Annotated in this window: 57 protein-coding genes and 5 tRNA genes (2 of these 62 cut by a window edge); 12 read left to right on the forward strand and 50 right to left on the reverse strand. The window is 71.0% G+C overall.

Annotation, left to right across the window (positions count from 1 at the left end; all coding sequences use genetic code 11):
• The 13 genes from D581_RS0129405 to D581_RS0129465 all read right to left on the reverse strand — a co-directional run.
• On the reverse strand, positions 1–172 hold the 5' end (the start) of the coding sequence (locus tag D581_RS0129405; RefSeq protein WP_018960726.1) for a YraN family protein. 188 nt of this gene lie to the left of the window's left edge; 172 of the gene's 360 nt are visible here — the first part of the coding sequence; its start codon is at positions 170–172; its stop codon lies off the left edge, out of view.
• 158 nt (positions 173–330) lie between these two features.
• A complete protein-coding gene (locus D581_RS0129410; protein ID WP_003965949.1) occupies positions 331–639 on the reverse strand; it encodes a DUF2469 domain-containing protein in 309 nt (102 codons plus the stop codon).
• Between the two features lie 64 nt (positions 640–703).
• Positions 704–1192 carry an NUDIX hydrolase gene (locus tag D581_RS0129415; protein ID WP_018960727.1) on the reverse strand — a complete coding sequence of 163 codons (489 nt, stop codon included), beginning with the start codon at positions 1190–1192 and terminating at the stop codon, positions 704–706.
• Positions 1189–1944 carry a signal peptidase I gene (gene lepB / locus D581_RS0129420; RefSeq protein ID WP_018960728.1) on the reverse strand — a complete coding sequence of 252 codons (756 nt, stop codon included), beginning with the start codon at positions 1942–1944 and terminating at the stop codon, positions 1189–1191. The genes D581_RS0129415 and lepB (D581_RS0129420) overlap by 4 nt, the downstream gene beginning before the upstream one ends.
• 50 nt (positions 1945–1994) lie before the next feature.
• The gene (gene lepB / locus D581_RS01000000137860) at positions 1995–2891 is read right to left on the reverse strand and encodes a signal peptidase I (protein ID WP_018960729.1); all 897 of its coding nucleotides are present in this window, start codon (positions 2889–2891) and stop codon (positions 1995–1997) included.
• A complete protein-coding gene (gene lepB / locus D581_RS0129430) occupies positions 2794–3870 on the reverse strand; it encodes a signal peptidase I (RefSeq protein ID WP_026291022.1) in 1077 nt (358 codons plus the stop codon). The genes lepB (D581_RS01000000137860) and lepB (D581_RS0129430) overlap by 98 nt, the downstream gene beginning before the upstream one ends.
• Positions 3863–4633, reverse strand: coding sequence for a signal peptidase I (lepB, locus tag D581_RS0129435; protein ID WP_018960731.1), 771 nt, complete (start codon positions 4631–4633; stop codon positions 3863–3865). Before lepB (D581_RS0129435) ends, lepB (D581_RS0129430) begins: the two co-directional genes overlap by 8 nt.
• 65 nt (positions 4634–4698) lie before the next feature.
• The gene (gene rplS / locus D581_RS0129440) at positions 4699–5049 is read right to left on the reverse strand and encodes a 50S ribosomal protein L19 (protein WP_018960732.1); all 351 of its coding nucleotides are present in this window, start codon (positions 5047–5049) and stop codon (positions 4699–4701) included.
• A gap of 130 nt (positions 5050–5179) precedes the next feature.
• Entirely contained in the window at positions 5180–6001 is an 822-nt protein-coding gene (gene trmD / locus D581_RS0129445; protein WP_018960733.1) for a tRNA (guanosine(37)-N1)-methyltransferase TrmD, read from the reverse strand.
• Entirely contained in the window at positions 6001–6591 is a 591-nt protein-coding gene (gene rimM, locus D581_RS0129450; protein WP_018960734.1) for a ribosome maturation factor RimM, read from the reverse strand. Before rimM ends, trmD begins: the two co-directional genes overlap by 1 nt.
• A 129-nt stretch (positions 6592–6720) precedes the next feature.
• A complete protein-coding gene (locus D581_RS0129455; RefSeq protein WP_003965959.1) occupies positions 6721–6960 on the reverse strand; it encodes an RNA-binding protein in 240 nt (79 codons plus the stop codon).
• Positions 6961–6962: 2 nt separating this feature from the next.
• Positions 6963–7403, reverse strand: coding sequence for a 30S ribosomal protein S16 (gene rpsP / locus D581_RS0129460; RefSeq protein WP_018960735.1), 441 nt, complete (start codon positions 7401–7403; stop codon positions 6963–6965).
• 157 nt (positions 7404–7560) lie between these two features.
• The gene (locus tag D581_RS0129465) at positions 7561–8151 is read right to left on the reverse strand and encodes a hypothetical protein (RefSeq protein ID WP_018960736.1); all 591 of its coding nucleotides are present in this window, start codon (positions 8149–8151) and stop codon (positions 7561–7563) included.
• A gap of 460 nt (positions 8152–8611) precedes the next feature.
• On the opposite strand from D581_RS0129465, the gene D581_RS0129470 reads away from it, so the two are divergent.
• Positions 8612–9496 carry a class I SAM-dependent methyltransferase gene (locus tag D581_RS0129470; protein ID WP_018960737.1) on the forward strand — a complete coding sequence of 295 codons (885 nt, stop codon included), beginning with the start codon at positions 8612–8614 and terminating at the stop codon, positions 9494–9496.
• 76 nt (positions 9497–9572) lie between these two features.
• On the opposite strand, the gene ffh is transcribed toward D581_RS0129470, so the two are convergent.
• The 5 genes from ffh to nsdA form a co-directional block, all read right to left on the reverse strand.
• The gene (gene ffh / locus D581_RS0129475) at positions 9573–11120 is read right to left on the reverse strand and encodes a signal recognition particle protein (protein WP_026291023.1); all 1548 of its coding nucleotides are present in this window, start codon (positions 11118–11120) and stop codon (positions 9573–9575) included.
• Positions 11121–11241: 121 nt separating this feature from the next.
• Positions 11242–13701: a [protein-PII] uridylyltransferase gene (locus D581_RS0129480; protein WP_018960739.1), complete on the reverse strand. Its 2460-nt coding sequence runs from the start codon at positions 13699–13701 to the stop codon at positions 11242–11244.
• Between the two features lie 29 nt (positions 13702–13730).
• Positions 13731–14069 carry a P-II family nitrogen regulator gene (locus tag D581_RS0129485; RefSeq protein WP_007452846.1) on the reverse strand — a complete coding sequence of 113 codons (339 nt, stop codon included), beginning with the start codon at positions 14067–14069 and terminating at the stop codon, positions 13731–13733.
• Positions 14066–15418, reverse strand: coding sequence for an ammonium transporter (locus D581_RS0129490; RefSeq protein WP_018960740.1), 1353 nt, complete (start codon positions 15416–15418; stop codon positions 14066–14068). The genes D581_RS0129485 and D581_RS0129490 overlap by 4 nt, the downstream gene beginning before the upstream one ends.
• A gap of 379 nt (positions 15419–15797) precedes the next feature.
• The gene (gene nsdA / locus D581_RS0129495) at positions 15798–17273 is read right to left on the reverse strand and encodes a transcriptional repressor NsdA (protein WP_026291024.1); all 1476 of its coding nucleotides are present in this window, start codon (positions 17271–17273) and stop codon (positions 15798–15800) included.
• A 448-nt stretch (positions 17274–17721) separates the two neighbouring features.
• Here nsdA and D581_RS0129500 point away from each other — a divergent pair, with 448 nt between their 5' ends.
• On the forward strand, positions 17722–18369 hold the full coding sequence (locus D581_RS0129500) for a bifunctional DNA primase/polymerase (RefSeq protein ID WP_018960742.1): 648 nt from the start codon (positions 17722–17724) through the stop codon (positions 18367–18369).
• Positions 18370–18525: 156 nt separating this feature from the next.
• Here D581_RS0129500 and ftsY read toward each other — a convergent pair whose 3' ends face one another.
• Entirely contained in the window at positions 18526–19737 is a 1212-nt protein-coding gene (gene ftsY, locus D581_RS0129505; RefSeq protein WP_018960743.1) for a signal recognition particle-docking protein FtsY, read from the reverse strand.
• Positions 19738–19913: 176 nt separating this feature from the next.
• Between ftsY and D581_RS0129510 the strand changes: the two genes are divergently transcribed.
• Positions 19914–20891, forward strand: coding sequence for an LLM class flavin-dependent oxidoreductase (locus D581_RS0129510; protein ID WP_018960744.1), 978 nt, complete (start codon positions 19914–19916; stop codon positions 20889–20891).
• Positions 20892–20931: 40 nt separating this feature from the next.
• Here the strand turns inward: D581_RS0129510 and D581_RS0129515 are convergent, their stop codons facing one another.
• The 4 genes from D581_RS0129515 to D581_RS01000000137865 all read right to left on the reverse strand — a co-directional run bounded on the left by D581_RS0129515 (position 20932) and on the right by D581_RS01000000137865 (position 27704).
• Positions 20932–22350, reverse strand: coding sequence for a sugar porter family MFS transporter (locus D581_RS0129515; protein ID WP_018960745.1), 1419 nt, complete (start codon positions 22348–22350; stop codon positions 20932–20934).
• A gap of 217 nt (positions 22351–22567) precedes the next feature.
• Entirely contained in the window at positions 22568–26452 is a 3885-nt protein-coding gene (locus D581_RS0129520) for an AAA family ATPase (RefSeq protein ID WP_018960746.1), read from the reverse strand.
• Between the two features lie 320 nt (positions 26453–26772).
• Positions 26773–26985, reverse strand: a complete 213-nt coding sequence (locus D581_RS0129525) for a hypothetical protein (RefSeq protein ID WP_003965973.1) — start codon at positions 26983–26985, stop codon at positions 26773–26775.
• Positions 26986–27422: 437 nt separating this feature from the next.
• The gene (locus D581_RS01000000137865; protein ID WP_026291025.1) at positions 27423–27704 is read right to left on the reverse strand and encodes an acylphosphatase; all 282 of its coding nucleotides are present in this window, start codon (positions 27702–27704) and stop codon (positions 27423–27425) included.
• Between the two features lie 246 nt (positions 27705–27950).
• Here D581_RS01000000137865 and D581_RS0129535 point away from each other — a divergent pair, with 246 nt between their 5' ends.
• Both D581_RS0129535 and D581_RS0129540 read left to right on the forward strand, forming a co-directional pair.
• A complete protein-coding gene (locus D581_RS0129535) occupies positions 27951–28910 on the forward strand; it encodes a CAP domain-containing protein (RefSeq protein ID WP_026291026.1) in 960 nt (319 codons plus the stop codon).
• Between the two features lie 90 nt (positions 28911–29000).
• A complete protein-coding gene (locus D581_RS0129540; protein ID WP_018960749.1) occupies positions 29001–29387 on the forward strand; it encodes a winged helix-turn-helix transcriptional regulator in 387 nt (128 codons plus the stop codon).
• On the opposite strand, the gene mutM is transcribed toward D581_RS0129540, so the two are convergent.
• The 9 genes from mutM to D581_RS0129585 form a co-directional block, all read right to left on the reverse strand.
• Positions 29360–30220 carry a bifunctional DNA-formamidopyrimidine glycosylase/DNA-(apurinic or apyrimidinic site) lyase gene (gene mutM, locus D581_RS0129545; RefSeq protein ID WP_018960750.1) on the reverse strand — a complete coding sequence of 287 codons (861 nt, stop codon included), beginning with the start codon at positions 30218–30220 and terminating at the stop codon, positions 29360–29362. The two genes, D581_RS0129540 and mutM, sit on opposite strands and share 28 nt — an antisense overlap.
• A gap of 117 nt (positions 30221–30337) precedes the next feature.
• A complete protein-coding gene (gene rnc, locus D581_RS0129550) occupies positions 30338–31162 on the reverse strand; it encodes a ribonuclease III (protein WP_018960751.1) in 825 nt (274 codons plus the stop codon).
• A gap of 19 nt (positions 31163–31181) precedes the next feature.
• On the reverse strand, positions 31182–31355 hold the full coding sequence (gene rpmF / locus D581_RS0129555; protein WP_003965982.1) for a 50S ribosomal protein L32: 174 nt from the start codon (positions 31353–31355) through the stop codon (positions 31182–31184).
• A gap of 2 nt (positions 31356–31357) precedes the next feature.
• The gene (locus tag D581_RS0129560) at positions 31358–32029 is read right to left on the reverse strand and encodes a YceD family protein (RefSeq protein WP_018960752.1); all 672 of its coding nucleotides are present in this window, start codon (positions 32027–32029) and stop codon (positions 31358–31360) included.
• Between the two features lie 160 nt (positions 32030–32189).
• Positions 32190–33323 carry a F0F1 ATP synthase subunit B gene (locus tag D581_RS0129565; RefSeq protein WP_018960753.1) on the reverse strand — a complete coding sequence of 378 codons (1134 nt, stop codon included), beginning with the start codon at positions 33321–33323 and terminating at the stop codon, positions 32190–32192.
• Positions 33324–33439: 116 nt separating this feature from the next.
• The gene (coaD, locus tag D581_RS0129570; RefSeq protein ID WP_007448181.1) at positions 33440–33919 is read right to left on the reverse strand and encodes a pantetheine-phosphate adenylyltransferase; all 480 of its coding nucleotides are present in this window, start codon (positions 33917–33919) and stop codon (positions 33440–33442) included.
• Positions 33920–33945: 26 nt separating this feature from the next.
• Positions 33946–34530, reverse strand: a complete 585-nt coding sequence (rsmD, locus tag D581_RS0129575) for a 16S rRNA (guanine(966)-N(2))-methyltransferase RsmD (protein WP_018960754.1) — start codon at positions 34528–34530, stop codon at positions 33946–33948.
• Positions 34531–34666: 136 nt separating this feature from the next.
• Entirely contained in the window at positions 34667–36889 is a 2223-nt protein-coding gene (recG, locus tag D581_RS0129580; RefSeq protein WP_199787848.1) for an ATP-dependent DNA helicase RecG, read from the reverse strand.
• A 57-nt stretch (positions 36890–36946) separates the two neighbouring features.
• Complete coding sequence (locus tag D581_RS0129585; protein WP_018960756.1) at positions 36947–38722, reverse strand: DAK2 domain-containing protein; 1776 nt, start codon at positions 38720–38722, stop codon at positions 36947–36949.
• A 256-nt stretch (positions 38723–38978) separates the two neighbouring features.
• On the opposite strand from D581_RS0129585, the gene rpmB reads away from it, so the two are divergent.
• Positions 38979–39164: a 50S ribosomal protein L28 gene (gene rpmB / locus D581_RS1000000140200; RefSeq protein WP_003965989.1), complete on the forward strand. Its 186-nt coding sequence runs from the start codon at positions 38979–38981 to the stop codon at positions 39162–39164.
• Positions 39165–39270: 106 nt separating this feature from the next.
• Here the strand turns inward: rpmB and thiD are convergent, their stop codons facing one another.
• Both thiD and D581_RS0129595 read right to left on the reverse strand, forming a co-directional pair.
• Positions 39271–40092 (reverse strand): bifunctional hydroxymethylpyrimidine kinase/phosphomethylpyrimidine kinase, encoded by an 822-nt coding sequence (thiD, locus tag D581_RS0129590; protein ID WP_026291027.1) that lies wholly within the window; start codon positions 40090–40092, stop codon positions 39271–39273.
• Positions 40093–40129: 37 nt separating this feature from the next.
• Positions 40130–41110 (reverse strand): thiamine-phosphate kinase, encoded by a 981-nt coding sequence (locus D581_RS0129595; RefSeq protein WP_018960758.1) that lies wholly within the window; start codon positions 41108–41110, stop codon positions 40130–40132.
• 219 nt (positions 41111–41329) lie between these two features.
• On the opposite strand from D581_RS0129595, the gene D581_RS0129600 reads away from it, so the two are divergent.
• Both D581_RS0129600 and D581_RS0129605 read left to right on the forward strand, forming a co-directional pair.
• Positions 41330–41563, forward strand: coding sequence for an Lrp/AsnC family transcriptional regulator (locus D581_RS0129600; RefSeq protein WP_018960759.1), 234 nt, complete (start codon positions 41330–41332; stop codon positions 41561–41563).
• A 20-nt stretch (positions 41564–41583) separates the two neighbouring features.
• Positions 41584–42072: a DUF3515 domain-containing protein gene (locus D581_RS0129605; RefSeq protein WP_026291028.1), complete on the forward strand. Its 489-nt coding sequence runs from the start codon at positions 41584–41586 to the stop codon at positions 42070–42072.
• Positions 42073–42087: 15 nt separating this feature from the next.
• Here the strand turns inward: D581_RS0129605 and D581_RS0129610 are convergent, their stop codons facing one another.
• From D581_RS0129610 to D581_RS0129620, 3 genes are read right to left on the reverse strand one after another with little or no spacing between them, the layout of a single operon-like run.
• A complete protein-coding gene (locus D581_RS0129610; protein WP_026291029.1) occupies positions 42088–43263 on the reverse strand; it encodes a D-alanine--D-alanine ligase family protein in 1176 nt (391 codons plus the stop codon).
• A 34-nt stretch (positions 43264–43297) separates the two neighbouring features.
• Complete coding sequence (locus D581_RS0129615; protein ID WP_018960762.1) at positions 43298–44308, reverse strand: NAD(P)H-dependent glycerol-3-phosphate dehydrogenase; 1011 nt, start codon at positions 44306–44308, stop codon at positions 43298–43300.
• Complete coding sequence (locus tag D581_RS0129620; RefSeq protein ID WP_018960763.1) at positions 44305–45057, reverse strand: lysophospholipid acyltransferase family protein; 753 nt, start codon at positions 45055–45057, stop codon at positions 44305–44307. Before D581_RS0129620 ends, D581_RS0129615 begins: the two co-directional genes overlap by 4 nt.
• Positions 45058–45204: 147 nt before the next feature.
• Between D581_RS0129620 and cofC the strand changes: the two genes are divergently transcribed.
• Together cofC and D581_RS1000000141735 are read left to right on the forward strand one after the other, a co-directional pair.
• Positions 45205–45891 carry a 2-phospho-L-lactate guanylyltransferase gene (gene cofC / locus D581_RS0129625; protein WP_026291030.1) on the forward strand — a complete coding sequence of 229 codons (687 nt, stop codon included), beginning with the start codon at positions 45205–45207 and terminating at the stop codon, positions 45889–45891.
• A 10-nt stretch (positions 45892–45901) separates the two neighbouring features.
• Positions 45902–46105, forward strand: coding sequence for a hypothetical protein (locus tag D581_RS1000000141735; RefSeq protein ID WP_018960765.1), 204 nt, complete (start codon positions 45902–45904; stop codon positions 46103–46105).
• A 119-nt stretch (positions 46106–46224) separates the two neighbouring features.
• On the opposite strand, the gene D581_RS0129635 is transcribed toward D581_RS1000000141735, so the two are convergent.
• From D581_RS0129635 to leuC, 4 genes are all read right to left on the reverse strand, one after another.
• On the reverse strand, positions 46225–46896 hold the full coding sequence (locus D581_RS0129635; protein ID WP_018960766.1) for an HU family DNA-binding protein: 672 nt from the start codon (positions 46894–46896) through the stop codon (positions 46225–46227).
• A gap of 142 nt (positions 46897–47038) precedes the next feature.
• Positions 47039–47266 carry an SCO5555 family protein gene (locus tag D581_RS0129640; RefSeq protein WP_026291031.1) on the reverse strand — a complete coding sequence of 76 codons (228 nt, stop codon included), beginning with the start codon at positions 47264–47266 and terminating at the stop codon, positions 47039–47041.
• Between the two features lie 104 nt (positions 47267–47370).
• Positions 47371–47964 carry a 3-isopropylmalate dehydratase small subunit gene (leuD, locus tag D581_RS0129645; RefSeq protein WP_018960768.1) on the reverse strand — a complete coding sequence of 198 codons (594 nt, stop codon included), beginning with the start codon at positions 47962–47964 and terminating at the stop codon, positions 47371–47373.
• Between the two features lie 2 nt (positions 47965–47966).
• Positions 47967–49394 carry a 3-isopropylmalate dehydratase large subunit gene (leuC, locus tag D581_RS0129650; protein ID WP_018960769.1) on the reverse strand — a complete coding sequence of 476 codons (1428 nt, stop codon included), beginning with the start codon at positions 49392–49394 and terminating at the stop codon, positions 47967–47969.
• A 174-nt stretch (positions 49395–49568) separates the two neighbouring features.
• Between leuC and ndgR the strand changes: the two genes are divergently transcribed.
• Positions 49569–50285 (forward strand): IclR family transcriptional regulator NdgR, encoded by a 717-nt coding sequence (gene ndgR, locus D581_RS0129655; RefSeq protein WP_003966003.1) that lies wholly within the window; start codon positions 49569–49571, stop codon positions 50283–50285.
• Positions 50286–50481: 196 nt separating this feature from the next.
• Here ndgR and D581_RS0129660 read toward each other — a convergent pair.
• The 9 genes from D581_RS0129660 to D581_RS0129700 form a co-directional block, all read right to left on the reverse strand.
• Positions 50482–50554, reverse strand: a tRNA-Glu gene (locus D581_RS0129660).
• A 20-nt stretch (positions 50555–50574) separates the two neighbouring features.
• A tRNA-Gln gene (locus D581_RS0129665) sits at positions 50575–50646 on the reverse strand.
• Positions 50647–50658: 12 nt separating this feature from the next.
• Positions 50659–50731, reverse strand: a tRNA-Glu gene (locus D581_RS0129670).
• A 62-nt stretch (positions 50732–50793) separates the two neighbouring features.
• A tRNA-Glu gene (locus tag D581_RS0129675) sits at positions 50794–50866 on the reverse strand.
• Positions 50867–50904: 38 nt separating this feature from the next.
• Positions 50905–50976 (reverse strand) — tRNA-Gln (locus D581_RS0129680).
• Positions 50977–51063: 87 nt separating this feature from the next.
• Positions 51064–51783 (reverse strand): HAD family hydrolase, encoded by a 720-nt coding sequence (locus D581_RS0129685; RefSeq protein ID WP_018960770.1) that lies wholly within the window; start codon positions 51781–51783, stop codon positions 51064–51066.
• Between the two features lie 98 nt (positions 51784–51881).
• On the reverse strand, positions 51882–53357 hold the full coding sequence (gene gltX, locus D581_RS0129690) for a glutamate--tRNA ligase (RefSeq protein ID WP_051114656.1): 1476 nt from the start codon (positions 53355–53357) through the stop codon (positions 51882–51884).
• Entirely contained in the window at positions 53350–54135 is a 786-nt protein-coding gene (locus tag D581_RS0129695) for a fumarylacetoacetate hydrolase family protein (protein ID WP_018960772.1), read from the reverse strand. The genes gltX and D581_RS0129695 overlap by 8 nt, the downstream gene beginning before the upstream one ends.
• A 92-nt stretch (positions 54136–54227) precedes the next feature.
• Positions 54228–54410 (reverse strand): hypothetical protein, encoded by a 183-nt coding sequence (locus D581_RS0129700; protein ID WP_018960773.1) that lies wholly within the window; start codon positions 54408–54410, stop codon positions 54228–54230.
• A 584-nt stretch (positions 54411–54994) separates the two neighbouring features.
• Between D581_RS0129700 and D581_RS0129705 the strand changes: the two genes are divergently transcribed.
• Positions 54995–55888, forward strand: partial view of a sensor histidine kinase gene (locus tag D581_RS0129705; protein ID WP_018960774.1) — the start only. Its footprint extends 2964 nt past the window's final position; only the first 894 of its 3858 coding nucleotides appear in the window; it begins with the start codon at positions 54995–54997; its stop codon lies off the right edge, out of view.

A 55888-nucleotide genomic window follows, 5' to 3' on the forward strand; every position in this document is an offset into this window, starting at 1 on the left:
ACCTGCGTGTCTTCACCTCGCAGAAGACCAGCGCGTCGCCGTCCCTGGCCACGATGTCGATCTCTCCGGCGCGACAGCGCCAGTTGCGCTCGACCACCGCCATTCCGGCTTCGGCCAGCAGCCGCGCCGCCAGGTCCTCGCCGTACCGCCCGAGTGCCCCCCGTGCGTTCATATCGGCACCACCTCCGGCACCGACTGTGCCCCGGCCCGCCCCAAGATGTGGATCTTGGTGGACAACTCCGCGGATGTGGAAAACCCGGCCACCCGCAAGGGTGACCGGGTCGTATCCGCGACGCGCGTATCGGGGGCCCGGCACCGGGCAGCGCGGGGTCAGCCTCCCGGAAGTTCCAGATCGCTCTTGTTGAGCTCTTCGATGTTGACGTCCTTGAAGGTCAGCACGCGGACCTGCTTGACGAACCTCGCGGGCCGGTACATGTCCCAGACCCAGGCGTCCGCCATGGACACCTCGAAGAAAACCTCACCCTGGACGGAGTGCACCTGCATCTCGTAGTCGTTGGTGAGGTAGAAGCGCCGTTCGGTCTCGATCACATATTTGAACAGACCGACGACATCGCGGTACTCCCGGTAGAGCTTCAGCTCCATCTCGGTCTCGTACTTCTCGAGGTCCTCGGCGCTCATGGCATGTTTCCCCTTCAGCCGTGCGTGCCCCCATTGTGCGTCAGCCTCCGACGCCCCTGGACGATTAGACGATTTCGGGGGCCAGAACCAGCGGATCGCACGGGGGGCCCTCGTCGAGGAGCGTGCACAGCAGCTCGGCGAGTCTGGTCGGGTACACCGTCTCACGCGTCGCGAGCAGTTCGGCGGAAGTCCACCACCTCAGACCGGCGACGCTGCGCAGTTCCAGGTCGGTGAGGCCCTGCGGGGCCGTCGCGGTCCGCGTCGTACGGGCCAGGTAGTACCACTCGTCCTGGTCCCAGCGCCGCCCGTCGAACGGGAAGGAACAGATCCGGGTCCAGAGCAGCGGGCCCAGTTCGATGTCCGTGATCCCGGTCTCCTCCTCCAGCTCGCGGCGGGCCGCCGCCTCCCGGGTCTCGTCGCCCTCCAGGCCCCCGCCCGGGGTGAACCACCAGGTGTCGCCCGGGTCGTCCGGCTCATGGCCGTGCAGCAGCAGGACGCGGTCGTCGGGGTCCAGGAGGACCACCCGGGCGACCCTGCGGGCCCCTGAGGTCATCGGGCCGCTCCGGCGGGCGTCCTCCGGCGGGCGAGGCGCGCCGCCACGGGCCCGTACACCGCGCCGACGAGGATCAGTACGACTCCCACCACGATCGCGCCCAGCTGGAACCGCAGCGGCCCGGCGGCGGACACCCCGCCGGGCAGCGCGGCGAACGAGGAGGGCCGGTCGATCATGCCGTCCATCGGCCAGGCCACCGCGTCCACCCGGGCCCGCACCGCGCTCAGCGGCACGGAGCCCTCGCCGCCGTCCTGGAGGTGGACCCGGGAGTCCAGGGAGGTGGCCCGTTCGTCGCCGAGCAGAAAGATCTGGCCCTGCGGCACGGTGGCGGAGAAGTCCTGGGGCGAGGCCGGCGCCTTCGTGCCCGGGGCCGCCGGACCCCGGTCGAGGTAGGGCTCGTCGACGGGGTTTCCGTTGACGGTGAGCCGCCCGTCCCGGTCGCAGCAGGCCACCTTGTCACCGCCGGTCCCGACGACACGCTTCATCATCGGTGTGGCGCCCCAGAGCTCGTCGGTGAAGACCACCACGTCTCCGCGCCGGACCTCGGCGCCGTCTATCCGCTCGGCGAGCACCCGGTCACCGGGTTTCACCGTGGGGGACATCGAGTCGGTCGGGACCGTGTACGGCTGGTAGACCACCGCCGCCCAGACGAAACCGCCGAGGAAGAGCACACAGCCGACGGCCACGGCCAAGCCCGACACCATGGCGCCGAGCCGGCCGCGGCCGTCTTCCTCGCGTTCTGTACCGCTCATCCCAGCGCTCCCCCGTCGGAGATCGACAATCGCTGATCCGAGTCGGCACCCTACCCGGCGGTACGCCCGGCGGTCAGCCTCCGGCGGCGCCACAGCACGAGGGGCACCGCTCCGGCTGCACCCAGTGCCGCCGGCGCCATCGCGGCGGCCGCGTTCAGGCCGGGCTGGTCGAAGGTGTCCGGGACCGGGAGGGTCGACCAGCGGCCCAGCGGCCAGGCGATGACGACGGCGCGGCCGACGACCTCGTCCGTGGAGACCGTGCCCTGTCCCGGAAGCTCCTGGTGGTAGCGCGAGTCCAGGGAGTTCTGCCGGTGGTCGCCCATGACGAAGATCCGGCCGTCCGGCACCTTGATCGGGCCGAAGGGCTTGTCGTTGCACGCGGTGTTCCCCGGGAAGATGAACGACTTCTCGTCCAGGCTCTTCCCGTTGACCGTGACCGGCCCGTTCTCCTTGCACTCCACGGTGTCGCCGCCGACCGCGACGACCCGCTTGATCAGGTCCTTCTCCTCGGAGGAGGGCATCAGACCGATGAAGCTCAGGAACTTCTGCACCGCGTTGGGCTCCGGGGTCACGGTGTCCTCCAGCCAGCCGCCCGGGTCGTGGAAGACCACGACCTCCCCGCGCTCCGGCTCCGAGCCGAACCACGGGGTCAGCTTGTCGACCAGCACTCGGTCGCCCCGCTGCAGAGTGTTCTGCATGGAGTCCGAGGGGATCGAGAACGCCTGGACCAGGAACGTCTTGATCAGCAGCGCCAGAACCAGGGCGATACCGACGAGCAGCGGAAGCTCCAGCCAGAAGGAACGCTGCCTCCTGGCCGGCCTGTCGCCGTCGCCGCCCGGGGGGTCGCCCTCACCCTCCGGCGGGACCGCCGCCCCGCCCGCGGGAGACTCGTCGCGCTCCGGCCGGTCCTCGGGTTCGTCGTGTCCGGATCGTGCGCCGACCGCCAAATCCCCCACATCCACTCCTCAATACGTGCCACTGCCCGCGCCCGATCCGGTGCAGGCCCACCACTCCCATAACGAGCGGGAGTTCCGCAGGGGTCGGGAGCCGGACCATTCCATAGGGATCCGGAGGTGCCACACTATTCGACGGGGCCGGAGCCGCCGCCTCCGATGCCTGCGCGTCCGGGACCGCACCGAAGGCGTCGCGCTGTTCCAGGGTGCTCCAGTGGCCGAACGGCCAGGCGATCACGACGGCCCGCCCCACGACCTCTTCCTCGGAGACCGTGCCCCGGTCGGGTTCGTCGAGGTGGAAGCGGGAGTCGGCCGAGTCGGACCGGTGGTCCCCCATCATGAACAGCCGGCCCTGGGGAACCTTCACCTCGAACGAGATGGCCGAGGGCCGGTCGTCGGGGTGGAGGTACGTCTCGGCCAGCGGTACGCCGTTGACCGTGACCCGGCCGTCCTCGCCACAGCACTTCACGGTGTCGCCGCCGACCGCGACGACCCGCTTGATCAGGTCCTGCTCGTCGTCGGACGGCAGCAGCCCGATGAAGGTCAGCAGCTCGGTGACCTGCTTGACGCCGATCGGCGGGTCCTTCTTCTCCGCGGGGTTCTCCTGCCGGAGCCAGCCGCCGGGGTCCTTGAACACCACGACGTCGCCGCGCTGCGGCTTCGATCCGAACCACGGGGTCAGCTTGTCCACGAGCACCCGGTCGCCGATCCGGATGGTCTGTTCCATCGACCCGGACGGGATGACGAACGCCTGCACCAGGAACGTCTTCAGGACGAGCGCGATCAGGAGCGCCACGACGACGAGGACGGGGATCTCCCGCACCGCGGACCCACGCCGCTTGCGCCGGACCTTCTTGGCCAGCCGACGGCGTTCCGCCCGGGTGGGCAGGGAGCGCGGCCCGGTGGGCCGGGTTCCGGTCGGCAGGGCCGCGTGGGGACCGGGCCCACCGCGCGGACGCCCGCGGTTACCCATGCGCCGCGCCGGGCGTCCGTACACCGCCGAAGGCACCGGTCCCCTCCAGCGAACCCGTCCGGGCAGGCGGCCAGCCCAGCCAGTCCACCCGGCCGGTCACCCGCTCGACGGGGACCATCCCGCCGCCGGGCGATCCGAGATGGTCCCGGGAGTCGCTGGAGCGGCTGCGGTGGTCCCCCATCATCCACAGGGTGCCGGTGGGGACCACGATGTCGAAGGGCACCCGGGAGGCGGTGTCACCTGAGTGCAGGTACGGCTCGTCCACCGTCACGTCGTTGACCGCGAGCCTTCCCCGCGCGTCGCAGCAGACGACGCGGTCACCGCCCACGCCCACCACACGCTTCACGAAGTCGGTGTCGGCGGGCTCCGTGAGCCCCAGGGAGGAGGCCGCCCCGCGCACCAGCCCGGTCAGCGGGTTCGCGTCGAGGTCCTCCCGTACGAACGAGCCGGTGCCGTCGAAGACCACCACGTCGCCGCGCTCGGGCTCGGCGCCGAAGCGGTAGGCCAGCTTGTTGACGAGAACCCGGTCACCGACCTTCAGCGTGGACTCCATCGAGCGGCTGGGGATCAGGAAGGGCTGAACCACGTAGGAGCTGAACAGCAGCAGGGCGACGGTGGCCAGGACCACCCCGGTGAGCACCCGCCGCCAGGACAGGACGGAGACGACACGGTCCCGTATGCGCGAAAAGCGCGACCTCTCCCCGGACCCCGTGTCGGGTTCCGAGGAGCGGTCGCGCTCCGAGTGCTGTGCTTGCGTGTCCATCGCGGCCGAAGCTTATCCGGCCATGCTGTGGACGGGTCACCCCCGGGGGATGACCCGGCGGCGGCTCAGCGGTCGCGCTTCTCCTTGATCTTCGCGGCCTTGCCGCGCAGCTCACGGAGGAAGTACAGCTTGGCGCGACGGACGTCACCGCGGGTGACGAGCTCGATCTTCTCGAAGATCGGGCTGTGCACCGGGAAGGTGCGCTCGACACCGACGCTGAAGGAGACCTTGCGGACCGTGAAGGTCTCGCTGACGCCCGAACCCTGGCGGCGGATGACGATGCCCTTGAACTGCTGGATACGGGAGCGGTTGCCCTCGATCACGCGCACGTGGACGTTGACGGTGTCGCCGGGGCGGAACGCCGGGAGGTCCGAACGGAGGGTGGCGGCGTTGACGCCATCGAGCAGGGAAGTCATGGTTGCTGCTTTCTTCGCCGATGCCACAGGTCATCGACGGAATGTCGTGGAAGAGTTCGGAGTGCTGATCGCGTCGGGCGGGCGTCTTTCCCCCTGTGGCAGGGGCGCACACCGGACGTACAGCAGCGGCCTATTCTTCCACGGCGGTGGGCCTGCGCCAAAATCGGCCGCCGGGCTCCGGTGCGAAGCCGAGGATGGAGAGGATCTCGCGGTCCTTCTTGTCGAAGGCGCTCGCCTCGCACCGCTCGATCAGGTCGGGCCGGTTGAGTGCCGTGCGGGCGAAGGCCTGGTCCCGCCGCCAGCGTGCGATCTTGCCGTGGTGGCCGCTGAGCAGGACGTCCGGGATGGAGCGGCCGCGCCACTCGGGCGGCTTGGTGAAGACCGGGCCCTCCAGGAGGTCGGCCATCGCGCCGGGGGCGAAGGAGTCGTCCCGGTGGGACTCGGCGTTGCCGAGGACGCCCGGCAGCAGCCGGGCCACGGCCTCCGTGATCACCAGGACGGCCGCTTCCCCGCCGGCCAGCACATAGTCCCCGATGGAGACCTCGACGACCCGCAGCCGGGTGGCGTACTCGTCGATCACCCGGCGGTCGATGCCCTCGTACCGGGCCGGGGTGAAGACGAGCCAGGGCTCGGCGGAGAGTGCGACGGCCAGTTCCTGGGTGAACGGCCGGCCGCTGGGCGTGGGCACGACGAGCACCGGGGAGTGCGCCCCGGCCTCGTAGCCGTCGGCCAGGGCCTCGTCGAGCGCCTCGCCCCAGGGCTCGGTCTTCATGACCATGCCGGGGCCGCCGCCGTAGGGGGTGTCGTCGACCGTGTTGTGCCGGTCGTACGTCCACTCCCGCAGGTCGTGGACGTGGACGTCCAGCACGCCGCGGGTGCGGGCCTTGCCGACGAGGGAGACGTTCAGCGGTTCCAGGTACTCCGGGAAGATCGTGACGACGTCGAGCCGCATCAGGCGTCGCCCTTCGGCGCCTCGTCCGCGTCCCCGGCTGCCTCTTCCTCTTCTTCGCGCGAGGAGGCGACCTGGGCCTCGCTCTCGTCGATCAGGCCGGGCGGCGGGGTGATGACCGCGCGCTGCTCCTCCAGGTCGATCTCGGCGACGATCTCCTCCACGAAGGGGATCATCACCTCGCTGCCGTCGGGGCGCTCCACGATGAACAGGTCCTGCGAGGGCAGGTGGGAGATCTCGGTGATCCGGCCGATCCCGGTGCCGTCGGCGAGCACCACGTCGAGGTCGATCAGCTGGTGATCGTAGAACTCGTCATCGTCCTCGGGGAGCTCCTCCGGGTCCACCTCGGCGATCAGCAGGGTGTTGCGCAGCGCCTCGGCGCCGGTGCGGTCGCGCACACCCTCGAAGCGCAGCAGGAGCCTGCCGCTGTGGACCCGGCCCGTCTCGATCGTCAGCGGACCGGTCGCCGCCGGTTCGGTGGCCAGGACGGCGCCGGGTCCGAGCCGCAGCTCCGGCTCGTCCGTTCGTACCTCGACGGTGACCTCGCCCTTGATGCCGTGGGCGCGGCCGATCCGCGCGACTACCAACTGCACGCTGTTCTCCGATTGGTGGGGTGGGGACGGAACGTCGACGACCTGTCGGAGACGTCCGGGTGGCCGACGACAAAGGCCGGGGACGGCCCGAAGGCCCTCCCCGGCCCTGGCCGGTGTTCAACTCGCTTATCAGCGAACCTGGTCCACATCGACGAGGTCGACGCGGATCCCACGGCCGCCGATGGCACCCACGACCGTGCGCAGGGCGCGAGCGGTGCGGCCGTTACGGCCGATCACCTTGCCGAGGTCGTCGGGGTGGACCCGGACCTCCAGCACGCGCCCGCGACGCAGGGTGCGCTCGGCAACCTGTACGTCGTCGGGGTTGTCGACGATGCCCTTCACGAGGTGCTCGAGAGCCTCCTCGAGCATGCTCAGGCCTCGGTCGACTCGGTGGACGCGGGGGCCTCAGCCGCCTCGTCCGCCTTCTTGTCGGACTTCTTGGCCTTGGGGGTGATGGCCTCACCCTTGGCCTCGTCGCCGTCCGAGGTCAGCGCCTCGAACAGCGCGCGCTTGTCAGCCTTGGGCTCCGGCTGCAGCAGCGGCGCGGGGGCCGGGAGGCCCTTGTGGGCCTGCCAGTCACCGGTGAGCTTCAGGATCGCGAGGACCGGCTCGGTCGGCTGGGCGCCGACGGACAGCCAGTACTGCGCGCGCTCTGCGTTGACCTCGATGCGCGAGGGGTTCTGCACCGGGTGGTACAGGCCGATCTCCTCGATGGCCCGGCCATCACGGCGGGTACGGGAGTCGGCGACGACGATGCGGTAGTGAGGCGAACGGATCTTGCCCAGACGCTTCAGCTTGATCTTGACTGCCACGGAAGTGGTGTCTCCTGGTCTATGACGTGGTTGGGCACAACTAGATGCCACGTGGGGTTGCGGTACTCGGAGTGCCCGATGGACGCGTCAGCCGGAGGAGAGAGGGGTCCTGTGCGACTGTCGAGTACAGCTAGCCATTGTGCCACACGCCATCGCCTCACCCCACCGCGACCGCTTCCGGGATCCGGAACGGCTTGCCGCAGCCGCCGCAGACGATCGGCGCCTGCGCCAGGACCGACGGGACGACGCGGACGTTGCGTCCGCAGTCGCAGACGGCCTTGACCCGCACACCGCCCCCGGAGGAACCGTGCCGGGCGGCAGGCCCGCGGAAGGAGCGCTTGGTGTCGGCGGCGGTGGCGACGGTGTGCGCCTTGAGGGCGCGCTGCAGCCGTTCGGCGGTCGGACGGTACCGGCGCTTGGCTTCCGAATTCAGCGTGACCAGCGAGAATCCGCTGCTGGGATGAGGTTCCTCGGCATGATCGAGGCCCAGCTCCTCGGCGATCGCGAGGAAGCGTCGGTTGTGATAGCGGCCGGCGCGGGAGGTGTCTCGGACTCCTCTCGCGGCGGCGATGCCGTGGACTGCCTCATGGAGCAGTCGCTCGAAGGAGAGCTCGGCGCCACAGGCGGACGAGGACTCTCCGATCAGGGACTCGGGCGCGGCAAGATCGGGCAGCTCGGGGTGGTACCGCTGAATGTCGGCCCACGCCTGTGCCAGCTCTGCGGCAAGTACAGGTGGTGTCGTGCTCACGTCGTGACAACGAGCCCGAGGGCCCCGGTGTTCCTATTCCGGGGCATCCCAAATAATTTGCACGTACCAGTCAGTTGCCCTTGATGCGTCCGGACGAGGGCGGGTGCGCAGAACTGCGGAGAAGACGCACAGCTCACATCAAGGTGGTGCACAGCGTGCCGTACGCCCCGGGGCGTACGGGAGTCCGACGACAGGGCCGAGCGGCCCGCGCTCCTGACGAATCCGCCCGAGAGACTACCCGCCGCCGCGCTCGACGTGCTCGGCGCGGGGTGTCGGGTAAGACTGGTCGGAGAGCAGATGTGGCACGGGGCGCACGAACGGGGCACGCAAGCACTGCTCCACACCCCCCTGGACGGAACTACGGATGCGCAGTTCTCTGGCTACGGGGGTGCGGAACACACGCACACGGGGGACGTCCACTCGGGCACGACCGACCTCTTGGCGGATTGGGGCACTTTCCATGACACCAACGCTCGTCCGGAACCACCCGGCCGCGGATGGATCCGCGCCGGCGGACGCCGGTACCCGCGCACGCGACTGGGCCGAGATCCAGGAACGCATGCTCGCGCCACTGTACGAGGCGGTGTACGACCGGATGGAGGTCGGGGCCGCCACCCGGATGCTGTCCCTCGGCTGCGGCTCGGGCCTCGCGATGCTCGTCGCGGCGGCCCGGGGGGCGCACGTCACGGGTGTGGACTCCGACCGGGAGCGCCTGGCCCTGGCCCGGGCACGGCTGCTGCCCGAGGCGGGCTGGGACGACGCGCCCGCGCACGCGCCGCATCCGGTCCGCCGTCGGGCCCGGCTGCTGGAGGGCGGGCTGCCCACGCCCGTCGGCGCGGACGGCGCCCCGTACGACCTGATCACGGTCTTCGAGCCGATCGGCTGTGCGGCCGGGGACTCCGAGGGGCTGGTGCCGGCGCTGCGGTCGGCCGTGCCGCTGGCGGTCAGGGGCGCCTCGGTGGTGCTGACCGGATGGGGGCCGCCCGAGCGCTGCGCCACGGCCGCGGTGCTGCGGGTGGCCGCGCGGCTCGCTGAGTCGGCGCGACCGCCGCGTACCGGTCCTGGCAGGTGGCGGCCCACGCTCCGGGACGATCTGGAGGACGTGGCGGCGCGGGCCGGGCTGAAGCCGGACGGTTCGGGGCGGGTGTCCTGCCCGTTCGGCTACGCGGACGTGAACAGCGCGGTGCGCGGCCTGCTGTCCACCGGGCTCTTCGACGCCGCTGTACGGGCCACGGACCGCTCCCAGGTGGAGAAGGAGGTCGCGGAGGCCCTGCATCCGCACCGGCGGCAGGACGGCACGGTGTGGATGCCGAACGTCTTCCGCTACCTGGTCTGCGCGACCTGAGCAGACGGGGAGCAGGGACACGCGTAAGGGGCGCCCTTGAGAAAGGGCGCCCCTTACCCGTGTCGCTCCGCTCGCGTTACATGAACTTCTTGAACTCGTCCGGCAGCTCGAAGTTCTTGTCCTCCTGGGCGGGCAGACCGAACGCGCCGCCCTGGGCCGCCTGCTCGCGGCGCTCGGCGGCGGCGGCCTCCTCGGCCTTGCGCTTCATGGGGTTGCCGCTCTTGCGCTTGCCCTTGGCCTGCTTGACCTGCTTCTTCTGACGGCCGGGGCCGCCGCCCATGCCGGGCATGCCCGGCATCCCGGGCATGCCGCCGCCCTGGGCCATCTTCGACATCATCTTGCGGGCCTCGAAGAAGCGCTCCACCAGGCTCTTGACCGCGGAGACCTCGACGCCCGAACCCTTGGCGATACGGGCGCGGCGCGAACCGTTGATGAGGGTCGGCTCGGCGCGCTCCTTCGGGGTCATCGACTTGATGATCGCGGCGGTGCGGTCGATGTCGCGCTCGTCGATGTTGTTGATCTGGTCCTTGATCTGCCCCATGCCGGGCAGCATCCCGAGCAGCTTGGAGATGGAGCCCATCTTGCGGACCTGCTCCATCTGGGCCAGGAAGTCGTCGAGGGTGAAGTCCTTGCCACCCTTGCTCGACTGGAGCTTCGAGGCCATCGCGGCGGCCTCTTCCTGGCTGAACGTCTTCTCCGCCTGCTCGATCAGGGTGAGCAGGTCACCCATGTCGAGGATGCGGGAGGCCATCCGGTCCGGGTGGAACGCGTCGAAGTCCTCCAGCTTCTCGCCGTTCGACGCGAACATGACCTGCTTGCCCGTGACGTGGGCGATCGACAGGGCCGCGCCACCGCGGGCGTCGCCGTCGAGCTTGGAGAGCACCACGCCGTCGAAGCCGACGCCGTCGCGGAAGGCCTCGGCGGTGTTGACCGCGTCCTGGCCGATCATCGCGTCGACGACGAAGAGGATCTCGTCGGGGCTGACGGCGTCGCGGATGTCCGCGGCCTGCCGCATCAGCTCCTGGTCGATGCCGAGGCGGCCGGCGGTGTCGACGATGACGATGTCGTGGACCTTGGCCTTGGCGAACTCGATGGAGTCCTTGGCGACCTTGACCGGGTCGCCGACGCCGTTGCCCGGCTCGGGGGCGTACACCGCGACGCCGGCGCGCTCGGCGACGACGCTCAGCTGGTTGACGGCGTTGGGGCGCTGGAGGTCGCAGGCGACGAGCAGCGGGGAGTGGCCCTGGCCCTTGAGCCAGAGGCCGAGCTTTCCGGCCAGCGTCGTCTTACCGGCGCCCTGGAGACCGGCGAGCATGATCACGGTGGGCGCGGTCTTGGCGAACCGCAGCCGCCGGGTCTCGCCGCCGAGGATGGAGACGAGCTCCTCGTTGACGATCTTGACGACCTGCTGGGCGGGGTTCAGCGCCTGGGAGACCTCGACGCCGCGCGCCCGCTCCTTCACGTTGGCGATGAAGGCCCGGACCACGGGCAGGGCGACGTCGGCTTCCAGCAGGGCGATACGGATCTCGCGTGCCGTGGCGTCGATGTCCGCCTCGGACAAGCGGCCCTTGCCCCTGAGGTTCTTGAAAGTCGCGCTAAGGCGGTCGGAGAGAGTATCGAACACGGCGCTCGTCGGTCCTCAGGGTCGGGGGCGGGGCAGGTCAGTCGCCCTCCAGGGTATCCGTCCCCCGGGCAACGCCAAGCCCTCGCCCGGAACCTGCCGGACGAGGGCTGGTCGTACGCGGTCAGCCCAGCGCCTTCTCGACCTCCCGGGCGACCTCGGCGGCCCGGTCCTGGGACAGGGGTTCACCGTCGGTCCCGGTGACGTAGAAGGCGTCCACGGCGTTGGCGCCGAGGGTGGAGACATGGGCGCTGCGCACCCGTACCGCGCTGCCTTCCAGGGCGGTGCCGATCCGGTGGAGCAGGCCCGGGGCGTCCTGGGCGCGGACCTCGATGACGGTGGCGCGGCGGGAGCCGGCGGCGGCCACGGTCACCCGGGGCGGCGGGGCCTTCACGCCGCGCCGGCGCGGGTAGGCGGCCTCGCGCTCGGCGAGGCGGGCACGGATGTCCAGGGAGCCGTCGAGGGCGCGTACGAGGTCGGCGCGGAGGCGGGCGGCCTGCGGGAGGGACCCGTACTCGGCGGCGACCCGCCAGCTGAGCAGCAGCAGGTCCGCCCGCTCCCCCAGCTCGTTGGGGAGCTCCACCGCGCGCAGGTCGGCGGCGCGCACGGTGAGGCGGTGCAGGGCGAGGACCCCGGCGGCGGCGGGCAGGACGCCGGGGCGGTCGGGCAGGGCGATGAGGAGTTCGACGCCGACGGGTTCCACTTCGCCGTCCCCGGCGGGCTCCTCGGGCCGGGTGTGCAGGGCGAGGACGGGTTCGCCGGTGCGCAGGGCCTCGATGGCGAGGCGTTCGTGCTCGGCGCTGGGCGCGGCCTCCTGGGGCTCGTCGGGGGATTCCCCGGTGAGGACGGCGGCGACGCGTTTGACGAGGTCGGTGACGAGGGAGGCGCGCCAGGAGCTCCAGGCGGCGGGCCCGGTGGCGAGCGCGTCGGCCTCGGTGAGGGCGTGCAGCAGTTCCAGCGTGGAGGTGCTGGAGACGGCTTCGGCGACCGACCGCACGGTGGCGGGGTCGTCGAGGTCGCGTCGGGTGGCGGTCTCGACGAGCAGCAGATGGTGGCGTACGAGGGTGGCGATGACGCCCACGTCGTGGGTGTCGAAGCCGATGCGGGTGGCCATGTCCCGGGCGATGACCTCGCCGGCCACGGAGTGGTCGCCGGGCCAGCCCTTGCCGATGTCGTGCAGGAGGGCCGCGACCAGGAGGAGGTCGGGGCGGTGGACGCGGCGGGTGAGGAAGGAGGCGCGGACGGCGGTCTCCACGAGGTGCCGGTCGACGGTCCAGGTGTGGACGGCGTTGCGCTGGGGGCGGCAGTGGACGCGTTCCCAGTCGGGCAGCAGCCGGGTGATGATCCCTTCCGCTTCGAGCGCCTCCCAGACGCCGACGGTGGCCTCTCCCGCGCCGAGCAGGGTGACGAGTTCCTCGCGGGCCTCGGGGGGCCAGGGGACCGGCAGCGGCTGGGCGGTGGCCGCCAGGTGGCGTACGAGGTGCCGGGAGAGCGGGAGCCCGGCCTCGGCGGCGGCCGCGGCGGCGCGCAGGGTCAGGACCGGGTCGCGTTCGGGGCGGGCGGCGCGGGCGAGGACCACTTCGCCGTCCGCGTCCACCACGCCGTCGGCGAGCGGGGTGCGCTCGGGGGCGGCCCTGGAGCCGAGCCCGCCGCTCAGCAGGGCGCGGAGTCTCGGGCGGGCGGAGCGGGCGCGCAGGACCCGGTTGACCTCGCGCCAGGTGACGTCGGTGGCGTACGAGACGGTGCGGGCGGCCTCGTAGACCTTGCGGAGCAGGGTGTCGGCGTCGAGGAGGCCAAGGGCCTGGGCGACCTGGTCCTGTTCCTGTAGGGCGAGGCGGTCGGCGGCGCGCCCGGTGGTGAGGTGGAGGGCGTCGCGGGCGTCCAGGAGGGTGCGGCGGGCCTCGGTGAGGCCTTCGCGGGGGGCGTCGGCGACCCAGGAGGCGGCCACGGCGCGCAGGGCGGTGGCGTCGCGGAGGCCGCCGCGGGCCTCCTTGAGGTCGGGTTCCAGGAGGAACTGGACCTCGCCCATCCGCTCGGCGCGCTCCTGGCAGAGCTCGTGGAGGGCGGGGAGGCGTTTGGGGGCCTGGTTGCGCCAGTCGGCGAGGATCGCGGTGCGCAGGGAGGCGACGAGGCCGAGGTCGCCGGCGACGGGGCGGGCGTCCAGCAGGCCGAGCTGGACCTTGAGGTCCTCGCCTGCGGTCTTCCTGGCCTCGCCGGGGGTGCGTACGGAGTGGTCGAGGGCCAGGCCCAGGTCCCAGACCGGGTACCAGAGGGAGTCGGCGAGGGCGGCGAGGGCCGCCGTGTCGGCGCGGCCGTCGTGCAGGAGGAGCAGGTCGAGGTCGCTGCGCGGGGAGAGCTCGCCGCGGCCGTAGCCGCCGACGGCGACGAGGGCCGCGCCCCGTACCCCGGCGCGTGTCGCGGCGGCGGTGAACAGGCCGGTGAGCCAGTCGTCGGTGAGGCGGGCGAGGGCCGCACGGCGCGGCGGCCCGGACCGCGTCTCCTGCTGGAGGAGGCGCAGCCGGGCCGCCGCGTAGCCGCTGGGTCCGGGGCCTTCGGTTCCGGTGGTCACTTCGGTACTCGTCACCAGCTGCCTTCCGTTCGCGGGCCGTGGGTTCAGAGGGCGTCCGGGCCGCGCTCGCCGGTCCGTACGCGGACGGCGGTCTCGACCGGGACGCTCCAGACCTTCCCGTCACCGATCTTGCCGGTACGGGCGGCCTTGACGACGACCTCGATGAGCTGTTCGGAGTCCTCGTCCTCGACGAGGACCTCGATGCGGATCTTGGGGACCAGGTCGACGGTGTACTCGGCGCCCCGGTAGACCTCGGTGTGGCCGCGCTGCCGCCCGTAACCGCTGGCTTCCGTGACGGTGAGCCCCTGGACGCCGAAGGCCTGGAGGGCCTCCTTGATCTCGTCCAGCCGGTGGGGCTTCACGACCGCGGTGATGAGCTTCATGCGTCCACCTTCTTTGCCTTCGGTGCTGCCGTCGGGTCCGTCGCGGGGGCGGTGGTACGGGAGACCGTGCCGCCGCCGGCACCGCTGAAGTCGTACGCCGTCTCGGCGTGCTCGACCTGGTCGATGCCGGAGATCTCGTCGTCCTCGGAGACCCGCATCCCGATCGTCCGGTCGAGCAGGAGGGCGATGAGGGCGGAGACGACCAGAGAGTACGCGAGGACGGCGACGACCCCGATGGCCTGCTTGCCGAGCTGTTCGAGGCCGCCGCCGTAGAAGAGGCCCTCGGCGTCGGACTGGACACCGCCGGTGGCGAAGAAGCCGACCAGGAGGGAGCCGATGACGCCGCCGACGAGGTGGACGCCGACGACGTCGAGGGAGTCGTCGTAGCCGAACCGGTACTTCAGGCCGACCGCCATGGCGCACAGGACACCGGCGATGGCGCCGATCGCGATGGCGCCGAGCGGGCTGACGGAGCCGCCGGCCGGGGTGATGGCGACGAGTCCGGCGACCGCGCCGGAGGCGGCGCCCAGGGTGGTGCAGGAGCCGTGGCGCAGCTTCTCGTAGACGAGCCAGCCGAGGACGGCCGCGGCGGTGGCGACCTGGGTGTTCAGGAACATGACCGCGCCGACGCCGTCGTCGTTGCCGAGCCAGGATCCGGCGTTGAAGCCGAACCAGCCGAACCACAGGAGGGCCGCGCCGAGCATGACGAGCGGCAGGCTGTGCGGCCGCATCGGGTCCTTCTTGAAGCCGACGCGCTTGCCGATGACGAGGATGACGCCGAGGGCGGCGGCGCCGGCGTTGATGTGGACGGCCGTACCGCCGGCGAAGTCGATGACGCCCATCTCGAAGAGCCAGCCGCCGGCGCCCCAGACCCAGTGGGCGACGGGGAAGTAGACGACGGTGACCCACAGGACGATGAACACCGCCCAGGCCGTGAACTTCACCCGGTCGGCGAGGGCGCCGCTGATCAGGGCGGGGGTGAGGACGGCGAACATCAGCTGGAAGACGGCGAAGACGTAGACCGGGATGGTGTAGCCGTCCCAGAGTTCGGTGACGCCGATGTCGCCGAGGCCGACGTAGTCGGAGCTCCAGCCGATGACCGAGCCGACGTCGGAGCCGAAGGCGAGGCTGAACCCGTAGAGCACCCACAGGATCGTGACGATCCCGAGGCTGATGAAGCTCATCATCAGCATGTTGAGGGTGCTCTTGACGCGGACCATGCCTCCGTAGAAGAAGGCCAGGCCGGGGGTCATGAGCATCACCAGGGCCGAGCAGATGAGCATGAACCCGGTGTTGGCGGCAGACAGCTCGGGGGCGTCTGCGGCAAGCGTCGTGATGCCTGGGGGCATCGGCGTCTCCTCGTCGTCGGTGCGGCCGCGGCGTGCGGGGGAATGCTGCGGGACCACTGGGAAGGTGCGGGCCGGCTGATGGGTCGGGTGCGGGCCGGTTATGAGCCACGAGGTTGGCCGAGCGCCGTTTCCGGGGATGCCGCACGATGTTTCGCGAGCGTGACGAAGAGGGATCGCGTGTTACGGCCGAATGAATGAGGGGTGGCACGTCCGGGTGCCCTGCCTGCCCTGCGGCGGACGCCGCATACGGTGCGGTTGAGACGCCCGGGGGCCTGAGAACACGAAACCGGCCACGGCGGCCCTCCGTGTGACCAGGCGACGGGGGAGCCGAGTCGGTCTGTACGGGAGGGGCGCCGCGGCCGGGGCCGAGGGGTGCCGGTCAGACCGCTTCGGCGGTCTCCGGCAGCTGTTCGTGGAGCAGCTCGGTGAGCCGGGCGACGTCGGCGACGTCGCCGAAGTCCCTGGCAGCGGTGTCGACGGTCTTGCGCAGGCGGGTGTTCACCCGCTCGGAGCGGACCTTCTTGGCGATCTTCAGGGCTCGGGCGGCGAGCACGGTGGACTGCTCGGGCTCCCGTTGGAGGAGATGGACGGTGGCCATGCCGATGAGGTTGAGCGCGTAGGAGCGCTGGTGCTCGTCGTCCTCGCCGAACAGCTCGACGGCCTTGTCCATGACGGGCTGGGCGAGCGAGGCGTACGTGGGGCTGCGGCCGGCGACATAGGCCAGGTCACGGTAGGAGTGGGCGTTCTCCCCGTTCAGCTCCGCCTCGGAGAAGAAGCGGATCCAGTCGGGCTCCGGCTCGCCGTCGAGACCCGCGTCAAGGAAGGTGTCCTCGGCCATCCGGACGGCACGCTTGCACTTGCTGGGCTGGCCCATGTTGGCGTAGGCGCGGGCCTCCATCGCATACAGCATCGCCTGCGTACGGGAGGTGGCGCAGTCGCGGCTGCCGTACTGCGCGAGGTGGATCAGTTCCAGGGCGTCGTCGGGGCGGCCCAGGTGGATCATCTGGCGGCTCATGCTGGACAGGATGTAGCTGCCGAGCGGCTTGTCCCCGGCTTCCTTGGCGGCGTGCAGGGCGAGCACGAAGTACTTCTGGGCGGTGGGCTGGAGGCCGACGTCGTAGCTCATCCAGCCCGCCAGCTCGGCCAGTTCGGCGGCGCAGCGGAAGAGGCGCTGGGCGGTGGGGCCCGGCTGGGGCTCCTGGAGCAGGTCGGTGACCTCGTGCAGCTGCCCGACGACGGCCTTGCGGCGCAGTCCGCCGCCGCACTGGGCGTCCCACTGCCGGAACATCGCGGTGGTGGACTCCAGCAGGTCCAGCTCGGGCCGGGAGAGCCGGGAGGGGCGGTGGGCGGCGGCCGGGGACTCCGGCTCGCGGGGGCTCTGGGCGGGCACGGGCACCAGCCAGCGCTGCATCGGCTCGATGAGGGCGGGCCCCGCGGCCAGCGCCAGCGAGCTGCCGAGGAAGCCGCGCCGGGCCAGCATCAGGTCGCTGCGGGAGAACTCGCTGAGCAGGGCGACGGTCTGGGGGCCGGCCCAGGGCAGGTCGACTCCGGCCACCGAGGGTGACTGGTGGGCGGTGCGCAGCCCGAGCTGTTCGATGGCGACGACGGTGCCGAAACGCTCCGAGAACAGCTCGGAGAGGATGCGAGGGATCGGCTCGCGCGGCTGCTCCCCGTCGAGCCAGCGCCGCACCCGGGAGGTGTCGGTGCTGATGTGGAGGGCGCCCATCTGCCGCGCCCGCCGGTTCACCTGACGCGCCAGCTCGCCCTTGGACCAGCCACTGCGCACGAACCACGACCCCAACTGCCCGTTGGGGCGCTTCCCGGCATCCGTGCCGCCTGCGCCGCTGCCACTCACTGGAACGCCCCCATCCCGCCGAAACCTCATCGCGCGAACCATTATCAGAATGCCGTGCGTCGGTGCTGCCCGTACGGGAGTTGAAACCCCCAGCAACGTCACCGGCGTCACCGAACAGAAAATCGGGTTGCCCGCGGCATACCCGTGGGTGCACATACTCCCAGGGTTCGCGTACCGACGGTAATCCTACGATCACCCCTCCCGCGAGGGGGATTGAAGAAACGCCACCATTCGCCACCCCTTCGAATGAACCCGACTGCCGCTGGGCGCGCTTGACTTGGGGAACCAGGACCGAGGGTGAGCGGACAGAAGCACTCAGGGGCGCGCACTCCGTGGCGCACCCCCTTTCGCACTACCGCGCACGCCACTCGATCGAGTTTCAGCGACGGAGGGTTACCCGGGCAACGCGGGCCGTAACCACCGGCGAGCCGGACCTGTTGGAGGATGCATGGGCTTCACGATCGGCGGCATCCGGGAGATGCGTTCCGGTACGCGGCGACGCCACCGCTGCGCCGAGGGCACGGCGGTGGCCGAGTACACGGGGCTGTGGGGCTGGGCGGTGACGCCCGGAGCACGGGCCGAGGCCGGCTCCTGCTCGTGCGGCGAGCCGGCCTGCCCGGCCCCGGGAGCCCACCCGCTGGGCTTCGCCCGGGAGGTCCCCGCGGGCACCGGCCTGGACCGCGCGTCGGACGCCTGGGCCGAGACGCCGGGAGCGGCGATGCTGCTCCCGGTGGGCCGCGCCTTCGACGTCCTGGAGGTCGCGGAGGGGGCAGGGCGGCATGCCCTGGTGCGGATGGAGCGGATCGGCCTGCCGTCGGGACCGGTCGCGGTGACGCCGACCGGGCGGGCGCAGTTCCTCGTCGCCCCCGGCGCCGCCGCCGAGCTGCCCGAACTGCTCTACCGGATGGGCTGGGACGACGCGGGCCTCGATCTGCGCGCCCTCGGCCCCGGGTCCCACATCACCGCCCCGCCCTCCGACCTCGGCGGCCTCGGCCCGGTCCGCTGGCTGCGGCCCCCACTGCTGGACACGGCGGCCGCTCCCCCGCAGGCGCGGCTGCTGCTGGGGACGCTGGCGTACGTCTGTCACCGCTCCTAGCGCTCGCGGCGGGCAAGGCAGAACGGCGGACGCAGAGAACGGCGGGCACGGCAGAACGGCGGGCACGGCAGAACGGCGGGCACGGCAGAACGGCGGACGGGCGGCGGGCTCCTCACAGGAGCCGCCGCCCGTCCGCCGTACCGGATGCGAGGTGGGTCAGTCGCCGATCAGGGCGTCCACGAAGGCGCCCGGCTCGAACGGGGCGAGGTCGTCCGCCCCTTCCCCGAGGCCGATCAGCTTCACCGGCACGCCCAGCTCGCGCTGGACCGCGATGACGATGCCGCCCTTGGCGGTGCCGTCGAGCTTGGTGAGGACGATGCCGGTGATGTCCACGACCTCCGCGAACACCCGGGCCTGGACGAGGCCGTTCTGTCCGGTGGTGGCGTCCAGGACGAGCAGGATCTCCTCCAGCGGGCCGTGCTTCTCCACGACGCGCTTGACCTTGCCCAGCTCGTCCATGAGGCCGGTCTTGGTGTGCAGCCGGCCCGCGGTGTCGATGAGGACGACGTCCGCGCCCTCGGCGATGCCTTCCTTGACCGCGTCGTAGGCGATCGACGCGGGGTCGCCGCCCTCGGGCCCCCGGACCGTGCGTGCGCCGACCCTCTCGCCCCAGGTCTGGAGCTGGTCGGCGGCGGCGGCGCGGAAGGTGTCGGCCGCGCCGAGCACCACGCTGCGGCCGTCGGCGACGAGCACCCGGGCCAGTTTGCCGGTGGTGGTGGTCTTGCCGGTGCCGTTGACGCCGACGACCATGACGACGCCGGGGGTCTCGGCGCCGCCCTCGGTCCTGACCTCGCGGTCGAAGTCCGGGCCGAGCAGCGTGATCAGCTCTTCGCGGAGCAGGGTGCGCAGGTCCTGAGGGGTGCGGGTGCCGAGCACCCGGACGCGCCCGCGGAGCCGCTCGACCAGCTCCTGGGTGGGGGCGACGCCGACGTCGGCGGTGAGGAGGGTGTCCTCGATCTCCTCCCAGGTGTCCTCGTCGAGGTTGTCGCGGGAGAGCAGGGTGAGGAGCCCCTTGCCCAGCGAGTTCTGCGAGCGGGCGAGCCGGGCCCGCAGGCGGACGAGCCGGCCGGCGGTGGGCTCGGGGACCTCCAGCGCGGGCGGCGCGGGGGCCTCGGCGACCGGGGCCTCCTCCGCGGGCGCGGTGGCGTCCGGGAGGCCGACTTCGTCGATGGTGCGCCGCGCTTCGTCGCGCGGCGTCTCGGCCTCCTCGCCGACCTGCGGTTCGGCGGGAGGAGTGATGGTCGGCGCGCTCGGCGGCGGGGGCGGCAGCTTCTTCTTCTTGCGGCTGCCGACCACGAGCCCGCCGACCAGGCCGACAGCGACCAGGACGATGACTACAGCGAGGATGACGATTTCGACGAGTTCCATAACCCGTCCAGTATCGGCCACGGCCGTGCCGCGGGCGCGGCCCCTGCTGACCCACGGCGATCCATCGGGGCCAAATGCACCTTTTGGCGGTAATGCAGACGGCACCCCCTACACTTCTGACGCTACGTCAGCTACGGTGCCGCCGCCCGCCAGATGTCGGCGAAGGGACGCCTCCGATGGCCTTCACAGTGGTCCGGTTCAATCTCGTCGATCCAGAAGCCGCGCCCGTACCGCTCTCGGCCCGTTATCGCGCCGCCCTGGAGATGGCGGCGTACGCGGACGAGCACGGCGTCGACACGGTGCAGACCGAGGAGCACCACGGGGTGGCGAACTCCTGGCTGCCCTCCCCGTTCACCTTCGCCGGGGCGGTCTTCGGCGCCACCCGTCGGATCGCGGTGACCGTCTCGGCGGTCATCGGCCCGCTGCACGACCCGCTGCGTCTCGCGGAGGACATCGCGGTGCTGGACCTGCTGAGCGCGGGCCGGCTGGTGACGGTCGCGGGGATCGGCTACCGCCCCGAGGAGTACGAGCGGGCCGGGGTCGAGTGGGGGCGGCGCGGCAGGCTCCAGGACGAGCTGCTGGAGACGCTGCTGGCGGCGTGGACCGGGGAGCCGTTCCCGTACCGGGGCCGTACGGTTCGGGTCACCCCACGCCCGTACACACGCCCGCACCCGATGCTGCTGGTCGGCGGGAGCTCACGGGCGGCGGCGCGGCGGGCCGCCCGGCTGGGGCTGCCGCTGTTCCCGAGCGCGCATCTGCCGGAGCTGGAGGCGTACTACCACGAGCGGCGCGCGGCCCACGGGACGGAGGGTTTCTGCGTGATGCCCGCGGAGCGCACACCGCTGCTGCATGTGTCCGAGGACCCGGACCGTACGTGGGCGGAGTACGGCGAGCACCTGCTGCACGAGGCGCGGACGTACGCCTCCTGGCAGTCCGCGGACATCCACTCGGCCGTCCGCTCGGCGGCGACGACGGTGGCGGAGCTGCGCGAGGAGGGGGTGTACCGGATCGTCACGCCGGACGAGCTGAAGGCCCTGGGGGCGGAGGGCCTGGTGCTGCACCCGCTGTGCGGCGGGATGCCGGTGGAGGAGGGATGGCGCAGTCTGCGGCTGTTCTGCGAGGCCCTGGAGAAGCCGGCTGCCCCGGCTCGGTGAGCCGGGGCAGCGCGGTCCGAAGAGAGGGGCAGCGGGGGATTCAGCCCATCTCTTCCAACGCCTTGCCCTTGGTCTCCTTCACGAATTTCAGCACGAAGGGGATCGAGAGCACGGCGAAGCAGGCGTAGATGATGTACGTCCCCGAGAGGTTCCAGTCGGAGAGGCTCGGGAAGCTGGCGGTGATCGCCCAGTTGGCCATCCACTGCGCGAAGACGGCGACGCCGAGGGCGGCCGCGCGCAGCCGGTTCGGGAACATCTCGCCCAGGAAGACCCAGACGACGACACCCCACGACAGGGCGAAGAAGAGCACGAAGACGTGGGCGGCGATCAAGGCCACGATGCCTTGGGTCTCGGGGAGTTTGCCGTCGACCAGGTCCGCGGAGAACGCCCATGCCTCGACGGCGAGCGCGAGCGCCATGCCGACCGAGCCGACGAGGGCGAGCGGCCTGCGGCCCACCCGGTCGACCAGCACCATCGCGATCACCGTGCCGATGATGTTGATGATCGACGTGGTGAACGAGTAGAAGAACGAGTCGGTCGGGTCGATGCCGACGGACTGCCACAGCGTCGCCGAGTAGTAGAACGCGACGTTGATGCCGACGAGCTGCTGGAACATCGACAGGCCGATGCCGACCCAGACGATGGGCAGGAAGAAGAAGCGGTTGCCGAGCAGGTCCTTGAAGGAGGACTTGTGCTCGCGGTGCATCGCGGTCTCGATCTCGGCCACCCGGGCGTCGAGGTCGATGTTCTTCCCCTCGACCTCTTCGAGGATCTTGCGGGCTTCGGCCTTCTTGCCGACGGAGATGAGGAAGCGCGGGGACTCGGGGATGGCGAAGGAGAGCAGCCCGTACAGGATGGCCGGGACGACCATCACGCCGAGCATCCACTGCCAGGCCTCCAGGCCGAGGATCTCACCGCGCTGGTCGCCGTCGGCGATCTGGAGGACGGCGTAGTTCACCAGTTGGGAGATGGCGATGCCGATGACGATCGCGGCCTGCTGGAAGGAGCCGAGCCGGCCGCGGTAGGCGGGCGGGGAGACCTCGGCGATGTAGGCCGGGCCGATCACCGAGGCCATGCCGATGGCGAAGCCGCCGATGATGCGCCACATCGCCAGGTCCCAGAGGGCGAACGGCAGGGCGGAGCCGATCGCGCTGGCCGTGAAGAGCACCGAGGCGATCTGCATGCAGCGGATGCGGCCGATCCGGTCCGCGATCCGGCCGGCGGTGGCGGCGCCGATCGCACAGCCGATCAGCGCGATGGCGATGACCTGGGCGAGCGTGCCGGAGCCGATGTCGTACCGGTCGCGGATCGCCTCGACGGCCCCGTTGATGACGGAGCTGTCGTAGCCGAAGAGGAAGCCTCCCATCGCCGCGGCCGCGGTGATGAAGATGACATGGCCGAGGTGGTCCGGATGGGCCGCCCGGGCCCCGGACTCGGGTCCGTTCGCAGTGCTGGTCACGTGAACTCCTGATGCCTGGCCGCAAGTCAGACGTGGGGGGGTGAGCCTTCCCAGTGGGGCACAACATCCGGCCCGCCACCACTTGAAGACGAAATCAACTTTGCAGAGGTTATGCGTTCAAGAGGCGAAGTCAAATAGGGAGTCGATCCGATCTTGATCCCCGTGTACCCAGGAGCGCACAGAAGGTGCGTTGAACCTCTGATGATTCGGTAAAAAGTCAGCGCAGCCGCTGGCTGATGACCTTCGAGACCCCGTCGCCCTGCATGGACACGCCGTACAGCGCGTCGGCGACCTCCATCGTCCGCTTCTGGTGGGTGATCACGATCAGCTGGGAGCTCTCCTGGAGCTCCGCCATGATCCGGATCAGCCGCTGCAGGTTGGTGTCGTCGAGCGCGGCCTCGACCTCGTCCATCACATAGAACGGGCTGGGCCGGGCCTTGAAGATCGCGACCAGCAGCGCCACCGCCGTCAGGGACCGCTCGCCGCCCGACAGCAGGGAGAGCCGCTTCACCTTCTTGCCCGGCGGACGCGCCTCCACGTCCACCCCGGTGGCGAGCATGTTGTCCGGGTCGGTCAGGACGAGCCGCCCCTCGCCGCCGGGGAAGAGCCGTGAGAAGACGCCCTCGAACTCGCGGGCGGTGTCCCGGTAGGCCTCCGTGAAGACCTGCTCGACGCGCTCGTCGACCTCCTTGATCACCTGGAGCAGATCGGCCCGGGTCTTCTTCAGGTCTTCAAGCTGCTCGGAGAGAAACTTGTGCCGTTCCTCCAGAGCCGAGAACTCCTCCAGGGCGAGCGGATTCACCTTCCCGAGCTGCTGGTACGCCCGTTCGGCCGACCGCAGCCGCTTCTCCTGCTCGGCCCGCAGATACGCCTTCGGCCGGTTGCGGGGGTGCTCCGGGTCCTCCGGCAGCTCCTCGCCCTCGGCGGCGGGCGACGGGGGCACGAGCTGGTCCGGCCCGTACTCGGAGACCAGCCCGGCGGGCTCCACGCCCAGCTCCTCCAGGGCCTTCGACTCCAGCTGTTCGATCCGCAGCCGCTTCTCCGCGCCCAGCACCTCGCCCCGGTGGACCGAGTCGGTGAGCTTGTCCAGCTCGCCCTTCAGCCCCCGGCCCCGGTCGCGCTCGACGGCCAGCTCGCGCTCCCGCTCGCCCTTCTCCGCCTCGGCCGCCGCCCGCTCCTGGTCGGCCCGTACGAGGGACACCTCGACGTGCGCCAGCAGCTGACGGGCGCCCGAGGCCACGGCGGAGGCGACCTCGGCCTCGTACCGGAGCCGGGCCCGGCGCTGTTCGGCACGGGTGCGCACCTCCCGTTCGGCGCGGGCGGCCCGGTCCAGCGAATCGGCGCGGCCGGCCAGCGCCTTGACGCGCTCCTCGTGGGTACGGGCCTGGAGCCGGGCCTCCATCTCGGTCTGGCGGGCGTTGGCCCCGTCGGCGGCGAGCCGGTCCCGCCGGGACGTGTCGGGCTCCTCATCGGCCGGGGCCTCCTCGGCGACCAGCAGCCGTTCGGCCAGTTCCTCGGCCTCCTCCGTCGCCCGCTCCAGGGCCTCCTGGGCGCGGGCGGCTGACGCGGTCATGCGCTCGGCCTCGCCGGCCGCGCCCCGAGCCTGCCCGGCGAGCCGCCCGAGCTGCTGGGCGACGCCGGACTTCTCCCGTTCGGCCGCCCGGCGGCGCTCCCCCAGCTCCTCGACGAGCGCGGTCCGCTCCGTGCGCCGCTCCCCCGCCAGACGCTGGGCCTCGGCGAGCTCCTCGCACCGCACGGCCAGGGCGGCCAGCTCGGCGGCGGCCTCGTCGACGGCGGCCTGCACCTCCAGGAGGCTGGGCGCCCCGGCCGACCCGCCGTGGGCGAAGTGGGCGGAGAGCACGTCGCCTTCGGCGGTCACCGCGGTGACCCCGGGGCGTGCGGCCACCAGGTCCTCGGCCTCCTCCAGCGTCCCGACGACCACCATGTCCCGTACGAGGCCGCGTACGGCTTCGAGCAGCGCGGCAGGCCCGCGCACCAGGTCGGCGACGGCGGGCGCGGCGAGGACGGTGGTCGTCCCGGCACGGCCCGCCGGGTGTACCGCGGCACCCATCCCGCCGGGCCGCGCGGCGGGCCCGGGTTCCGTGTCGCTGTGGGCCGCTGTCTCGGGTTCCGTGTCGCTGTGGGCCGCTGCCTCGGGTTCCGTGCCGGGCCGCGCCGCTGGCCCGGGTTCCGTGCCCCCTTGCGCGGGCAGCACGGCGGGGGCGGGCTCCTCCGCCGCCTCCCTTACGGGTGCCTGCTCCGGTACGTGACGGGGCGCGGCGGCAGGGCTGTCCGCGAGGTCCGCCATACTTTCCGCGCTTTCCGCGCTCTCCGCGCTCTCCGCGCTCTCCGCGCTCTCCGCGCTCTCCGCGCTCTCCGCGCTCTCCGCGCCCAGCAGCATCGCCGCGCGCCCCGCGTCCCGTTCGCGCAGCAGCCGGATCGCGTCGGCGGCCGTGGCCGGGTCCGTGACGGCCACGGCGTCCGCCGCCGTGCCGAGGGCGGCGGCGACCGCGATCTCGTAACCGGGCTCGACGGTCAGCAGCTCGGCGGCCGGGCCGAGGAGTCCGGCCAGCCGGTCCCGGGCCCCGAGCAGCACGCCCGTACCGTCCTTGCGGCGCAGCCCCAGGGCCAGCGCCTCGTGCCGGGCGGCGACCGCCGCCCGCCTGCGCTCGGCGGCGGTCGCCTCGTCGCGCGCCGCGCTGTGGGCGGACCGGGCCTCGGCGAGGGCCTGCTGGGCCTCCTCATGGCGGGCGGTCAGCTCGGCGTCGGCACCGTCCAGCCCCTCGACCTCGGCCTTGAGCTGCTCGTACTCCTCCTGGGCGCTCGCCGCGCGCTCCCGCGCCTCGTCGCGCGCGGCGGCCAGCCGGTCGATCTCGGCCTGTGCCGAACCGGCCCGGCCACGGGCCGCGTTGACCTGGCCGTTGAGCCGGGCGAGCCCTTCGCGCCGGTCCGCGATGGCGCGGGCCGCGTCCTTGAGCCGACGCTCCTCGGCGGCCAGATCGCGTTCCAGGTCGGCGCGGTGGGCGACGGTGTCCTCCAGCGCGTGTTCGGCCGCCTCCAGGGCCGCCGTCAGCTCCGCCTCCTGCTCACGGATCCGGGCGGCCTCGCGCTCCAGGTCCTCGGGGTCCCGGCCCCGGCGCTCCTCTCCGGGCGCCTCGGAGGCGCTGCGGACCCGGGCGTCGGCCAGCGAGATCGTGCCGCGGACCCGCTCGGCCAGCTGCGACAGCTCGTACCAGGTCTGCTGGGCGCGCTGGAGCCGAGGCGCGAGCCGGCGTACCTCGCCCTCCAGCCCGGCCTCGCGGGCGAGCGCCGTCCTCAGCTCCGCCTCGGCCGCGTCCTTGCGCTTCTTCAGCTCCGCCTCGTCGGCGATCTCGTCGCGCAGCGCGTCCCGCAGGGTCACCAGGTCGTCCGCGAGGAGCCTGAGCCGGGCGTCGCGCAGGTCGGCCTGGATGACGGCGGCCCGGCGGGCGACGGCGGCCTGCCGGCCGAGCGGCTTGAGCTGGCGACGCAGTTCGTCGGTGAGGTCCTGGACCCGGGCCAGGTTGGCGCCCATCGCGTCCAGCTTCCGCAGCGCCTTCTCCTTGCGCTTGCGGTGCTTCAGGACGCCCGCGGCCTCCTCGATGAAGGCCCGGCGGCCCATCGGGTCGGCGTGCAGCACGGAGTCCAACTGGCCCTGCCCGACGATGACGTGCATCTCGCGGCCGATACCGGAGTCGGAGAGGAGTTCCTGGATGTCGAGCAGTCGGCAGGTGTCGCCATTGATCTGGTATTCGCTGCCGCCATTGCGGAACATGATCCGAGTGATCGTCACTTCGGCGTACTCGATGGGCAATGCGCCGTCGGAATTGTCGATGGTCAGCGACACTTCGGCGCGGCCGAGCGGGGGCCGCCCGGTCGTCCCGGCGAAGATCACGTCTTCCATCTTGCCGCCGCGCAGGGATTTGGCGCCCTGTTCCCCCATGACCCAGGAGAGCGCGTCCACCACATTGGATTTGCCGGATCCATTGGGGCCGACGACACAGGTGATCCCCGGTTCGAACCGCAGGGTGGTGGCGGACGCGAACGATTTGAAACCACGCAGGGTCAGGGCCTTGAGGTGCACGCCGCCGGACTCTACCTTTCGCTCTCGGTTTCGCTGATGAAGGTGCAGGGCACATCAGACGGTAAGCGAAGGCCGGTACGTCCGGAGCGGGGGTCGGGCAAAGAAAAAGGGACGCCGAGGCGTCCCTGTGAATCTTGCTGGTGTCTGCGTCGATCCAGCTGCCGGTCCTGCGCGGTGCATCGCAGAACGACCGGACAACGACGTCCCCGGCGCTGCGGGGACCCCGGTGTTCGGGGACGGCGATCCGTGACGCAGAACGAATCAGATGTGTCCGAGGCTACTGAGCGTGCCGACCCGACCGGCCCGAGGGGCCAGGGTGGTCAGGTCAGCGCAGGCTCGCCCTGGGGTACGTCGATGTCGATGCTGTCGAGCAGCGACTCTTGGTGCTGGGCGGCGGCGTTGAGCGCGTCGTTCTCGTCCTGGATCCGGTTGAGCTCGGATTCCAGGTCCTGGACGCGCTGCTGGAGCCGTCGCATCTCGGCGAGGAGTCGCGGGTCGGAACCGCCGACGTAACCGAGAAGCGCCTTTGCCATGATGGATGGTCCTCCACAATGAGTGACCGACCGATGCGGTGTGGGTCGTCTGGGGATCGCACCCGCGGTGCTCGGCAGGGCTCTGTCACCACTGCGGTTCTGCTGCTTGTCAGCTCTACCGAACAGCTAAGGTGCGCGGGGTTTTCAGCGTCTCACCAAAAAGTTTGACGGTCAACACGATCACACCCTGTGCACCCCGGCGTCCCGGGGGCGCGCTGCCGGACGATCATGCGGCGCGGCTCTCCTGCGGGACCCCGAGGGGTGCGCGGATCTTCGTCAATGCCGCAGCCTCGCACGACATCCCGTACTTGGCAACCATCGGCCGCGGCGGCTCCCGCCGCAGGTCATTTCGGGTGCGGAGCCGGAGCGGGCGTTCCGGTGACCGTTCGGTACGCGGCGTTCACCGGGCGGTTCGGACGGTCCCGCGCGGGACTCGGTCAGCGGATGGCGAATCCGTCGTATCCACCGCGCGGGGTGTCCCAGATCTCAGTGACTCCGTCCACGCGCCCGGGTGTGTCGTCGGACCGCAGCCAGTCCAGCAGACGGTGGCAATTCTCACGCGGCCCTTCGGCCACGATCTGCACCCTGCCGTCGTCGAGATTGAGGGCGAACCCGATGAGACCACCGATCTCCAAAGCATTCGCCCTGGTGAACCAGCGGAAGCCTACTTGCTGTACTCGGCCGCGTACCCAGACGACGAGGCGCGCTTCTTCGTTCATGCCCGAACGCTAACCGGCCAATTGCTCGTGAAGCACGTCGCCCCCTTTCGGCCATGGGCTACAGTCCCGTCGGAACAGCTTCACTCGATCGGGTGAGCATCGGACGGGTGTCAGGTGTCGACCGAAAAGTGTCGACCGAAAAGTCGATCAAGCGGCGACATTCACCCCGCGTGACCGCCGAATTCGATCAACGGGGCAGTCGAGCGACGTCGCCAGGGCGTCCGGAGTACCAGAGAGGCACAGCGCATGGGACGCCATCGACGATCCGCCGCAGGCCCCGCCGCTGAGGAACCCGCGGCCGGGGGCGCTTCGCGAGGCAGCCGGGGCACGCGCCGCAAGAAGTCCGCCGTGCCGATCCGCACCGGGCTCCTCGGCGTCTCGGCGGCCGTGGCCGTCGGCGCGGTCGCCGTCGCCTCGGGTCTGATTCCCGGCGGCGACACCTACACCTCCGGCAACACCAACGCCGCCGACCAGGTGCGCAGCGGCGGCGCTCCGGACCTGCTGACGCAGGGCGGCAGCTCCACCGCGCCGGCCGACCGGTCCGCCTCCCCCACCGGCCGGGGCTCCGAGCGCCCGGAGGCGCCGGGCAAGGCTCCGTCGACGACACCGTCCGGGACGCCGTCGGCCTCGCCCTCCAAGACGCCCTCGGAGTCGGCCGCCCCCGCCACGTCGAAGAAGCCGGCGGCCGCCCCGTCCGAGAAGACGAAGGCGCCCACCCCGGCCCCGAAGGCACCGGAGAAGAGCAGCGCCCCGGCGAGCAAGCCCCCGGCCCCGCCGAAGACCTCCTCCGCCCCGCCGACCGGCAAGAAGCCGAGCCCCTCCCCCACCGACGCCTCCGCACGCAGCGAGGTGCTGGCGCTGGTGAACGAGGAGCGCGCCAAGGCCGGCTGCTCCCCGCTGTCCACCAGCGCCCCGCTGACCTCGCTCGCCCAGAACTTCAGCGAGGACATGGCGGCCCGCGGCTTCTTCGACCACACGGACCCGGACGGCGACACTCCCTGGGACCGGGCCGCGCAGGCCGGCGTGCAGGGGCTCGGCGCGGAGAACATCGCCCGCGGCCAGGCCGACGCCCAGGCCGTGATGGAGGGCTGGATGAACAGCGAAGGCCACCGGGCGAACATTCTCAACTGCGACTACAAGACCATCGGCATAGGCGTCCACGAGGGCTCCGGCGGCCCTTGGTGGGTCCAGAACTTCGGCTTCTGACCCACACCTCCACGGTCCGCCGCCCCCCCTCCACTTGCTCCCGTACAGCGCTCCCTCTGGGTGAGCGCTGTACGGGAGTAAGCTTCAGTCATGGCCAGCGATACGGACCGCCTCGCGTTCGACGTCTTCTCCCGGGAGTGCCCCTCGCGCTCCACGCTGGAGCACGCCACCGGGCGCTGGGGCAGCCTGACACTCGGCGCCCTGTACGAGGGAAGCCTCCGGTTCAACGAGCTGCGCCGCCGGGTCGACGGGGTCAGCGAGAAGATGCTCTCCCAGACCCTCCACGCGCTGGAGCGGGACGGGCTCGTCCTGCGGGAGGCCCAGCCGGTCAACCCGCCCCGGGTGGACTACGAGCTCACCCCGTTCGGCCGCGAGGTCACGGAGAGGCTCCTCGGGCTGATCCGGTTCGTCGAAGGGCGGATGGACGACGTGCTGGCCGCCCGTACGCGTTACGACGAGGCGCGCGGCGGGCGCTGACAGCGCGGGCAGTAGTAGCTGGAGCGGTTCATCCAGGCGCGGCGGCGCATCGGGGTGGAGCACCGGTGGCAGGGCTCGCCCTCCCGGCCGTACGCGTCGAGCGACCGGTCGAAGTAGCCGGACTCGCCGTTCACGTTGACGTACAGGCTGTCGAAGCTGGTGCCGCCCTGGGCGAGTGCCGCGTTCATGACGTCACGGGCGTGACCGAGCAGCTCGGCGGACCTGGGACGGGTCAGGGTCGCGGTCGGCCGGTCGTAGTGCAGCCTGGCGCGCCAGAGCGCCTCGTCCGCGTAGATGTTGCCGACCCCGCTGATCAGCGACTGGTCGAGCAGGGCGCGCTTGACCGTCGTACGGCGCAGCCGCAGCGCGGTGTGGAACGCGGCGTCGTCGAAGAGCGGGTCGAGGGGGTCCCGGGCGATGTGCGCGATGGTGTCCGGCAGGCCGTCGGGGGTGTTGTCGTGCAGCGAGAGCCCGCCGAAGGTGCGCTGGTCGACGAAGCGCAGCTCGGTGCCGAGCGCGTCGTCGAACCGCATCCGGACGCGCAGGTGCTTCTCGTCGGGCGCGTCCGCCGGCCGCACCAGCAGCTGTCCGCTCATGCCGAGGTGTCCCAGCAGCGAGGCGGAGGCCTCGTCGATCGGCACCCAGAGGTACTTGCCGCGGCGCATCGCCGCCCCGAAGCGGACTCCGCGCAGCCGGGCGGCGAAGTCGACGCCGCCCGCGAGGTGCCGGCGGACCGCGCGCGGGTGCAGGACCTCGACCTCGCTGACGGTGCGGCCGCTGACCCAGCGTTCCAGGCCCCGGCGGACGACTTCGACCTCGGGCAGCTCAGGCACGATGCACTACTCCAGACACGACGACGGTGGTACGGGAGCGGTTCTTCCGGAGAGACCGCTCCCGGGGACAGGGAAAACCCCCCGGTGCGCATGGCACCGAGGGGTTCCCGTTTCGCTTCAGGCCGGAGCGGCGTCCGTGTGCGGCGACGGATCGGCAGGGGTGTCGGCGGCCCCTCCGTCGGCCGCGGACTTCTCCGCGGCCAGCCGTGCCTCCGCGGCGGCGCTGATCTCACGCCAGGCGGACTCGGCCGCCTGCTGCTCCGCTTCCTTCTTGCTACGGCCGGTGCCGGTGCCGTACGAGACACCACCGACGCGAGCGGCAGCAGTGAAGGTCTTCTCGTGATCCGGACCGGTCTCCGTGACGAGGTACTCGGGGACTCCGAGGCTCTCGCTCGCGGTGAGCTCCTGGAGGCTGGTCTTCCAGTCCAGGCCGGCACCGAGGTTCGAGGACCTGTCGATCAGCGGGTCGAAGAGCCGGTGGACCAGCTCCGAGGCCGCGCTGAGGCCCTGGTCGAGATAGACCGCGCCGATCACTGCTTCCAGTGTGTCGGCGAGGATGGAAGCCTTGTCCCGGCCCCCCGTGCCCTCTTCACCGCGGCCGAGCCGGATGAAGGAGCCGAGTTCGAGGCCGCGGCCCACTTCCGCAAGTGCACGCGAGTTGACCACCGCGGCCCGCAACTTGGCCAGCTGGCCTTCGGGCAGGTCGGGGTGGGTGCGGTACAGCGTGTCCGTGACCACCAGGCCGAGCACCGAATCCCCGAGGAATTCGAGCCGCTCGTTGGTGGGCAGACCGCCGTTCTCGTATGCGTACGAACGGTGGGTCAGCGCACGCACCAGAAGGGCGGACTCGAGGTGATACCCGAGCCGCCCTTCCAGAAGCGTGTGGGACGAGGCTGTGTTGACGTTGTCTGCCTGCTTCTTGGCGCTGGACAACTCAGACATCGGGCCTCTCACCAGCCGCTCAGACCTCGAGGACCTGGCGCTTGTTGTAGGTGCCGCAGCTCGGGCACGCAATGTGCTGGAGCTTGGGCTCCTGGCAACGCTCGCACGAAACCAGGGTGGGGACCGCAGCCTTCCACTGCGACCGGCGGTGGCGCGTGTTGCTGCGCGACATCTTCCGCTTCGGAACAGCCACGGCTACTTCTCCTGCTTCTCGTCGACGCCAGGTTCGGCGCCGCCCATGTTGTCCTTCTCGCCGTCCTGAACGGTCTCGGCGAGTCCTTGCAGTGCCGCCCAACGAATGTCGAGGGCGTCGTGGTGATGGTCCGGATTCTCGTCCAGCCTGATTCCGCATTCGGAACACAGACCGGCACAGGTCTCCTTGCACACCGGCTGCATGGGCAGTGCGAGCACTACCGCGTCACGCAGCATTGTCTCGAGGTCGAACAAGCCGTCCTCAAGGAAGAACCTGTCCTCGTCGTCCTCGGCGTCGTCGGCCGGTTCCGCCGCACTGCTGCGGCCCCGGTCATCGGCGTCAGGGTACGAGAACATCTCCTGGAAATCCGCGTCGACCTCTACGGTCAGCGGCTCCAGACACCTTACGCACTCCCCCTCGGCGGTTGCACGGGCGGTGCCTGTGACAAGCACCCCTTCCATGACCGATTCGAGACGGAGGTCCAGCTCCACGGGTGCGCCTTCCGGCACTCCGATGACGCCGTCGATGCCCAGGACCGGTGAACCGGGTGCGTCCACCGTGCGGGTCAGCCGCTTCAGGGCACCGGGACGCCGACCCAGCTCGCGCGTATCGAACACGAGAGGATTGCGGTGGTCGAGGTGGCCGTTCAGGGCTTTTCCTGCTTTCGAGATCATGGGTGTCGTACTGCGAAGGAAGGGCCGTCTACGGTCCGGGGACGAACCGTCTCCGTTCCGTGGACGAAACGGGCAGCCGAGATCGCGGACCTATGTGCGACCGAGGATTCAGGATACTGGACGGACCGCTCAGCACCCAATCGGGCCGGCCCGCCCGGGATCAGCGGCCCTGTTCGTACCGGCGCAGCTGTTCCAGGTCGATCATGCTGGTGTCGAAGAGACTGGTCTCGTCCAGCGCGCCACCGCCCTGCTGGTCGGCCGCCTGCGGCTGAGGCTGCTGGGGCTGGGCCTGGACCTGGGCCTGCTGGGGCCAGCCGTAGTCGGGCTGGGTCCCCGGCTGGGGCGGGTACCCGTTCGGGTCGTAGCCCCCTTGCCGCTGGTACGCCGCGTACGGATCGGGCTGCTGCTGGTAGCCGTACGCGTCCTGGACACCCTGCTGGAGCGGCTGCTGCGGCTGCTCCTGATAGCCGTAAGCCGCCTGCGCGTAGCTCGGCTCGCTCTGCGGCGGCGCGGGGTACTGGGGCTGGTGGGGCGGCTGGGACGCCTGGCGCGGTTCCGGGGCGAGCTCGGCGAGGCCGGCCAGGTAGTCGGCGTCGCTGGTGTGGCCCTGGTCGCCGGCGGCGTCCTGGGCGGCCATGTGCGCGCCGAGGTCGTCGCTGGCGACCCGGCCGTGCAGCTTCTGGCGGCCCCGGCCGACCGCCTCCAGGGTCTTCGCGAGAACGGCCTCGAAGGCGCCGAACTTGGCGTCGACATAGGCGTCGGCCCGCTGCCGCAGGGTCTCCGGGTCGGCGCTGCGCTCGGGAGCCTCGGCGAAGTCGGGGTCCTGGTAGCCCTGCTCGTCCAGGCCCTGACCGCGACCGAGGAGCTTCTCGCGGCCCCGGTCCACGGAACCGATGGTCTTGGTGAGGACGACCTCGAAGTTGGCGAGCTTGCTGTCGACGTAGTCGTCGGCCTCGGCCCGGACCTCCTCGGCCTCGCGGCGGGCCTCGGACAGGATCCGGTCGGCCTCGCTCTGCGACTGGCGGGCGATCTCGGTCTCGGAGATCAGCGAGGCGCGCTGGGCGTGGGCGGACTCGATGATCCGCTCGGCCTCCTGCCGGGCCTGCACGGCGAGCTGCTCATGGCCGCCGATCAGCTCCTGCGCCTGGGCGAGGGAGCCGGGCAGGGCCTGACGTACCTCTTCGAGCATGGCGAGCAGCTCGGCGCGGTTGACCACGCACGAGGCCGACATGGGCATGGATCGGGCGCTCCCGACCGCTTCGACGATCTCGTCGAGCTTCTTCTGCACGTCCACCGTGTGCTCGCCACTCTCTGCTGCTCTGTTGAAGCTGCTGCTCCGTTGGAGACGGACGGGACGACTGTAAGGCCAGTCGGCCGCCGCCCGACACCTGGTGACGGCCCGTCAGCGGCTCAGCGCTCACCCAGCCGCTTCACGAGCGCCTCGTGCACGGTCGGCGGCAGCAGGTGGGAGACGTCGCCGCCCCAGGTCGCCACCTCCTTGACCAGCGAGGACGACAGGAAGCTGTACGTCGGATTGGTGGGCACGAAGAGCGTCTCGACGCCGGAGAGGCCGTTGTTCATCTGGGCCATCTGCAGCTCGTAGTCGAAGTCGCTGACGGCCCGCAGGCCCTTCACGATCGCCGGGATCTCCCGCTGCTTGCAGAAGTCGACCAGCAGGCCGTGGAAGGACTCCACCTCGACGTTGCCGAAGTCGGCGGTGACCTCGCGGATCAGCTCGATCCGCTCGTCCACGGTGAACAGCCCCTTCTTGGACTGGTTGATCATCACCGCCACGTGCACCACGTCGTACAGCTTCGAGGCTCGGCCAATGATGTCGAGATGTCCGTTGGTGATGGGGTCGAACGACCCCGGACAGACGGCGCGGCGCACTGTGATTCCCTCGCTCTCCGGTCCGGTCATCGTGCGTCTTCGCACGTAGCGGCGGCGCGACCGTACCAAAGCGTTCCCTCGCCGTAGCGACGGGACCGCAGTGGCTCGAATCCGGCGGGCCAGCCGAATTCCCCGCCCCGGGTGCCGCGTTCCACGGTGACGAGCACATCGTCGCTGAGCCACCCCTGAGCACGGAGTGTGAGCAGGATCTCGCGAAGATCGTCGTCGGTGACGGCGTACGGCGGGTCCAGGAAGACGATGTCGTAAGGGTCGGCGGGCGCCGGTCCCGTCACGATCTGCTCGGCTTTGCCGGTGCGGACTTCGGCGCCGGGGAGACCGAGGGTGCGGACGTTGTCGCGGACGGTGCGGACGGCCTTCGGGTCGGCCTCGACAAGCAGGGCGTGGACCGCGCCGCGGGACAGCGCTTCCAGGCCGACGGCGCCGGATCCGGCGTACAGATCGGCGACCCTGGCCCCCTCCAGGGTGCCGAGCAGCGCTTCCCACGTGGAGAAGAGGCCCTCGCGCGCACGGTCGGAGGTGGGGCGGGTGCCGGTGCCGGGCGGGACGGCCAGGCGGCGTCCGCCGGCCGAGCCGGCGATCACGCGGGTCATGGGTGTCGGGTCCTCGGGGTCGGGGGCGTACGGCGCACGGGGCCGTCGGCGGTCGGTATCACGCTGTGCGCGTGCCGTGCGTCCACGATATGGCGTGCGGCCCGCACCGGCCCGACCGGCAGCACGCCCCGCGCCCTCACCCCTTGTCGAGATACTCCTCGCGGTCCTTGTCCAGGAGGGCGGCCAGCACCGTGCGCAGCTCCGGCAGGTGCTCCAGCTCGGGGTCGGCGGCGACGATCCGGGCGGCCTCCTCGCGGGCGGCGACGATCACCTCCTCGTCGTCGATGACGGTGAGCATCCGCAGCGACGAGCGCACTCCGGACTGGGCCTGGCCCAGCACGTCGCCCTCGCGGCGCTGCTCCAGGTCGATGCGGGAGAGCTCGAAGCCGTCGAGGGTGGCGGCGACGGCGGAGAGCCGGGCGCGGGCGGGGCTCGCCTCGTGGGCCTCGCTGACCAGCAGGCAGAGGCCGGGGGCGGAGCCACGGCCGACACGGCCGCGGAGTTGGTGGAGCTGGGAGACGCCGAAGCGGTCGGCGTCCATGATCACCATGGCGGTGGCGTTGGGGACGTTGACCCCGACCTCGATGACGGTGGTGGCGACCAGGACGTCGACGTCCCCGGCGGCGAAGCGGCGCATGACGTCGTCCTTCTCGTCGGGGTGCATGCGGCCGTGCAGCACCTCGACGCCCAGTCCGGCCAGCGCGCCCTTGCGCAGTTCGTCGGCGATCTCCAGCACGGCGAGCGGCGGCCGCTTCTCGGGGTCCTCGTCGGCGGCCTGCTTCTTGGCCTGCGCCTTCTTCCCGCCCTTCCCCTCGGCCTCTTCCGCGTCGTCGCCGATGCGGGGGCAGACCACGTACGCCTGGTGGCCGTTCTCGACCTCCTCGCGGACGCGTTCCCAGGCGCGGCTGAGGAAGTGCGGCTTGTCCTTGGCGGGGACGACGTGGCTGGCGATCGGGGAGCGGCCGGCCGGGAGCTGGTCCAGGACGGAGGTCTCCAGGTCGCCGAAGACCGTCATCGCGACCGTACGGGGGATGGGGGTGGCGGTCATGACGAGAAGGTGGGGCGGCTGCTTGCCCTTGGAGCGCAGGGCGTCGCGCTGTTCCACGCCGAAGCGGTGCTGCTCGTCGACCACGACCAGGCCGAGGTCGTGGAACTGGACCTTGTCCTCGATGAGGGCGTGGGTGCCGATGACGATGCCCGCCTCGCCGGTGACCAGGTCGAGCAGGGCCTGACGGCGGGCCGCCATGCCCATGGAGCCGGTGAGCAGGACGACCTTGGTGCCCCGGTCGGAGCCTCCCAGCATGCCGCCCTCGGCCAGCTCGCCCATCATCTCGGTGATCGAGCGGTGGTGCTGCTGGGCGAGGACCTCGGTGGGGGCGAGCATCGCGGCCTGGCCGCCGGCGTCGACCACGGTGAGCATGGCCCGCAGCGCCACCATCGTCTTCCCGCTGCCCACCTCTCCCTGGAGGAGGCGGTGCATCGGGTGCTCGGTGGCCAGGTCGTCGAAGATCTCCTTGCTGACCTTCTCCTGGCCCTCGGTGAGGGTGAAGGGCAGCTTGGCGTCGAAGGCGTCCAGCAAGCCGTCCGGGGCGGGGCGGCGGGCGACGGCGGGCAGTTGGGTGTCGGCGTACCGGCGGCGGGCCAGGGCGACCTGGAGGACGAACGCCTCGTCCCACTTGAGCCGGGCCCTGGCGTCCTCCACGTCCGCCTTCGTCTGCGGGCGGTGCGCCTTCAGCAGCGCCTCGGGCAGTGAGGTGAAGCCCCGGCCCTCGCGCAGGGAGGCGGGCAGCGGGTCCACCGCCTCCCGCGCGCTGGGCAGTACGGCGTCGACGGCCTTGGCGATCCGCCAGGAGTCGAGCTGCTTGCAGGCGGGGTAGATCGGCAGCAGCCGCCCGGCGAAGGCGTCCACGGCCTCGGTCGCCTCGTCGGCGTCGGAGGCGTCGAGCAGTTGGTACGTGGGGTGGGCGAGTTGCATCTTTCGGTTGAAGACGGAGACCTTGCCCGCGAACATCGCCTGGCGGCCGGGGAGCAGCTCCTTGTGCGGTTTGTGGACGCCGTGGCCGAAGAAGACCAGCTGGAGGCGGCCGCTGCCGTCGGTCAGGGTGACCTCCAGGCGTTTGCCCCGGCCGTTGTTGAACATCAGGATCCTGGCGTCGGCGACCTGGGCGAGCACCGTGACGTGCTCGTCCAGCGGGAGGTCGGCCAGCGCGGTCAGCTTGCCGCGCTCCTCGTACCGCCGCGGGTAGTGGTGCAGCAGATCACCGACCGTGTGCAGGTCGAGGTGTTCGGCCATCACCTTCGCGGTGGCTCCGCCGAGCAGCTTCTTGAGGGGTTCATCGAACGAGGACACGCGATCCATTGCACACCACGGCACTGACAGCTGTCCGCCGGACGCGACCGTGCCGCGGATTCCCGGCTACTCGACGCCGATCAGCAGGGGGGCGCGCTGGTGCCCGCCCCGGTAGACGACGGTGTCCACGGCGAGGTAGCCCTCGCGCACGTGTTCCTCCAGCGCGTCGGCCAGCGAGTCGGGGACGTCCTCGCCGAGGACGAGGGTAACCAGCTCGCCGCCCGCCGCCAGCATCCGGTCGAGGACGGTACGGGCGGTGGCCGCGACGTCGGCGCCGATCACGGCCACGTCGCCGTCGATCAGGCCGAGGATGTCCCCGGCCTGGCAGATCCCGGCCATGGTCCACGACTGGCGCTCCGCGACGGCCAGTTCGGCGTAGCGGGTGGCGCCGGCGGCGGCGGTCATGGCGACCACGTCCTCGTCGAATCCCCGGTCGGGCTCGTGGACGGCGAGGGCGGCGATGCCCTGGACGGCGGCCCGGGTGGGGACGAGGGCGACCCGGACCCCCTCGCTCCTGGCCTGTTCGGCGGCCGCGGCGGCGGTGTGGCGCAGGGTCGCGTCATTGGGCAGCAGCACCACCTCACGGGCGTGGGCGCGACGGATGGCGTCGACCAGTTCGCCGCTGGCGGGCGGTTCGCCGGGGCGGGCGATCACGGTGGTGGCGCCGGCCTCGGTGCAGAGCCCGGCCAGTCCGTCGCCGGGGACCACGACGACGACGGCGCGCTGGGTGGGCTCTGCCTGGGCGCGGAGGTCGTGGCCGCTCTCGGTGGCGAAGTGGGTGATCCGGATGCGGTACGGCCGCCCGGCCTCGACGCCCGCCTCCACGGCCGCCCCGGCGTCGTCGACGTGGACGTGGACGTGCCAGAGCCCGTCGCCTCCCACCACGACCAGGGAGTCGCCCAGCGCGTCGAGCCGGGTGCGCAGCCGGGCCACCTGCTCGTCACGGGCCTCCAGGAGGTAGATCACCTCGAACGCGGGCCCGGCGCCCCCGTCCTCGGGACAGTCGAGCGCCCCCTCCCCCAGCAGAGCGCCTCCCCCCACCGGGGTGCCCCCCACCGGCAGGCCCACCACGGAGCCGCCGTCCACGGGCGCGGGCGCCCTCCCGGGCCCGGTGCGGGGCCCCCGTGCCGGAGCCTGCCCGGTCACGGTCTCCACCAGCGCGCCCAGCACCGCGACCAGTCCCCGGCCCCCGGCGTCGACCACGCCCGCCCGGCCGAGGACGGCGAGCTGCTCGGGCGTCTTCGCGAGGGCCGCGCGTGCGCCGTCGTACGCGGCCCGCACGACGGTGCACAGGTCCGGTTCCTCGCCCACGGCGGCAGCGCCCACGGCGGACTCGCCCCCGGCACCGGCCTCGGCGGCAGCGCCCACGGCGGACTCGCCCCCGGCAGCGGCCTCGGCGGCAGCGGCGGCGACGGTGAGCACGGTGCCCTCGACGGGGTGGGCGACGGCCCGGCGGGCGGCGTCGGCGGCCCGGCTGAGGGCGAGGCGCAGGTGAGCCGCGTCGCCGCCGTCGGCCAGCACCCCGGCCATGCCGCGCAGCAGCTGGGCCAGGATCGTGCCGGAGTTCCCGCGGGCGCCGATCAGGGCGCCGTGCGCCATGGCGCGTACGGCGTCGGCGGTGGCGGGCGCGGTGGCTCCGGTCTCGTGCGCGGCGAACACCGCTTCGACGGCCGCGTGGGCGGACTCGACGGTCAGGTAGAGGTTGGTGCCGGTGTCCCCGTCGGCGATGGGATAGACGTTGATCGCGTCGATCTCCGCGCGCTCCCGGCCCAGGGCCTCCAGGGCCAGTGAGCACCACGTGCGCACCGCGACGGCGTTCAGGTCGTCGGGGAGCTGCGGCACCGATGGTCCTCCTCGATCGGCCGTGGCGACGGACTGCACCGCAGGTTAGCCCGCCTGCCGGGGTTCCGGTCCGGACAGGGGGCGGGCGGGGCGGGGGACCGACCCGTGGTAGTTTCGTATCTCCGAAGCAGGCGTTGTATGCTGCTCCGGTTGCCCGATGAGAGTCGGGCCATTCCTCCGGTACCGCCACTTCAGTCAAATGATTCCGGCGCGCCGGATTTCACTGTAAGTGCATCTGAAGTCTTTGGAGTGACCCGTGGCTGCCAACTGCGACGTTTGCGGCAAGGGGCCGAGCTTCGGCAACAGCATTTCGCACTCGCACCGCCGTACGTCCCGTCGCTGGAATCCCAACATCCAGCGCGTGCGTGCAGTGGTCGGTCGGACGCCGAAGCGGCTCAACGTCTGCACCTCGTGCATCAAGGCCGGCAAGGTCGCGCGCTGACGTCCCCGTCGTAGCGCAGCCTGCCGGTTGCCCAAAAAGCCGGTCCACCTCGGTGGACCGGCTTTTTGCTGTGCTCAGGGGCTGATCAGGAAGCCGGAAGGACTGCTCAGGAAGCCGGACCGGCGGCCGGGCGGGTCCGCCAGCCGTGGTCGACGGGGCCGATGCCGCCGCCGAGCGGGAAACCGGCCTCGATTGCGCCGGTGACGTACGTCTTCGCGTCCCGTACCGCCGTGGGCACGTCCTTCCCGAGCGCGAGCCCGGAGGCGATGGCCGAGGCCAGGGTGCAGCCGGTGCCGTGGGTGTGGCGGTTGTCGTGCCGGGGGGCGCGCAGCCAGTGTTCCGCGCTCCCGTCGGTGAGCAGGTCCACCGCCTCACCGGGCAGGTGGCCGCCCTTGATCACGACCCAGCGCGGCCCGAAGGCGAGGATCTCCTCGGCGGCCCGGCGCATCCCGCTCTCGTCGGTGACCGTGACCCCGGTGAGCTGAGCCACTTCGTCGAGGTTCGGGGTGGCGACGGTGGCGACGGGCAGCAGCTTCGTCCGTACGGAATCGAGGGCTTCGGCGGCGAGCAGCGCGTCGCCGTGCTTGGAGACGCCGACCGGGTCGACGACGACGGGGGCGTCGGTCGTGGCCAGGAGTTCGGCGACGGTCTCCACGAGGGCGGCGGAGGAGAGCATCCCGGTCTTCACGGCCTGGACACCGATGTCGTCGACGACGCTGCGGTACTGGGCGCGTACGGCGTCCACCGGAAGCTCCCACGCGCCCTGGACGCCGAGGGAGTTCTGTGCGGTGACGGCGGTGAGCACGCTCATGCCGTGCACGCCGAGCGCGAGCATCGTCTTCAGATCGGCCTGGATCCCCGCACCGCCGCCGGAGTCTGATCCGGCGACGGTGAGCACACGGGGCGGTACAGCGGTACGTATGGGCATACGCAGCAATCTAATCCCCCGCGCGCGGGTCCCCGGCTCACGGGCGGGGCGGGGTGTCCTCGATGGAGCCGAAGTGGTCCCAGCCGCCCTTGCTGGTCCAGGGCGCGCCGTCGACGGTGACCTGGGGCAGGGCGGAGGGGTTGAGGACCTCGCCGATCACCTTCCAGCGGGCGGGCAGCTTCACGTCCGGCGGGAAGGTCGCCACGATCGCGTGGTCCTCTCCCCCGGTCAGCACCCACTGGAGCGGGTCGACGCCGACGGCCTGGCCGATGTCGGACATCTGCGAGGGGATGTCGATGAGGCCGGAGCGCAGGTCGATGCGGACCTTGCTGGACTCCGCGATGTGTCCGAGGTCCGCGACGAGGCCGTCGCTGACGTCGGTCATCGCGGTGGCGCCGAGCCCGGCGGCCGCGGGGCCCGCGTGGTACGGCGGTTCGGGGCGGCGGTGGGCCTCGACGAAGGCGCGGGGCGAGCGGAAGCCGCGGGAGAGCACGGCGTACCCGGCGGCGGACCAGCCGAGCCAGCCGGTGACCGCGACGACGTCGCCGGGGCGGGCGCCGCCCCGGGTGACCGGCTCGTGGTTGCGCAGGTCGCCGAGGGCGGTGATCGCGACGGTGATCGTGTCACCGCCGACCACGTCGCCGCCGACCACGGCGGCGCCCGCCACCTGACACTCGTCGCGCAGCCCGTCCATCAGTTCGGCGGCCCAGGTGACGGGGAGGTCGGCGGGGACGACGAGGCCGAGGAGCAGCGCGGTGGGCACGGCGCCCATGGCCGCGATGTCGGCGAGGTTCTGGGCGGCGGCCTTGCGGCCGACGTCGTACGCCGTCGACCAGTCACGCCGGAAGTGCCGGCCTTCCAGCAGGATGTCCGTACTGGCCACGACCCTGCGGTCGGGCGCGGCCACGACCGCGGCGTCGTCGCCGGGCCCCAGCCGTACCGCCGGAGTGGTGGTGAGCCGGGACGTGAGCTCTCTGATGAGCCCGAACTCCCCCAACTCGCCCACGGTTCCCTTCACCGAGTCTCACCTCTCCTTTATCGCCCCGGACACCCGTCCGGGCCCCCGGTCGCGAGCCGTCTGTGCTGTCGGTACCGTCAAGAGGTACGTCAACTTCTGCGCTCTGTACGCCACGCTGTGGACGTCATCCGGCCCGTAGGTCTCCCCGTGGCCCGTGGCAACGCGATAACGTGGCGTCCCTTTCCCCCACATGATCCTCGTGGCCGCCCTGGAGGTTCCGTGGTACAGGCGTACATCCTCATCCAGACCGAGGTGGGCAAGGCGTCGTTCGTCGCCGAGACCATTTCCAAGATCCCGGGAGTCATCCAGGCAGAGGACGTCACCGGTCCGTACGACGTGATCGTGCGGGCCCAAGCGGAGACGGTCGACGAACTCGGCCGCATGGTGGTCGCCAAGGTGCAGCAGGTGGACGGCATCACGCGAACCCTGACCTGCCCGGTCGTCCACCTCTGACCCCCGTCTAGGCTGGGCCGGTGACGTCATCCGCTCGCCGTTCCCGCCGCTCGATATTCCTCGGTCCGTCCGCTGCCGTGCTCGTGCTGGCCGCGGCGGGCTGTTCTCTCAGCGACGCGGGGCCCTCGATCACGGTTCCCACGCCGTCCTCGGAGGCCGCGGCGTACTGCGAGGCCCTGCACGAGGAACTGCCGAAGACCGTCCTCGAACTGGAACGCAGCGATCCCTCCCCGGATTCGGAGCTGACCGCCGGCTGGGGGGACGGGGCGATCGTACTGCGCTGCGGGGTCCCCCGGCCCGCCAAGATGGACGACCTCCAGTCACAGGGCGTCGAGGCGGACGGTGTGGGGTGGATGCTGGAGGAACCCGAGGGCTCCGGTCCGCGGTTCACCACCACGTACCGCAAGGCGTACGTCGAGGTCACGCTGGACTCGACGTACGCCCACGACATCACGCCGCTGGCCGCGTTCGCCGGCCCGGTCTCCAAGACGGTACCGAGCAAGTTCTGAGGGCCGCCGGCTTCGTCAGCGCAGTCCGGTGGAGCGGCTCAACGCGGCCTGGATCAGCCGGTCGACGAGCTCCGGGTAGCTGACGCCGCTCTCCTGCCACATGCGCGGGTACATGGAGATCGGGGTGAAGCCCGGCAGGGTGTTGATCTCGTTGATGACGAAGGAGCCGTCCTCGGTGAGGAAGAAGTCGGCGCGCACCAGGCCCTCGCAGGAGACGGCGTCGAAGGCGGCGACGGCGAGCCGCTGGACCTCGGCGGTCTGCTCCTCGGTGAGCGGTGCGGGCACGAGCCCGGCGGCCGAGTCGATGTACTTGGCCTCGAAGTCGTAGAAGTCGTGTGCGGTGACCGGCGGGATCTCGGCGGGCACGCTGGCGCGCGGGCCGTCCTCGAACTCCAGCACCCCGCACTCGATCTCGCGGCCGCGCAGCAGGGACTCGACGAGGAACTTCGGGTCGTGGCGGCGGGCCTCCTCGATCGCCTCGTCGAGTCCGGTGAGGTCGTCGACCTTGGTGATGCCCATCGAGGAGCCGCCGCGGGCGGGCTTGATGAACAGCGGCCAGCCGTGCTCGCCGGCGAAGTCCACGATCCGCTTGCGGGCGGCCGCGGGGTCGTTGTCCCACTCGCGGGGGCGGACGACCTCGTACGGTCCGACCGGCAGCCCGAAGGAGAGGAAGACGCGCTTCATGTACTCCTTGTCCTGGCCGACGGCGGAGGCGAGAACACCCGCGCCGACGTAGGGCACACCGGAGAGTTCGAGGAGCCCCTGGAGGGTGCCGTCCTCCCCGTACGGGCCGTGCAGCACGGGGAAGACGACGTCGACCTCGCCCAGCGCCTTGGGCACGGAGCCGGGTTCGCTGTAGAGGACCTCACGGCTGCCGGGGTCCACGGAGAGCACGACGCTGCCCTCGGCGGACTCGGTGAGCCGGTCCACGTCGGGAACCTGGCGGTCGGTGATGGCCATGCGTTCGGGCTCGTCGGCGGTGAGCGCCCAGCGGCCGTCCGTCGTGATGCCGATCGGCAGGATGTCGTACTTGGTCCGGTCGATGGCCTTCATGACGGCGCCGGCCGTGACGACCGAGATGCCGTGTTCGGAGCTGCGGCCGCCGAACACGACAGCCACGCGGGGCTTGCGGCGCTGCGGCACAGGGCTCTCGGCGCGCTCAGGGCTCTGGGGGAGGTTCTCGCTGCTCATATCGCGATGAGCGTACCTGCTGGTAAGGGAGACGTCAGCGTCGCTCGGCCTTGGCGCTCCGCGACATCAGCTCCTTGACGGCGACGACCGGGGACTTGCCTTCGTGGACGATCGAGACGACGGTCTCGGTGATGGGCATGTCGACCCCGTGCCTGCGGGCCAGGTCGAGGACCGATTCGCAGGACTTGACGCCCTCGGCTGTCTGCTTGGTGACGGCGATCGTCTCCTGGAGCGTCATGCCGCGGCCGAGGTTGGTGCCGAAGGTGTGGTTGCGCGAGAGGGGCGAGGAGCAGGTGGCCACCAGGTCGCCCAGGCCCGCGAGTCCGGAGAACGTCAACGGGTCCGCGCCCATGGCCAGGCCCAGTCGGGTGGTCTCGGCGAGGCCCCGGGTGATGAGGGAGCCCTTCGTGTTGTCGCCGAGGCCCATGCCGTCCGCGATGCCGACGGCGAGGCCGATGACGTTCTTCACGGCGCCGCCGAGCTCGCAGCCGACCACGTCGGTGTTGGTGTACGGACGGAAGTACGAGGTGTGGCAGGCGGCCTGGAGGCGCTGGGCGACGGACTCGTCGGCGCACGCTACGACGGCCGCTGCGGGGCGTCGCTCGGCGATCTCCTTGGCCAGGTTGGGTCCCGACACGACCGCGATGCGGTCGGCGGAGACCTTGGTGACGTCCGCGATCACCTCGCTCATCAGCTCGGCGGTCCCCAGCTCGACGCCCTTCATCAGGGAGACCAGGACGGTCTCCGGCTCCAGGTGCGGGGCCCAGTCGGCGAGGTTGGCGCGCAGCGTCTGGGAGGGCACGACGAGGAACGCGAACTCCGCGCCGCGCAGGGCCTCGGCGGCGTCGGTGGTGGCGCGGACGGAGTCGGGGAGCGCGATGCCCGGGAGGTAGTCCGGGTTGGTGCGGGTGGTGTTGATGGTCTCGGCGACCTCGGCGCGGCGCCCCCAGAGGGTGACCTCGCAGCCCGCGTCGGCGAGGATCACGGCGAAGGCCGTACCCCATGAGCCGGTTCCGAAGACGGCTGCTTTTACGGGGTGCGTCACGTGGGTCCCTTTCCCTGGGCCCTGCGCCGTTGTTCAGCACGGGCTTTGCGGTGATCGTAGAGCTCGGCGGGGGCTTTCTCGCCGCGCAGGTCCTCCAGCTCGCGGGTGACCGCCGCCATGATGACCTCGGTCACCTCGCGGAGCACCTCGGGGGTCGGCTCCAGACCGTAGAAGCGGCTGAGGTCGACAGGCCGCCCGGCCTGCACCTGGAGCGTCTTGCGGGGGAACAGCCGGAACTTGTTCTCCTTGGCGTAGGGCGGCATCGCGAGGTTGGCGCCCCACTGGGCGACGGGGATGACGGGCGCCTTGGTCATCAGGGCGACCCGGGCGGCCCCGGTCTTGCCGGCCATCGGCCACATGTCGGGGTCGCGGGTGAGGGTGCCCTCGGGGTAGAAGGCGACGCACTCGCCGCGCTCGATGGCGTCGACGGCGGCCCGGAAGGCGTCCAGGGCGTTGGTGGTCTCGCGGTAGACGGGGATCTGGCCGGTGCCGCGCAGCATCATCCCGACGAAGGGGGTGCGGAAGAGGCCGGCCTTCGCCAGGAGCCGCGGCACCCGCCCGGTGTTGTACTGGAAGTGGCCGTAGGAGAGCGGGTCCAGATAGGAGTTGTGATTGACGGCGGTGATGAATCCGCCGTCGGCCGGAATGTGTTCCATCCCCCGCCAGTCGCGCTTGAACAGAACCACCAATGGCGGCTTGGCGATGACCGCCGCCAGGCGGTACCAGAAGCCGATTCTGCGGCGGGACACTCGGACACCTTCCTTAGGGATTTCGACGTGCGGCCTGGCCACTGAGGGTCAAGTCTCGCCCCAGGCCCCTGCTCTGTCGAGAACACCGTACGCCTCACGTTCGGTAGCGGACCTCCAGGTTGTCGTACCGGCGGGCGAGAATAAGTGCTGACGCGCACGGAGGGGGAGATCGCCACGAACACCGATCCGGCCGGGCCCTGGTCCCTGGTCGTTCCGCTGAAGCCGCTCGCACGGGCCAAGAGCCGCCTGAGGCAAGCGGCGGGCGATGCTGCGCGGCCCCGGCTGGCCCTGGCGTTCGCCCAGGACACGGTGGCCGCGGCGCTGGCCTGTCCCCTGGTGCGGGATGTGGTGGTCGTCACGGACGATGCCGTGGCCGCGGCGGCTCTTTCGGCGCTCGGGGCGCGGATCGTGCCGGACGTTCCGGGGGCCGGGCTCAACGCCGCGCTCGCGCACGGCGCAGGCTCCGTTCGGGCCCTGCGGCCCGCCGCCGCGGTGGCCGCGCTCAACGCGGATCTGCCGGCACTGCGCACCGACGAATTGGCGCGCGTGCTCGATTTTGCTTCCGCTTTTCCCAGCGCTTTTCTCCGGGACGCGGCGGGAATCGGAACGACATTTCTGGCCGCCGCGGGCGGTGCGGAATTCCGTCCGGCTTTCGGTGGTCCGTCCGGGGCCCGGCACCTGGCGTCGGGGGCGGTGGAAATAGCGCTGTCCGCCGTCGACTCGGTGCGCCGGGACGTGGATACGGGCGAGGATCTGCGGGTCGCCCTGGCCCTGGGGGTGGGGCCGCACACGGCGCGTATCACGGCCGCTGCCGCCCCGTCCCGTGACCGATAGGCTGCCGCCCATGCAGGCGACCTCGTACACGTACGACCCCGAGACCCGCAGCGGCAGCGTGCTGCTGGACGACGGCACCCCGGTGGACTTCGACGCCACGGCCTTCGACGCGGGCGGTCTGCTGCTGCTGCGTCCGGGGCAGCGGGTGCGGATCGAGGGCGAGGGTGTGGGAGCGGACCTGCGGATCACGCTGGTGACGCTGCAGACGTTCTGACCCCGCCCCGGCCGGAGCGGGACCGCTGGGCCGAACGGGACCCACAAAGCCCGCGGGCCGGGCTCCCCCGGAGGGGAGCCCGGCCCGGCGCGTTGTGATGAGCGAGCGGGTGCCCGGTCTCACTTCTTGCGTGCGGTGGCCTTCTTGGCCGTGGTGGTGCGCGCCGTGGTCTTCTTCGCGGGCGCCTTCTTCGCCGTGGTCTTCTTGGCGGGCGCGGTCTTGCTGGGCGAGGCCTTCTTGGCGGTCGTCGCGGCCTTCTTCGCCGGAGTCGCCTTCTTGGCTGCCGCGGAGGCCTTCTTGGCCGTCGCGGTGGTCTTCTTCGCGGTGACCTTCTTGGCTGCGGCGGTGGTCTTCGCCGGAGTCGCCTTCTTGGCGGTGGCCTTCTTCGCGGTGGCCTTCTTGGCGGCCGACTTCTTGGCGGCGGCGGCCTTCACCGTCGTACGGGCGGCGGAGGATCCGCCCGAGAGGCTGCCCTTGGGGGCCTTCTTGACGGCCACGTCGTTCTTGGGAAGCTTCTTCGAGCCGCTCACCAGGTCCTTGAAACCCTGGCCCGCGCGGAAGCGGGGCACCGAGGTCTTCTTGACCCGGACGCGCTCACCCGTCTGCGGGTTGCGGGCGTACCGGGCGGGGCGGTCGACCTTCTCGAACGAGCCGAAGCCGGTGACCGAGACACGGTCCCCGGCGACAACGGCACGGACGATCGCGTCGAGTACCGCGTCGACAGCGTCTGCGGCCTGCTGACGGCCGCCGACCTTGTCGGCAATCGCTTCTACGAGCTGCGCCTTGTTCACGTCTTCCCCTTCGGAGACATTGCCAGAACGAAAGTGTTCAAGCTTTTTCGCACGTTAGGCAGATATATACCGCAAATCAAACACGAAACGGGCTAATCACCCTAGTGCCGCAACGAAGTCGACCGATGCGCAGTTCCACGTGTCAGTCACCTTCGGGGAATCGGCCCTCATCGAGGTCCTTCATCATCCGGTCCAGACGCCTTGCCGCGTCCGGGAGATCGTGCTTCGCCGCGGCCGTAACGACCAGCAGCTTCCGGGTCAGCGCCATCCGTACGCTCTCCGGGACTTGCAGTGCACGCACCTTCGCGTGCGCTTCCTTCAATCGGTCGGCGACTTGGCCATAGAGCTTGAGTTGGCTGTCGCGTTCCATGCACCGATTGTGCCATCTGGGGCGAGTTGTCGCCCGACGGGGTCTCAACAAGCGACTGTGCCCCCTGCCGGGAGGCAGGGGGCACAGTCCTGGAAAAGCGCTGCTCAGGCGGCAATGGTACGCGGCTTGAAGGCGGGCCTGGCCGCCTCGTACGCGGCGATGTCCGCTTCGTTCTGAAGGGTGAGGCTGATGTCGTCGAGGCCGTTGAGCAGTCGCCAGCGGGCGTTCTCGTCGAGCTCGAAGTCGGCGGTGAGGCCCTCGGCGCGGACCTGGCGCGCCTCCAGGTCGACGGTCACCTCGACGGTCGGGTCGGCCTCCGTCAGCTCCCAGAGGGCGTCGACGACCTTCTGCTCCAGGACCACGGTGAGCAGGCCGTTCTTCAGCGAGTTGCCCCGGAAGATGTCGGCGAAGCGGGAGGAGACGACGGCCCTGAAGCCGTAGTTCTGCAGGGCCCAGACCGCGTGTTCGCGGGAGGATCCCGTACCGAAGTCGGGGCCGGCGACCAGGACCGAGGCGCCCTGGCGCTCGGGGCGGTTGAGGACGAAGTTCTCGTCCTTGCGCCAGGCTTCGAAGAGCCCGTCCTCGAACCCGTCGCGGGTGACCTTCTTCAGCCAGTGCGCGGGGATGATCTGGTCGGTGTCGACGTTGCTGCGGCGCAGCGGAACGGCCCGGCCGGTGTGCGTGGTGAATGCTTCCATGGCTATCGGACTCCGGCGGGGGTACGGGCGTCGGACAGGTCGGCGGGCGAGGCCAGATGGCCCAGCACCGCGGTGGCGGCGGCGACCTGGGGCGAGACCAGGTGAGTACGGCCGCCCTTGCCCTGCCGGCCCTCGAAGTTGCGGTTCGAGGTGGAGGCGGAGCGCTCGCCGGGGGCCAGCTGGTCGGGGTTCATGCCGAGGCACATCGAACAACCCGCGTGCCGCCATTCGGCGCCGGCCTCGGTGAACACCTTGTCCAGGCCCTCGGAGACGGCCTGGAGCGCGACCCTGACCGAGCCGGGGACGACCAGCATCCGTACGCCGTCCGCGACTTTGCGGCCGTCCAGGATCGAGGCCGCGTTGCGCAGGTCCTCGATCCGGCCGTTGGTGCACGAACCTACGAAGACCGTGTCGACGTTGATGTCGCGCAGCGGCTGTCCTGCGGTCAACCCCATGTACTCCAGGGCCTTTTCGGCGGCGTGGCGCTCCGAGGCGTCCTCGTACGAAGCCGGGTCGGGGACGTTGGCCGACAGGGGCGCGCCCTGGCCGGGGTTGGTACCCCAGGTGACGAACGGGGCCAGTTCGGTGGCGTCGATGACGACCTCGGCGTCGAACACCGCGCCGTCGTCGGAGCGCAGGGTCTTCCAGTACGCGACGGCGGCGTCCCAGTCCTCGCCCTCGGGGGCGTGGTCACGGCCCTTGAGGTAGTCGAAGGTGGTGGCGTCGGGGGCGATCATGCCCGCGCGGGCGCCGGCCTCGATCGACATGTTGCAGATGGTCATCCGGGCCTCCATCGAGAGCTTCTCGATGGCGGAGCCGCGGTATTCGAGGATGTAGCCCTGGCCGCCGCCGGTGCCGATCCGGGCGATGATCGCCAGGATCAGGTCCTTCGCGGTGACCTCGTCGGGCAGTTCGCCCTCGACCGTGATGGCCATGGTCTTCGGGCGGGCCAGCGGCAGCGTCTGGGTGGCGAGGACGTGCTCCACCTGGCTGGTGCCGATGCCGAACGCCAGGGCGCCGAACGCGCCGTGCGTGGAGGTGTGGGAGTCACCGCAGACCACGGTGGTGCCGGGCTGGGTCAGACCCAGCTGCGGGCCCACCACGTGCACCACGCCCTGTTCGACGTCGCCCAGGGGGTGCAGCCGGACGCCGAAGTCCGCGCAGTTCTTGCGCAGGGTCTCCAGCTGGATGCGCGAGACCGGGTCGGCGATCGGCTTGTCGATGTCGAGGGTCGGGGTGTTGTGGTCCTCGGTGGCGATGGTGAGGTCGAGGCGCCGCACCGGACGTCCGGCCTTGCGCAGCCCGTCGAAGGCCTGCGGGCTGGTCACCTCGTGCAGCAGGTGCAGATCGATGAAGAGGAGGTCGGGCTCGCCCTCCGCGCGTCGGACGACATGGTCGTCCCAGACCTTCTCCGCGAGTGTCCTACCCATCGCTTTCCCTCCGGCCGGCGTCTTCGCCGGCCCAACTAGAGATTCGGTGCGCCTCCGTCCGGACCCCCGTGCGGGGCGGTGGCTACGAGCCGTTGTGCGGCCGCCCGTACAGGTTCGCAACTTCCGCCGAAAATTGAACTTGCGTTTCACAGAGTGAGACGGGAGTATCGTCGTATGGACAACTCTAGCGGCGTCGGCGTTCTCGACAAGGCAGCTCTGGTATTGAGCGCCCTGGAGTCCGGTCCGGCCACCCTCGCCGGGCTGGTCGCGGCGACCGGGCTCGCACGGCCCACGGCCCATCGACTGGCCGTGGCACTGGAACACCACCGGATGGTGGCGAGGGACATGCAGGGCCGGTTCATTCTCGGCCCCCGGCTGTCGGAACTGGCAGCCGCGGCGGGCGAGGACCGCCTGCTGGCCACGGCCGGACCGGTGCTCACCCACCTGCGCGACATCACCGGCGAGAGCGCGCAGCTCTACCGCCGGCAGGGCGACATGCGTATCTGCGTGGCCGCGGCGGAACGGCTGTCCGGGCTCCGGGACACGGTGCCGGTCGGCTCGACCCTCACGATGAAGGCGGGTTCCTCCGCCCAGATCCTGATGGCCTGGGAGGAGCCGGAGCGTCTGCACCGGGGCCTCCAGGGCGCCAGGTTCACGGCGACGGCGCTCTCCGGCGTACGGCGGCGGGGCTGGGCCCAGTCCATCGGCGAGCGGGAGCCGGGCGTCGCCTCGGTCTCGGCGCCGGTACGCGGCCCGTCGAACCGGGTGGTCGCCGCGGTCTCGGTCTCCGGGCCGATCGAGCGGCTGACCCGCCACCCCGGCCGGATGCACGCCCAGGCGGTCATCGACTCGGCGGCACGGCTGAGCGAGGCACTGCGCCGCACGGGCTGACGCCGCGCACCACTTCCTCCCGACCGCATCTCCCGAAGGCCGCCCCAGCGTCGTGGCGGCCCTTTTCCTTTTCCGGGGAGCCCTCGCAGGGCGCAACTACAGCGCCGGGCGGGCGACTTGGCACGGGGCATCCCGCTCCGGGACAAGCAGGAAGGCCCTCCACCGAGGTGAAGGGCCTTCCCGTACCGCTCTGTTGTACCCCCGACCGGATTCGAACCGGCGCTACTGCCGTGAGAGGGCAGCGTGCTAGGCCGCTACACAACGGGGGCGTGTTTACTGCTGACTTGCGCTGGGCTACCAGGACTCGAACCTAGAATGACGGTACCAGAAACCGTAGTGTTGCCAATTACACCATAGCCCATGGTGTGACAAGTACCCCCGACCGGATTCGAACCGGCGCTACTGCCGTGAGAGGGCAGCGTGCTAGGCCGCTACACAACGGGGGCCCTAGCGATCCTGCATCGAGAGCGATGGGTGCGACCCATGATGTTCTCGCGGGAAGGATCTGTACCCCCGACCGGATTCGAACCGGCGCTACTGCCGTGAGAGGGCAGCGTGCTAGGCCGCTACACAACGGGGGCTTGTCCTGCTGATCTTGCTCGTACTGCTTGGTCTTGCGCTGGGCTACCAGGACTCGAACCTAGAATGACGGTACCAGAAACCGTAGTGTTGCCAATTACACCATAGCCCACTGAAATGCAACCCCTGGTGGGGATTCATCTCTGTCTGCGCTTCCCGGCCGGATCTTTCGGCCCGCTCGGGCGGCGCAGAAAGAACATTACCCGAAGGTGTCCGGCGCTCCAAAACGGGTATTGCCCGCCAGTAGACCGGGGAGCTGGTCGAGCCCGGTGATCGTCACGAGATCCGGCCTCCCGCCGCTGCTCCGCCGGTCGAGCCAGATGCCGGTCAGCCCGGCGGCGACGGCTCCACCGGCGTCGATGTCGGGCTCGTTGCCGACGTACGCCACCTCGTGCGGCTCCAGTGCGAGCGCCTCGCAGGCCGCGTGGAAGGCGCCGGCCTCCGGCTTGGAGATCCCCAGCTCGACCGCGCAGACCATCGCTTCGAAGCGGTCCCGGATGCCGAGCGCGGTGAGCTTGTGGTGCTGGTGGTCGGTGTTGGCGTTGGACAGGATTCCGTGGCGGTAGTCGCGGGCCAGCAGGTCGAGCACCGGCAGGACGTCCGGGAAGAGCGTCCAGGCGGCCTCGTAGTGGGCGGCGTGACGGCCGAACCACGCCTCGGCCTCGGCATCCTCCAGATCGCGGGAGAGGAACTCCCGCACCCGGTCCCGCCGCTGCCCTCGGAAGTCGGTCTCACCGGCGGTCATCCGGGTCCAGTGCCGAACGCTCAGCGCCTTCCAGGCGTCGAGGGCCACCTCCACCGTGGCGTACCCCTCGGGCAGCCCCTCACGCTCCAGGTGCTGCCGCATACCGATGCGGTCGGCATGCGCGTAGTCGAAGATCGTGTCGTCGATGTCCCAGAGCACGGCGCGGATCGGCATGGATCTCACGGTAGCCGCATGCCAGGGGCCGTGGAGGCGGAAAAGCCGAGGAGGGCAGCAGCCGGTCGGCTGCGGCCCTCCTCGGGGTGTCCTGTCGCTTACGCGGTCAGCTTCGCCAGCGCGGCGTCCACGCGGGCCAGGCTCTTGTCGCGGCCCAGGATCTCCAGGGACTCGAAGAGCGGCAGGCCGACGGTGCGGCCGGTGACGGCGACGCGGACCGGGGCCTGCGCCTTGCCGAGCTTGAGGCCGTGGGCCTCGCCGGCGGTGAGGACGGCGTTCTTCAGGGACTCCGGGTCGCTCCAGTCGGCCGCTTCCAGGTTGGCGCGGGCCGTGGTGAGCAGGGCCGCCGGGTCGCCCTTCATCGCCTTGGTCCAGGACGCCTCGTCCTCCACCGGCTCGTCGAGGAAGAGGAAGTCGACGTTGTCCGTGATGTCGGAGAGCACCGTGACCCGGGTCTGGGCGTACGGGGCGATCCGCGTCCACTTCTCCGCGTCGAACGCCTCCGGGGCCCAGGGGGCGAAGGGGGCCCGCAGCCAGGGGCCGCAGGCCTCGGTGAAGGCCTTCACGTCCAGCATGCGGATGTGCTCGGCGTTGATGTGCTCGCACTTCTTGAGGTCGAAGCGGGCCGGGTTGGCGTTGACGTCCTTGATGTCGAACGCGGCGACCAGCTCGTCCATCGAGAAGATGTCGCGGTCCTCGGCGATCGACCAGCCCAGCAGCGAGAGGTAGTTCAGCAGCCCCTCGGGGAGGAAGCCGCGCTCGCGGTAGAGGTTGAGCGAGGCCTGCGGGTCACGCTTGGAGAGCTTCTTGTTGCCCTCGCCCATGACGTACGGCAGGTGACCGAAGGCGGGGGTGTCCTTGGCGATGCCCAGCTCGATGAGCGCCCGGTACAGGGCGATCTGGCGCGGGGTGGAGGAGAGCAGGTCCTCGCCGCGCAGGACGTGGGTGATCTCCATCAGCGCGTCGTCGACCGGGTTGACCAGCGTGTAGAGCGGGGCCCCGTTGGCGCGGACGATGCCGTAGTCCGGGACGTTCTCCGGCTGGACGGTGATGTCGCCGCGGACCAGGTCGGTGAAGGTGATGGCCTCGTCGGGCATCCGGAAGCGGACGATCGAGCTGCGGCCCTCGGCCTCGTACGCGCTCTTCTGCTCGGCGGAGAGGTCGCGGCAGTGGCCGTCGTAGCCGGATGGCTTCCCGGCGGCGCGGGCGGCGTCGCGGCGGGTGTCCAGCTCCTCGGTGGTGCAGTAGCAGGGGTAGGCGTACCCGGCGGCGAGCAGCTTCTCGGCGACGTCCTTGTACAGGTCCATCCGCTGCGACTGGCGGTAGGGGGCGTGCGGGCCGCCGGTCTCGGGGCCCTCGTCCCAGTCCAGGCCCAGCCAGCGCATCGAGTCGAGCAGCTGCTGGTAGGACTCCTCGGAGTCGCGCGCCGCGTCGGTGTCCTCGATCCGGAAGACCAGGGCGCCCTGGTGGTGCCGGGCGAAGGCCCAGTTGAAGAGCGCCGTCCGGACCAGGCCCACGTGGGGGTTACCGGTCGGGGAGGGACAGAAACGTACACGGACTGGTGCGTTAACCACGCTTGATCACCTTGTTGGTGAGAGTGCCGATGCCTTCGATGGTGACGGCGACCTCGTCGCCGATGTGCAGGGGGCCGACCCCCGCGGGGGTGCCCGTGAGGATCACGTCGCCCGGGAGCAGCGTCATGGCCTCCGTGATGTGGACGATCAGGTCCTCGATGGAGCGGACCATGTCGCTGGTGCGGCCGAGCTGCCGCTGCTCGCCGTTGACCGTCGCCTGGATGGTGAGGTCGTGGGGGTCCACCTCGGTCTCCACCCAGGGGCCCAGCGGGCAGGAGGTGTCGAAACCCTTGGCGCGGGCCCACTGCTTCTCGCGCTGCTGAACGTCGCGGGCGGTGACGTCGTTGGCGCAGGTGTAGCCGAGGATGACGTCCTTGACCCGCTCGCGGGGGACCTCGCGGCACATACGGCCGATGACCACGGCCAGCTCGGCCTCGTGGTGCAGCTCGTTGGAGAAGGAGGGGTACTCGATCGCGTCGCCGGAGCCGATCACCGAGGTGGTGGGCTTGAAGAAGGTGATCGGCGCGTCGGGGACCTCGTGGCCGAGTTCGGCGGCGTGCTCCGCGTAGTTGCGGCCGATGGCCACGACCTTGTTGGGGAGCACGGGGGGCAGCAGCCGGACCTTGCTCAGCGGGACCTTGGTGCCCGAGAGCTCGAAGTCGGCGTACGGAATGCCCTTGATGATGTCGAGGACGAGGTCACCGGATTCCACGGTGCCCTGCCCCTCGACGGCGCCGAAGGCGACATTGCCGTCGATGGAGAACCTGGCGATGCGCACGGGATGCTGTCGCCCCTCACTTGCTGGCTGACTGAAGACTGACGCTCCAGGCTAACGCCGATGAGGGGGGACAGCCGCGCGCACTGGGGGCCCTACTGGGCGGCCGTGGCCGGGGCTTCCATCAGGATGGTGCGGCGCGGGTTGGCCGTCACGGTCGGGAGGTCGGCGGCGTGCTCCGGCTGGGGGGGCGTCCGCAGCGCTTCGGCGTCCTTGAGGTGCGCCAGCGTGGTGCGCCGGGGGTTGGCAATGTTGCGGAACATCGTCGTCGTCTTCATCTGCCGTCAGGACCCTGTCGGTGAGGGCGTCGCTCGTCGCGGCGCCGGCTTGTCGGATTCGCCATCCCTGTAAAGCGTCAGGCTAAACATCCGATTCCCCGCCGGAGCCGGGATGAGACGGCGATCATCATGTGAGTTTGCTCACGAACTAATCGACAATTGACCCATTACGGACAGCTGACCTTGATCCACAAAACGGACAATGCATGACTGAATCCACCATTCCGCTCCTGATCATCGCGTCTGGGACACCCCCCTCCCCTAGGTGAGTCCTCCGCAATAGTCCGCTTTACCCATGATCACTCTCCACTGCTTGTTACCTGCCCATCACAACGTGTCACGCAGGTCACAGCCCGGTACGCGGCCCTTGTTGGAGATCCTGCACTGTGCTGGAATTCCACGCACCGCCGCGGGTTTCAGGCCGGCGCGCAGGGGCGCTACGCAGCGCCGAGTGGCGGCGGGAGGGGGAAGTACGCCGGTCACTCATACGACCACCCATGGGGCGCGTCCAGCGCCCCACGACGCCGACACCGTTCTTGTCCGCACACGCGGGCGGGACGCCTGGTCCAGAGGTTGCGACGCTAGTGCAGGGACGTTTCAAGAGGGATGGCAGCGCTCCGGCGGAACAGGAGCCGCGCGGCGGGACCGACCGCGGTTCCTCGCCCCAGCACGCCCAGAACCCCGGGCCGGCCGCTGCCGGCGACAACAGCGACCGCGCGCAGGGCCCGGGCTCCACGACGAGCGGCGGCGCGGAGCCGAACACGCCGGCACAACCGCGCGGCCCGGTCGACACGGGTTCGCGCATAGCGCTCCGTAACTGGCGCATCAGCACGCGACTGGTCTCGCTCCTCGCCCTCCCCGTGGTCGCCGCGACCAGCCTGGGCGGTCTGCGGATCAACGAGTCCATGAACGACAGCCAGCAGCTGCAGCACATGCAGCTGCTGACCAGGATGACCAAGCAGGCGACCTCGCTCGCCCAGGCGCTGCAGGTGGAACGCGACCAGTCGGCCGGTCCGCTGTCCAACAAGTCCAAGCCCACCGACTACAAGGTCACCGGGCCCCGGGACAAGACCGACCGGGCCAAGGACGCCTTCCTCGACGGGACCGACTCGATCGGTGACTCCGAGGGCGACGAGGCGCTCGACAGCATCCACGCGAGCATCTCGCAGATCGCCTCCCAGCTCGGCACCATCCGTACGATCCGCAAGACGGCGTACGAAGAGGGCGCGCCGAGCCTCAACACCATCGACCAGTACAACCAGCTGATCACCTCGCTGCTGAGCCTCTCGCAGGACATGGCGCAGGCGACCAGCAACCCGGACATGATCAAGCGGACCCGGGCCCTGGCGGCGTTCTCCTCCGCCAAGGAGTACGCCTCGGTCCAGCGCGCGGTCATCGCCGCGGCCCTGCCGGGCGGTTCGGTCAAGGAGCCGCACCTCAACCCGAACGACCGGCAGTTCGGCTCCAACGCGCTCGCC

Source organism: Streptomyces sp. CNB091 (assembly GCF_000377965.1).

What these genes read in the sequence shown, in the direction of transcription:
- D581_RS0129410 (WP_003965949.1), bottom strand. Translation starts at nt 639, where the DNA reads ATGAGCGCCGAGGACCTCGAGAAGTACGAGACCGAGATGGAGCTGAAG.
- D581_RS0129415 (WP_018960727.1), bottom strand. Translation starts at nt 1,192, where the DNA reads ATGACCTCAGGGGCCCGCAGGGTCGCCCGGGTGGTCCTCCTGGACCCC.
- lepB (WP_018960728.1), bottom strand. Translation starts at nt 1,944, where the DNA reads ATGAGCGGTACAGAACGCGAGGAAGACGGCCGCGGCCGGCTCGGCGCC.
- lepB (WP_026291022.1), bottom strand. Translation starts at nt 3,870, where the DNA reads ATGGGTAACCGCGGGCGTCCGCGCGGTGGGCCCGGTCCCCACGCGGCC.
- lepB (WP_018960731.1), bottom strand. Translation starts at nt 4,633, where the DNA reads ATGGACACGCAAGCACAGCACTCGGAGCGCGACCGCTCCTCGGAACCC.
- rplS (WP_018960732.1), bottom strand. Translation starts at nt 5,049, where the DNA reads ATGACTTCCCTGCTCGATGGCGTCAACGCCGCCACCCTCCGTTCGGAC.
- trmD (WP_018960733.1), bottom strand. Translation starts at nt 6,001, where the DNA reads ATGCGGCTCGACGTCGTCACGATCTTCCCGGAGTACCTGGAACCGCTG.
- D581_RS0129455 (WP_003965959.1), bottom strand. Translation starts at nt 6,960, where the DNA reads ATGCTCGAGGAGGCTCTCGAGCACCTCGTGAAGGGCATCGTCGACAAC.
- D581_RS0129470 (WP_018960737.1), top strand. Translation starts at nt 8,612, where the DNA reads ATGACACCAACGCTCGTCCGGAACCACCCGGCCGCGGATGGATCCGCG.
- D581_RS0129485 (WP_007452846.1), bottom strand. Translation starts at nt 14,069, where the DNA reads ATGAAGCTCATCACCGCGGTCGTGAAGCCCCACCGGCTGGACGAGATC.
- D581_RS0129490 (WP_018960740.1), bottom strand. Translation starts at nt 15,418, where the DNA reads ATGCCCCCAGGCATCACGACGCTTGCCGCAGACGCCCCCGAGCTGTCT.
- D581_RS0129500 (WP_018960742.1), top strand. Translation starts at nt 17,722, where the DNA reads ATGGGCTTCACGATCGGCGGCATCCGGGAGATGCGTTCCGGTACGCGG.
- ftsY (WP_018960743.1), bottom strand. Translation starts at nt 19,737, where the DNA reads ATGGAACTCGTCGAAATCGTCATCCTCGCTGTAGTCATCGTCCTGGTC.
- D581_RS0129510 (WP_018960744.1), top strand. Translation starts at nt 19,914, where the DNA reads ATGGCCTTCACAGTGGTCCGGTTCAATCTCGTCGATCCAGAAGCCGCG.
- D581_RS0129525 (WP_003965973.1), bottom strand. Translation starts at nt 26,985, where the DNA reads ATGGCAAAGGCGCTTCTCGGTTACGTCGGCGGTTCCGACCCGCGACTC.
- D581_RS01000000137865 (WP_026291025.1), bottom strand. Translation starts at nt 27,704, where the DNA reads ATGAACGAAGAAGCGCGCCTCGTCGTCTGGGTACGCGGCCGAGTACAG.
- D581_RS0129535 (WP_026291026.1), top strand. Translation starts at nt 27,951, where the DNA reads ATGGGACGCCATCGACGATCCGCCGCAGGCCCCGCCGCTGAGGAACCC.
- D581_RS0129540 (WP_018960749.1), top strand. Translation starts at nt 29,001, where the DNA reads ATGGCCAGCGATACGGACCGCCTCGCGTTCGACGTCTTCTCCCGGGAG.
- rnc (WP_018960751.1), bottom strand. Translation starts at nt 31,162, where the DNA reads ATGTCTGAGTTGTCCAGCGCCAAGAAGCAGGCAGACAACGTCAACACA.
- D581_RS0129560 (WP_018960752.1), bottom strand. Translation starts at nt 32,029, where the DNA reads ATGATCTCGAAAGCAGGAAAAGCCCTGAACGGCCACCTCGACCACCGC.
- rsmD (WP_018960754.1), bottom strand. Translation starts at nt 34,530, where the DNA reads ATGACCCGCGTGATCGCCGGCTCGGCCGGCGGACGCCGCCTGGCCGTC.
- recG (WP_199787848.1), bottom strand. Translation starts at nt 36,889, where the DNA reads ATGGATCGCGTGTCCTCGTTCGATGAACCCCTCAAGAAGCTGCTCGGC.
- thiD (WP_026291027.1), bottom strand. Translation starts at nt 40,092, where the DNA reads ATGCCCATACGTACCGCTGTACCGCCCCGTGTGCTCACCGTCGCCGGA.
- D581_RS0129610 (WP_026291029.1), bottom strand. Translation starts at nt 43,263, where the DNA reads ATGAGCAGCGAGAACCTCCCCCAGAGCCCTGAGCGCGCCGAGAGCCCT.
- D581_RS1000000141735 (WP_018960765.1), top strand. Translation starts at nt 45,902, where the DNA reads ATGCAGGCGACCTCGTACACGTACGACCCCGAGACCCGCAGCGGCAGC.
- D581_RS0129640 (WP_026291031.1), bottom strand. Translation starts at nt 47,266, where the DNA reads ATGGAACGCGACAGCCAACTCAAGCTCTATGGCCAAGTCGCCGACCGA.
- leuD (WP_018960768.1), bottom strand. Translation starts at nt 47,964, where the DNA reads ATGGAAGCATTCACCACGCACACCGGCCGGGCCGTTCCGCTGCGCCGC.
- leuC (WP_018960769.1), bottom strand. Translation starts at nt 49,394, where the DNA reads ATGGGTAGGACACTCGCGGAGAAGGTCTGGGACGACCATGTCGTCCGA.
- ndgR (WP_003966003.1), top strand. Translation starts at nt 49,569, where the DNA reads ATGGACAACTCTAGCGGCGTCGGCGTTCTCGACAAGGCAGCTCTGGTA.
- D581_RS0129685 (WP_018960770.1), bottom strand. Translation starts at nt 51,783, where the DNA reads ATGCCGATCCGCGCCGTGCTCTGGGACATCGACGACACGATCTTCGAC.
- D581_RS0129700 (WP_018960773.1), bottom strand. Translation starts at nt 54,410, where the DNA reads ATGAAGACGACGACGATGTTCCGCAACATTGCCAACCCCCGGCGCACC.